The sequence below is a fragment of the Oceanobacillus aidingensis genome (assembly GCF_042654105.1).
In the GTDB taxonomy this organism is placed as follows: Bacteria; Bacillota; Bacilli; order Bacillales; family Amphibacillaceae; genus Oceanobacillus; species Oceanobacillus oncorhynchi.
In genome coordinates, this window is the sequence record NZ_JBHSFT010000047.1 from 1 (window position 1) to 57,671 (window position 57,671).

At 39.3% G+C, this 57,671-nt stretch carries 61 protein-coding genes and 1 pseudogene (1 of these 62 running past the window's edge); 60 read left to right on the top strand and 2 right to left on the bottom strand.

Annotated elements, in window-relative coordinates:
* Positions 1–138 precede the first annotated feature (138 nt).
* Positions 139–861, bottom strand: coding sequence for a 3-ketoacyl-ACP reductase (locus ACFO3P_RS17755; RefSeq protein ID WP_289585168.1), 723 nt, complete (start codon positions 859–861; stop codon positions 139–141).
* A gap of 165 nt (positions 862–1,026) precedes the next feature.
* On the opposite strand from ACFO3P_RS17755, the gene ACFO3P_RS17760 reads away from it, so the two are divergent.
* The 10 genes from ACFO3P_RS17760 to ACFO3P_RS17805 all read left to right on the top strand — a co-directional run bounded on the left by ACFO3P_RS17760 (position 1,027) and on the right by ACFO3P_RS17805 (position 9,346).
* The gene (locus tag ACFO3P_RS17760; RefSeq protein WP_193062195.1) at positions 1,027–2,205 is read left to right on the top strand and encodes a D-alanyl-D-alanine carboxypeptidase family protein; all 1,179 of its coding nucleotides are present in this window, start codon (positions 1,027–1,029) and stop codon (positions 2,203–2,205) included.
* Positions 2,206–2,399: 194 nt separating this feature from the next.
* Positions 2,400–2,753 carry an anti-sigma F factor antagonist gene (gene spoIIAA, locus ACFO3P_RS17765; RefSeq protein WP_042534242.1) on the top strand — a complete coding sequence of 118 codons (354 nt, stop codon included), beginning with the start codon at positions 2,400–2,402 and terminating at the stop codon, positions 2,751–2,753.
* Complete coding sequence (spoIIAB, locus tag ACFO3P_RS17770; RefSeq protein ID WP_042534241.1) at positions 2,750–3,190, top strand: anti-sigma F factor; 441 nt, start codon at positions 2,750–2,752, stop codon at positions 3,188–3,190. Before spoIIAA ends, spoIIAB begins: the two co-directional genes overlap by 4 nt.
* 10 nt (positions 3,191–3,200) lie before the next feature.
* Positions 3,201–3,953, top strand: a complete 753-nt coding sequence (gene sigF / locus ACFO3P_RS17775; protein ID WP_042534240.1) for an RNA polymerase sporulation sigma factor SigF — start codon at positions 3,201–3,203, stop codon at positions 3,951–3,953.
* Positions 3,954–4,177: 224 nt separating this feature from the next.
* Positions 4,178–4,795: a stage V sporulation protein AA gene (locus ACFO3P_RS17780; RefSeq protein WP_193062194.1), complete on the top strand. Its 618-nt coding sequence runs from the start codon at positions 4,178–4,180 to the stop codon at positions 4,793–4,795.
* Positions 4,773–5,201 carry a stage V sporulation protein AB gene (locus tag ACFO3P_RS17785; RefSeq protein ID WP_042534236.1) on the top strand — a complete coding sequence of 143 codons (429 nt, stop codon included), beginning with the start codon at positions 4,773–4,775 and terminating at the stop codon, positions 5,199–5,201. The genes ACFO3P_RS17780 and ACFO3P_RS17785 overlap by 23 nt, the downstream gene beginning before the upstream one ends.
* A 121-nt stretch (positions 5,202–5,322) precedes the next feature.
* Entirely contained in the window at positions 5,323–6,795 is a 1,473-nt protein-coding gene (locus tag ACFO3P_RS17790; RefSeq protein ID WP_042534234.1) for a spore germination protein, read from the top strand.
* A 219-nt stretch (positions 6,796–7,014) separates the two neighbouring features.
* Positions 7,015–8,340, top strand: coding sequence for a diaminopimelate decarboxylase (lysA, locus tag ACFO3P_RS17795; RefSeq protein ID WP_042534232.1), 1,326 nt, complete (start codon positions 7,015–7,017; stop codon positions 8,338–8,340).
* Between the two features lie 54 nt (positions 8,341–8,394).
* Complete coding sequence (locus tag ACFO3P_RS17800; protein ID WP_042534229.1) at positions 8,395–8,826, top strand: peptidylprolyl isomerase; 432 nt, start codon at positions 8,395–8,397, stop codon at positions 8,824–8,826.
* 151 nt (positions 8,827–8,977) lie between these two features.
* Entirely contained in the window at positions 8,978–9,346 is a 369-nt protein-coding gene (locus tag ACFO3P_RS17805) for a GNAT family N-acetyltransferase (RefSeq protein ID WP_042534228.1), read from the top strand.
* 48 nt (positions 9,347–9,394) lie between these two features.
* Here ACFO3P_RS17805 and ACFO3P_RS17810 read toward each other — a convergent pair whose 3' ends face one another.
* The gene (locus ACFO3P_RS17810) at positions 9,395–9,487 is read right to left on the bottom strand and encodes a YjcZ family sporulation protein (RefSeq protein WP_040981479.1); all 93 of its coding nucleotides are present in this window, start codon (positions 9,485–9,487) and stop codon (positions 9,395–9,397) included.
* A 167-nt stretch (positions 9,488–9,654) separates the two neighbouring features.
* On the opposite strand from ACFO3P_RS17810, the gene ACFO3P_RS17815 reads away from it, so the two are divergent.
* From ACFO3P_RS17815 to ACFO3P_RS18060, 50 genes and pseudogenes are all read left to right on the top strand, one after another.
* Complete coding sequence (locus ACFO3P_RS17815; protein ID WP_226894687.1) at positions 9,655–10,410, top strand: segregation/condensation protein A; 756 nt, start codon at positions 9,655–9,657, stop codon at positions 10,408–10,410.
* Positions 10,401–10,976, top strand: coding sequence for an SMC-Scp complex subunit ScpB (gene scpB / locus ACFO3P_RS17820; protein ID WP_193062193.1), 576 nt, complete (start codon positions 10,401–10,403; stop codon positions 10,974–10,976). The genes ACFO3P_RS17815 and scpB overlap by 10 nt, the downstream gene beginning before the upstream one ends.
* A 170-nt stretch (positions 10,977–11,146) precedes the next feature.
* Positions 11,147–12,172: a D-alanyl-D-alanine carboxypeptidase family protein gene (locus tag ACFO3P_RS17825; protein WP_042534222.1), complete on the top strand. Its 1,026-nt coding sequence runs from the start codon at positions 11,147–11,149 to the stop codon at positions 12,170–12,172.
* Complete coding sequence (locus tag ACFO3P_RS17830; RefSeq protein WP_042534221.1) at positions 12,165–12,755, top strand: nucleoside recognition domain-containing protein; 591 nt, start codon at positions 12,165–12,167, stop codon at positions 12,753–12,755. The genes ACFO3P_RS17825 and ACFO3P_RS17830 overlap by 8 nt, the downstream gene beginning before the upstream one ends.
* Positions 12,755–13,285 carry a spore maturation protein gene (locus tag ACFO3P_RS17835; protein WP_042534219.1) on the top strand — a complete coding sequence of 177 codons (531 nt, stop codon included), beginning with the start codon at positions 12,755–12,757 and terminating at the stop codon, positions 13,283–13,285. The genes ACFO3P_RS17830 and ACFO3P_RS17835 overlap by 1 nt, the downstream gene beginning before the upstream one ends.
* A gap of 254 nt (positions 13,286–13,539) precedes the next feature.
* Complete coding sequence (locus tag ACFO3P_RS17840) at positions 13,540–14,274, top strand: pseudouridine synthase (RefSeq protein WP_042534217.1); 735 nt, start codon at positions 13,540–13,542, stop codon at positions 14,272–14,274.
* A 66-nt stretch (positions 14,275–14,340) separates the two neighbouring features.
* Complete coding sequence (resA, locus tag ACFO3P_RS17845) at positions 14,341–14,919, top strand: thiol-disulfide oxidoreductase ResA (protein WP_042534215.1); 579 nt, start codon at positions 14,341–14,343, stop codon at positions 14,917–14,919.
* A 25-nt stretch (positions 14,920–14,944) separates the two neighbouring features.
* A complete protein-coding gene (gene resB, locus ACFO3P_RS17850; protein ID WP_042534213.1) occupies positions 14,945–16,588 on the top strand; it encodes a cytochrome c biogenesis protein ResB in 1,644 nt (547 codons plus the stop codon).
* A gap of 36 nt (positions 16,589–16,624) precedes the next feature.
* Positions 16,625–17,815: a c-type cytochrome biogenesis protein CcsB gene (ccsB, locus tag ACFO3P_RS17855; protein ID WP_042534211.1), complete on the top strand. Its 1,191-nt coding sequence runs from the start codon at positions 16,625–16,627 to the stop codon at positions 17,813–17,815.
* Between the two features lie 196 nt (positions 17,816–18,011).
* Positions 18,012–18,728, top strand: a complete 717-nt coding sequence (locus ACFO3P_RS17860) for a response regulator transcription factor (protein ID WP_042534207.1) — start codon at positions 18,012–18,014, stop codon at positions 18,726–18,728.
* Entirely contained in the window at positions 18,728–20,482 is a 1,755-nt protein-coding gene (locus ACFO3P_RS17865) for an ATP-binding protein (protein ID WP_042534205.1), read from the top strand. The genes ACFO3P_RS17860 and ACFO3P_RS17865 overlap by 1 nt, the downstream gene beginning before the upstream one ends.
* 205 nt (positions 20,483–20,687) lie before the next feature.
* Positions 20,688–21,125, top strand: coding sequence for a DUF4430 domain-containing protein (locus tag ACFO3P_RS17870; RefSeq protein ID WP_042534203.1), 438 nt, complete (start codon positions 20,688–20,690; stop codon positions 21,123–21,125).
* A 3-nt stretch (positions 21,126–21,128) separates the two neighbouring features.
* On the top strand, positions 21,129–21,638 hold the full coding sequence (locus ACFO3P_RS17875) for an ECF transporter S component (RefSeq protein ID WP_042534201.1): 510 nt from the start codon (positions 21,129–21,131) through the stop codon (positions 21,636–21,638).
* A 505-nt stretch (positions 21,639–22,143) separates the two neighbouring features.
* Positions 22,144–22,878, top strand: a complete 735-nt coding sequence (locus tag ACFO3P_RS17880; protein ID WP_042534197.1) for a YkgJ family cysteine cluster protein — start codon at positions 22,144–22,146, stop codon at positions 22,876–22,878.
* Between the two features lie 40 nt (positions 22,879–22,918).
* Entirely contained in the window at positions 22,919–23,956 is a 1,038-nt protein-coding gene (locus tag ACFO3P_RS17885) for a YpbB family protein (protein WP_193062192.1), read from the top strand.
* Positions 23,957–23,959: 3 nt separating this feature from the next.
* A complete protein-coding gene (locus ACFO3P_RS17890; RefSeq protein WP_193062191.1) occupies positions 23,960–25,498 on the top strand; it encodes a RecQ family ATP-dependent DNA helicase in 1,539 nt (512 codons plus the stop codon).
* A gap of 1 nt (position 25,499) precedes the next feature.
* Positions 25,500–26,066: a CPBP family intramembrane glutamic endopeptidase gene (locus ACFO3P_RS17895; RefSeq protein WP_193062190.1), complete on the top strand. Its 567-nt coding sequence runs from the start codon at positions 25,500–25,502 to the stop codon at positions 26,064–26,066.
* A 10-nt stretch (positions 26,067–26,076) separates the two neighbouring features.
* A complete protein-coding gene (locus ACFO3P_RS17900) occupies positions 26,077–26,355 on the top strand; it encodes a hypothetical protein (RefSeq protein WP_042534193.1) in 279 nt (92 codons plus the stop codon).
* Positions 26,356–26,623: 268 nt separating this feature from the next.
* Positions 26,624–27,211 carry a genetic competence negative regulator gene (locus ACFO3P_RS17905; RefSeq protein ID WP_042534191.1) on the top strand — a complete coding sequence of 196 codons (588 nt, stop codon included), beginning with the start codon at positions 26,624–26,626 and terminating at the stop codon, positions 27,209–27,211.
* Positions 27,212–27,363: 152 nt separating this feature from the next.
* Positions 27,364–28,647, top strand: coding sequence for a Glu/Leu/Phe/Val family dehydrogenase (locus ACFO3P_RS17910; protein ID WP_193062189.1), 1,284 nt, complete (start codon positions 27,364–27,366; stop codon positions 28,645–28,647).
* A 210-nt stretch (positions 28,648–28,857) separates the two neighbouring features.
* Entirely contained in the window at positions 28,858–29,832 is a 975-nt protein-coding gene (locus ACFO3P_RS17915) for a YpdA family putative bacillithiol disulfide reductase (protein ID WP_042534188.1), read from the top strand.
* A 140-nt stretch (positions 29,833–29,972) separates the two neighbouring features.
* Positions 29,973–30,938: an asparaginase gene (locus ACFO3P_RS17920; protein WP_193062188.1), complete on the top strand. Its 966-nt coding sequence runs from the start codon at positions 29,973–29,975 to the stop codon at positions 30,936–30,938.
* Between the two features lie 34 nt (positions 30,939–30,972).
* Complete coding sequence (gene prsW, locus ACFO3P_RS17925; RefSeq protein ID WP_193062187.1) at positions 30,973–31,650, top strand: glutamic-type intramembrane protease PrsW; 678 nt, start codon at positions 30,973–30,975, stop codon at positions 31,648–31,650.
* Positions 31,651–32,075: 425 nt separating this feature from the next.
* Positions 32,076–32,834: a spore cortex-lytic enzyme gene (sleB, locus tag ACFO3P_RS17930; protein ID WP_226894721.1), complete on the top strand. Its 759-nt coding sequence runs from the start codon at positions 32,076–32,078 to the stop codon at positions 32,832–32,834.
* A 16-nt stretch (positions 32,835–32,850) separates the two neighbouring features.
* Positions 32,851–34,194, top strand: a complete 1,344-nt coding sequence (ypeB, locus tag ACFO3P_RS17935) for a germination protein YpeB (protein ID WP_193062185.1) — start codon at positions 32,851–32,853, stop codon at positions 34,192–34,194.
* 256 nt (positions 34,195–34,450) lie between these two features.
* Positions 34,451–35,137: a (d)CMP kinase gene (gene cmk / locus ACFO3P_RS17940; protein ID WP_042534179.1), complete on the top strand. Its 687-nt coding sequence runs from the start codon at positions 34,451–34,453 to the stop codon at positions 35,135–35,137.
* Between the two features lie 137 nt (positions 35,138–35,274).
* Positions 35,275–35,855: pseudogene (locus tag ACFO3P_RS17945) on the top strand (lysophospholipid acyltransferase family protein).
* Between the two features lie 114 nt (positions 35,856–35,969).
* On the top strand, positions 35,970–37,103 hold the full coding sequence (gene rpsA, locus ACFO3P_RS17950) for a 30S ribosomal protein S1 (protein WP_042534177.1): 1,134 nt from the start codon (positions 35,970–35,972) through the stop codon (positions 37,101–37,103).
* Between the two features lie 192 nt (positions 37,104–37,295).
* Positions 37,296–38,192, top strand: coding sequence for a YIEGIA family protein (locus ACFO3P_RS17955; protein WP_042534175.1), 897 nt, complete (start codon positions 37,296–37,298; stop codon positions 38,190–38,192).
* Positions 38,193–38,378: a capping complex subunit for YIEGIA gene (locus ACFO3P_RS17960; RefSeq protein WP_042534173.1), complete on the top strand. Its 186-nt coding sequence runs from the start codon at positions 38,193–38,195 to the stop codon at positions 38,376–38,378.
* Between the two features lie 177 nt (positions 38,379–38,555).
* The gene (gene der, locus ACFO3P_RS17965) at positions 38,556–39,866 is read left to right on the top strand and encodes a ribosome biogenesis GTPase Der (protein WP_042534171.1); all 1,311 of its coding nucleotides are present in this window, start codon (positions 38,556–38,558) and stop codon (positions 39,864–39,866) included.
* A gap of 14 nt (positions 39,867–39,880) precedes the next feature.
* Complete coding sequence (locus tag ACFO3P_RS17970) at positions 39,881–40,921, top strand: NAD(P)H-dependent glycerol-3-phosphate dehydrogenase (RefSeq protein WP_042534169.1); 1,041 nt, start codon at positions 39,881–39,883, stop codon at positions 40,919–40,921.
* A 57-nt stretch (positions 40,922–40,978) separates the two neighbouring features.
* The gene (locus tag ACFO3P_RS17975; protein WP_193062181.1) at positions 40,979–41,239 is read left to right on the top strand and encodes a stage VI sporulation protein F; all 261 of its coding nucleotides are present in this window, start codon (positions 40,979–40,981) and stop codon (positions 41,237–41,239) included.
* Positions 41,240–41,746: 507 nt separating this feature from the next.
* Positions 41,747–41,953, top strand: coding sequence for a DUF2768 family protein (locus ACFO3P_RS17980; protein ID WP_306432738.1), 207 nt, complete (start codon positions 41,747–41,749; stop codon positions 41,951–41,953).
* A 16-nt stretch (positions 41,954–41,969) separates the two neighbouring features.
* A complete protein-coding gene (locus ACFO3P_RS17985) occupies positions 41,970–42,689 on the top strand; it encodes a hypothetical protein (protein WP_042534162.1) in 720 nt (239 codons plus the stop codon).
* A gap of 827 nt (positions 42,690–43,516) precedes the next feature.
* Positions 43,517–44,995 carry a stage IV sporulation protein A gene (gene spoIVA / locus ACFO3P_RS17990; RefSeq protein ID WP_289585163.1) on the top strand — a complete coding sequence of 493 codons (1,479 nt, stop codon included), beginning with the start codon at positions 43,517–43,519 and terminating at the stop codon, positions 44,993–44,995.
* Between the two features lie 344 nt (positions 44,996–45,339).
* Positions 45,340–45,612, top strand: coding sequence for an HU family DNA-binding protein (locus ACFO3P_RS17995; RefSeq protein ID WP_040981409.1), 273 nt, complete (start codon positions 45,340–45,342; stop codon positions 45,610–45,612).
* Between the two features lie 175 nt (positions 45,613–45,787).
* Entirely contained in the window at positions 45,788–46,009 is a 222-nt protein-coding gene (gene mtrB, locus ACFO3P_RS18000; protein WP_040981406.1) for a trp RNA-binding attenuation protein MtrB, read from the top strand.
* A gap of 397 nt (positions 46,010–46,406) precedes the next feature.
* A complete protein-coding gene (locus ACFO3P_RS18005; protein ID WP_042534156.1) occupies positions 46,407–47,174 on the top strand; it encodes a heptaprenyl diphosphate synthase component 1 in 768 nt (255 codons plus the stop codon).
* Positions 47,175–47,192: 18 nt separating this feature from the next.
* Positions 47,193–47,900, top strand: a complete 708-nt coding sequence (menG, locus tag ACFO3P_RS18010; RefSeq protein ID WP_193062180.1) for a demethylmenaquinone methyltransferase — start codon at positions 47,193–47,195, stop codon at positions 47,898–47,900.
* A 39-nt stretch (positions 47,901–47,939) separates the two neighbouring features.
* Positions 47,940–48,911: a heptaprenyl diphosphate synthase component II gene (gene hepT / locus ACFO3P_RS18015; RefSeq protein ID WP_042534152.1), complete on the top strand. Its 972-nt coding sequence runs from the start codon at positions 47,940–47,942 to the stop codon at positions 48,909–48,911.
* A gap of 96 nt (positions 48,912–49,007) precedes the next feature.
* Positions 49,008–49,454: a nucleoside-diphosphate kinase gene (gene ndk / locus ACFO3P_RS18020; RefSeq protein ID WP_042534150.1), complete on the top strand. Its 447-nt coding sequence runs from the start codon at positions 49,008–49,010 to the stop codon at positions 49,452–49,454.
* Between the two features lie 70 nt (positions 49,455–49,524).
* Entirely contained in the window at positions 49,525–50,298 is a 774-nt protein-coding gene (locus ACFO3P_RS18025) for a CheR family methyltransferase (RefSeq protein WP_042534148.1), read from the top strand.
* Positions 50,299–50,486: 188 nt separating this feature from the next.
* Positions 50,487–51,656 carry a chorismate synthase gene (aroC, locus tag ACFO3P_RS18030; protein WP_042534146.1) on the top strand — a complete coding sequence of 390 codons (1,170 nt, stop codon included), beginning with the start codon at positions 50,487–50,489 and terminating at the stop codon, positions 51,654–51,656.
* Positions 51,657–52,733: a 3-dehydroquinate synthase gene (gene aroB, locus ACFO3P_RS18035; RefSeq protein WP_042534144.1), complete on the top strand. Its 1,077-nt coding sequence runs from the start codon at positions 51,657–51,659 to the stop codon at positions 52,731–52,733. It abuts the gene before it with no gap.
* Positions 52,730–53,104: a chorismate mutase gene (gene aroH, locus ACFO3P_RS18040; protein ID WP_042534142.1), complete on the top strand. Its 375-nt coding sequence runs from the start codon at positions 52,730–52,732 to the stop codon at positions 53,102–53,104. The genes aroB and aroH overlap by 4 nt, the downstream gene beginning before the upstream one ends.
* A 3-nt stretch (positions 53,105–53,107) precedes the next feature.
* Positions 53,108–54,202 carry a histidinol-phosphate transaminase gene (gene hisC, locus ACFO3P_RS18045; protein ID WP_289585162.1) on the top strand — a complete coding sequence of 365 codons (1,095 nt, stop codon included), beginning with the start codon at positions 53,108–53,110 and terminating at the stop codon, positions 54,200–54,202.
* Positions 54,203–54,215: 13 nt separating this feature from the next.
* A complete protein-coding gene (locus ACFO3P_RS18050; RefSeq protein WP_042534138.1) occupies positions 54,216–55,319 on the top strand; it encodes a prephenate dehydrogenase in 1,104 nt (367 codons plus the stop codon).
* Between the two features lie 19 nt (positions 55,320–55,338).
* The gene (gene aroA, locus ACFO3P_RS18055; protein ID WP_289585161.1) at positions 55,339–56,628 is read left to right on the top strand and encodes a 3-phosphoshikimate 1-carboxyvinyltransferase; all 1,290 of its coding nucleotides are present in this window, start codon (positions 55,339–55,341) and stop codon (positions 56,626–56,628) included.
* A 113-nt stretch (positions 56,629–56,741) separates the two neighbouring features.
* Positions 56,742–57,671: the 5' portion of a tetratricopeptide repeat protein gene (locus ACFO3P_RS18060; protein WP_256704716.1), read on the top strand. The gene runs 330 nt beyond the window's last position; 930 of the gene's 1,260 nt are visible here — the first part of the coding sequence; it begins with the start codon at positions 56,742–56,744; its stop codon lies beyond the right edge, outside the window.

The window sequence follows — 57,671 nt, forward strand, 5'->3', positions numbered from 1 at the left end:
TCTTATGGAATTAAAAATTTTGAACGAATGAGAAAGAAAATTCTATGGCAACAAGAGGTCAAGCTTGTGCTGAAGCAAGCTTATAAATAAAGAGGTGGAGGAATGTTTTTCCACCACAACATTTGACATAGAACCTTTTTAAAATGGATTGGTCGCCCATTGTGCAGATTGCTTAATAAAAATACGCTGATTTAATTTTAATTGAGCTGTGATATATTCGGCGATATCTTCCGGCTGCATAAACTTATCTTCGTTCTTTTCTTCTAATTCATCGCCAAAAGCTAGCTCAGTTGCGACTAAGCTGGGGTTCATGGTAAATACACGGATGTTTTCTCTGCGTACCTCCTGCATCAATGCTTCTGACATGCCCTGAATAGCAAATTTAGATGCGCTGTAGGCAGTTGAGCCTGCGGTTGCTTTTAATCCATTGCTGGAAGAAATGTTGATAATGTCTCCTTTTTGCTTGCTGACAAGATGCGGCAGCACTTCCTTCAGCATATGATATGTTCCAAAAACATTCACTTCAAAAATATGCTTCCATACTTCCTCATCCATATCCTGAAAATTACCGTAATCGCTTATTGCTGCATTATTAATCAAAATATCTGCTTTGCCTAATTGCTGTTCTAGCGTCTGAACCGCAGATTTGACTTGGTCATGCTTCGAAATATCCGCACTGCAGGTGACAACAGAAATACCTTCATTTTCTAATCCCTTTTGGACATTCTCCAGCTTTTCCTGGTTTCTGGCAATTAAACCTAGATGAACGCCTTCTTTTGCTAATTGGCGCGCAGTCGCTTTGCCAATTCCGCTGCTTCCGCCAGTTATATAAGCAATTTTTCCCCTGATATCTTGACTCATTTCCAAAACTCCCTTCTTTATCCCAATTCTCATCCTAGTATAGATGAGAGTTTGCTGAACAACAAAAAAGATGCTCTCTCCTTCATTTGTTAATCAAAAATATAGTATGAAATAGCGTCAATATGGAAATCCTAACAGTATTATTGTAATTTGGAGGGAAGCAGTATGAAGAGACGAATCTTATGCATGATTGGATTACTTATTGGAACGATATTTTTTAACTATTCAACTGTTTTAGCGAATGAAGAGAACAAAGAAGAAACAAAGTTAGCTGAGGATGCGTTATCCAGTGTTTTAATCGAACAAAACACAGGCACTGTATTATTTGATAAAGATGCGCATGAACAATTACCGCCAGCCAGTATGACTAAAATAATGACCTTGCTTCTTATTATGGAAGCTTTAGAAAAAGAGGAAATCTCCAAAGAAGACATTGTTGTCGTCAGTGAATATGCTGCTTCAATGGGAGGGTCACAGGTATTTTTGGAGGCAGGGGAAGAAATGTCAGTTGATGATCTGATAAAAGGAATCGCGATTGCTTCCGGAAATGATGCCAGTGTTGCCATGGCAGAGAAGATTGCTGGAACAGAAGAGGAATTTGTCCGGGCGATGAATAAAAAAGCGGAAGAACTTGCGTTAGAGAATACTCATTTTGCGAATACAACCGGGCTGCCGGCAGCCGATCATTATAGCAGCGCCTATGATATGGCAGTGATGACGAGAGAATTATTACACTTTGAAGATATCACAAATTATACATCCATTTACGAAGATTATTTACGACAGGGGGAGGAAAATGAGTTTTGGCTGGTAAATACAAATAAGCTGATTCGTTCATACCCGGGGGCAGATGGCATGAAGACGGGTTATACAAATGAAGCAAAGTATTGTCTTACAGCTACAGCCAAACGCGATGATATGCGGGTTATCGCTGTAGTTATGGGAGCAGAAACGCCTAAAGAACGTAACAAAATGATATCCGGATTAATGGATTATGGATTCCAAAGCTACCAAACAGAACAGCTTTTTGCCAAAGAAGAAACTGTGATGGAGCTGAACAAAATAAAAGCAGACCCGCATCATTTTGATATTGTTACTGAACAGAGTGTGCATACCCTGCAGAAAAAAGGGCAGGAAGAAGCAGCTGTCACAACAGAAGTTTCCATTCAGGATAATTGGGAATTCCCAGTTAAAAAAGGCACCGTGGTTGGAGAGCTCACCGTCAAAGAAAATGATGAGCCTGTATTCGCTACCCCGCTTATTGTGAACGAGGATATCAGCGAAGCGTCTGTTTTAGAATTAGCAAAACGTACCATGCAAAAAATGGTGAAAGCAGCCGATTAACACGGATTTCCACTTCTTTTGTCGAGTAGCAGGAAATAGTCATTTGTTTAGAGAATACACTAACTAAGGACGTTCCGAAAGTCTGTAAAAAGAGCTTGAGAAAGAAATTTCCTGTTCTCTTTCCCGGACTTTCTGAACATGTATTTTAAGCAAAAACACAACTATTTCACAACAAAGAGGAGGAGCATTTGCACATGGGATTACAAACAACATTTGAAGTAAGAGGCGATGTGCTGATTGTACGTATGGAAGGTGAGCTGGATCATCATGAGGCAGAAGGATTGAGAGATACGTGGAAGGATTGGATTTATATGCATTCCATTAAACATATCATCTTGAATCTAAACGGAGTTAGTTTCATGGACAGTTCTGGGCTGGGGGTTGTTTTAGGACGTTATAAAGAAATTGTTCAATTGGGAGGAGAGATGGTTCTTTGTTCTGTGTCTCCTTCACTGCATCGTCTATTTGATATGTCAGGCTTTTACAAAATTATACGTTTAGAAGAAAATGAAGAACGCGCACTTCAAGGCTTGGGGGTGACATCATGAGAAATGAAATGTCTTTTTCTTTTTCAAGTATCAGTGAAAATGAGGCTTTTGCCAGAGTTGCTGTCGCATCTTTTATCACACAGCTGGACCCGACAATGGAGGAATTAACAGAAATTAAAACCGTTGTTTCGGAAGCAGTGACAAATGCCATCATTCATGGCTATGGAAGCGAACCGCATCATAAGGTATATATTGACTGCGTTCTATACGATGGAGAAATAGAGCTGACCATCCGTGATGAGGGACAAGGTATTTTAAACATTGATGAAGCAAGGGAACCTTTATATACATCAAAGCCAGAAATGGAACGATCCGGCATGGGTTTTACGATTATTGAAAATTTCATGGATACCGTGGAAGTCATTTCTGCTCCTGAAAAAGGGACTTCCGTTTATATGAAAAAGCAATTATCCAAATCAAAAACGGTATATAATTAAGGTCTCTGTCGTGAATATTCATAAAACGGAGGAAAGAGAGCAGCTTTCCAATGAGCAGGTAAAGAAAATGATCCGGTTAAGCCAATCCGGTGATAACGAAGCAAGAGAAGAGCTGATCCGCCGAAATGTCCGGCTTGTCTGGTCTGTTGTGCAGCGATTTGTTAATCGGGGATATGATCCAGATGACTTATTTCAAATTGGGAGCATTGGGCTGATCAAAGCAGTGGATAAATTTGATTTATCCTATAATGTTAAATTTTCTACCTATGCCGTTCCCATGATTATTGGAGAGATACAACGTTTTATTCGTGATGATGGCAGTGTGAAGGTCAGCCGATCTCTGAAGGAGATGGGGAATAAAATCCGCCGCAAACGGGAAGAAATGTCGAAAGATTTAGGTCGTTCTCCATCTGTAAATGAGCTGGCAGAAGCTTTAGAGCTGGAACCAGAAGAAATTGTACATGCACAAGAGGCGGCAAAATCACCCCAATCCATTCATGAAACGGTCTATGAAAGTGATGGAGATTCCATTACTTTATTAGACCAAATCGCGGAGCAGGACTCCAGATGGTTTGAGAAATTATCCATTCAGGAAGCCGTACGATCGCTTACTGAACGGGAAAGGTTAATTATTTACCTACGATATTATAAAGACCAGACACAGACCGAAGTGGCTGAAAGGCTCGGAATTTCTCAGGTACAGGTATCCAGACTGGAGAAAAAGATTTTAGAGGATATGAAAAAAAATATGGATGCAGGCTAAGAGGAAAGCTTATTTGTGTGACTCACACAGATAAGCTTTTTTTCGTTCAATTGTATTTATCGCAGTGTAACTAGCTGGGACTAGGACTGCGATTATTCCTCACATCGAAGAACTTTTGTAAGACTCCCGCTGAGTAAAGCCTTGTTTTACATTTAAGGCTTATATTTTGTTCTCTTTTAACAAATACTATTGGTTAAGGAAATGAAGATAAGGGTGAGTTAACCATGGCAGAGCTTGTATATATAAGAATGCGGAAAAAAATAGTCCTAGAAACATGGCAGGAGCTCAAACTAAAAGATATTGCTTATATATCCACACAGTCAAACAAAAAGGAATTATTGGAAGATACGTCGATTTACCGCCTATCCAAAAAAGATAAAAATATCTTGGTAATTGACAGCTTTTTGGTAATTGATCACCTTACAAAGGAATATTCCGATATTGAATTTCAGCTGCTCGGACCGGAACAAACGCTGATACAAATTGAACCGCGTAAAAAAGCAACCCATCCTTTGGTTCTTACATTTGTCTGGCTGCTGCTGTTTGTCGGATCGGCAATGACTATTATGAACTTTCATTATGATGTAAGCATGCAGCCCGTCCAGCAAAAACTGCATTTGCTCCTGACTGGCACCGAAAATGAGTATCCTTTATGGATTCAGATTCCTTATTCATTAGGTCTCGGCGTAGGAACCATTCTTTTTTTTAATCACTGGTTTAAAAAAAGATTTAATGAAGAGCCAAGTCCGCTGGAAGTAGAAATTTTTAATTATCAGCAGGATTTACAGCAGTATATCAATACAATGGAAAATGAACTGAATGATCCAAGAAATTCTTCTTAATATCCTGCAAATTTTTATTGGCTTCAGCAGCGGGGTTGCAGTGGGTGCGGGTTTTGTTGCTTTTATTACGGTATTGGGGATTATTCCGAGACTGATTCAATTAAGCAAGACAGAGAAATACATCAAAGTTTATGGAGCGGCAGTTATTATTGGGTTATTAATCGGGACTTATTTCTCTTTTGCTCCTATTTCCACATCACAATCTGTGTTTGCATTGATGCTATGGGGATTATTTCATGGCATTTTTAACGGAATGCTTGCTGCAGCATTAACAGAAGTATTAAATGTTTTCCCGATTCTCTCACGGAGGATAGGTATGGACGGCTATGTGATTTTATTTATGATGGCCCTGATGCTGGGTAAAGTATTTGGTTCGCTGTTTCAGTGGGTTTATTTTGTCCGGTAAAATACAGCAGGTTTTTTATCCAAAATTATTAATTCTTGATAATTTAAGCTTCCAAACAAGAAGCTGAGACGCAAAACAGTTTTGCTTTTCCAATATAAGCTGACAAACAGAAGGTGATTACATGCAGACAGATAAAGAAAAAAAGAGCCCAATCTCTCCTCATATTGATGATATCTATGCGTATATGAAAAAGAGGGTAGGCTTAGAAAAATCGTATGATTTGGGCTACAGGGAGACAGTCGTGCTGAATCAGCGTATCCAGATGTACTATGTAAATGGTCTTACGGATACCTCCGTTGTACAACAGATTTTAAGAGTAATGGTTGAAATCAATGATAATGAATCAGAAAGTGACAAGATTGGAAAAATCATTGAAAACCGGCTGGTCCATCAGCAGGTAGAACATGTTCAAACAATGGATGAAGCAGTTGATGAAGTACTCAGCGGTCTGATAGCTGTATTTATTGATGGAAAAGAATATGCACAAATTATTGATGTGCGTAATTATCCCGGAAGAACTCCAGAAGAACCGGATACAGAGAAAGTCATTCGTGGATCAAGAGATGGGTATACAGAAAATATTGTAGAAAACACAGCGCTCACCAGAAGACGCTTGCGGGATGAAAGTTTGCGGAATGAAATGATGAAGGTTGGCGAACGTTCGAAAACAGATGTTTGTATCACCTACATTGAAGATATAGCTAATCCGAATTTAGTAAAGCACTTAAAAAATCTGATTGGAAAAATTCAGGTCGATGGTATGTCGATGTCTGATAAATCATTAGAAGAATTTTTACTGGTTAAAAAATGGAATATATATCCGCTGGTTCGATATACAGAGAGACCAGATGTAGCGACAAGTCATTTATTAGAAGGTCACGTCATTATATTTGTCGATACTTCTCCCAGTGCCATTATTATTCCAACAACTTTTTTTCATCACTTGCAGCATGCGGAAGAATATCGGCAAGTGCCGACAATCGGTACATGTATTCGTTTTATTCGCTTTCTTGCTGTGCTGGCTGCATTATTTCTTTTGCCGACCTGGCTTCTGTTTGCGGTTGAACCGTCTTTGCTGCCGGATAAATTAAGTTTTATCGGGCCCAATGATGAAGGGAACATTCCAATAACCGTTCAGATTATTATTGCAACGATAGGGATTGAATTCTTAAGAATGGCAGCGATACACACCCCGACTCCTTTATCCACAGCGATGGGATTAATTGCAGCTGTTTTAATTGGGGAAATAGCGATTGAGGTCGGATTGTTTTCGCCAGAGGTTATTTTATACATTTCAACGGCTGCTATTGGAAATTATGTGACACCAAGTTACGAGTTAAGTGTTGCGAATAAGGTAGTTACAATTATTCTGGTCCTTGCGGTAGGATTATTCGGTTTTCCCGGCTATATGATTGGAATCACCCTTTATATATTTTTTATTGTTCAGATCAGATCGATGAGAACGCCGTATATGTGGCCTCTGCTTCCTTTTAACTTAAATGCAATGAAACAAATTATATTTCGGATGCCGGTTCCGAATAACAAACATCGCCCGAGTATTGTACATCCTCGTAATAACTATCGCCGTCCTTGAAACGATTATTCAAAAAGACAGGGGCATGATCGGTTTCCAGTTACTTGCCGCCTGTAAAATGGAGGGACTGCGAAAAGGAAATACAGCAATCCCTCAACCTTTGTTTATGACAGCTTATTGATTGTTTCATCTCCTTCTGGCTGAAGTATTGTTTTTTGCTTTCATTATTTACTGTCTTGTGATAAAGTATTTAATTATTTAAACAATGGGGGAAAAAGAATGATACTTGATGCACACCCCTTTACCGTCAATACAAAGGGACATTTAGAAATTGGTGGTGTGGACACCATCGAATTAGCAGAAAAATATGGAACACCTTTATATGTCTACGATGTAGAAATGATCCGAAAGCATGCCAGAGCTTTTGTACAAGCATTTCGTGATGCTGGAATTACCGGAAGGGTTGCTTATGCGAGCAAGGCCTTTTCAACTATTGCGATGCTACAGGTTGCCAAACAGGAAGGACTATGTCTAGACGTGATTTCTGAAGGTGAATTATATACAGCACTTCAAGCAGAGTTTCCTGCTGAAAGAATTCATATGCATGGAAATAATAAGAATGAAAAGGAAATCGCGATGGCTGTGGAGCATGACATCGGCTGTATCGTGATTGATAATTTTCATGATATTGCACTGTTGGACCAAGAGCTTATCAAACAGGAGAAAACGATGGATGTGTTATTCCGGGTAACCCCTGGTGTGGAATCAAAGACGCATAAATACATTATGACAGGGAATGAAGACTCTAAATTTGGGTTCGACCTGCAAAATGGACAGGCAGAAGCTGCTCTTAAGAAGGTGTTGGGACATCCGAGAATCCACCTGAAAGGCCTTCACTGTCATATTGGTTCACAAATATTTGAAACAAATGGTTTTCGAGCAGCAACGGCTATCCTTTTTGCTAAGCTGGAAGATTGGAAGCAGAAATACAAATTTGAAGCGGATGTGTTAAATTTAGGTGGAGGATTCGGCATTCGTTATACCGAAGATGACCAGCCGCTTCCGCTGGCGGAATATGTGAAAGATATGATTGACAGCGTGGAAGAAAATTGCGATAAATATAAGATGAAATTTCCAGAGATTTGGATTGAGCCCGGCCGCTCCATTGTAGGCGATGCAGGAATTACGTTATATACAATCGGATCTAACAAAAAAATTCCTGGTGTGAGAGAATATTATTCCATTGATGGCGGGATGACAGATAATATTCGCCCTGCACTATACCAATCAAAATATGATGCGGTGATTGCAAATCGTCCGGAAGCCAGTCCGGAAAAAGAAGTTTCTATTGCAGGGAAGTGCTGTGAATCTGGCGATATGCTGATTTGGGACCTTCCAGTGCCGCGTATTGAAGATAAGGATATCCTGGCTGTATTCTCGACAGGAGCGTATAATTACTCGATGGCAAGCCATTACAATCGTTTGACCAAACCTGCTGTTGTGTTTATTGAAGAAGGGCAGGATCACCTTGTCGTCAAGAGAGAAACATATCAAGATATTGTTAAAAATGATCTGTCTTATGATGGGATAAAGAGCTTTACTTGAACGGAATAAGTGGTAAAATAAAGTATAATTGTTTTTAGAAGGAGATTTGCTGAAATGAAAAAAGGTTATATCGAAATGGAAAATGGAAATAAAATTGAATTTGAATTGTATCCAAATGAAGCGCCGGGAACAGTAGCTAACTTTGAAAAATTAGCGAATGAAAAATTTTATGATGGATTGACTTTTCATCGCGTAATCCCCGGTTTTGTCAGCCAGGGCGGCTGTCCAGTCGGTAATGGTACAGGTTCTGCGGGATATACAATCAAATGTGAAACAGAAGGGAATCCGCATAAACACGAGGAAGGCTCTTTATCTATGGCGCATGCCGGAAAAGATACAGGAAGCTCTCAATTTTTCATTGTTCATGAGCCGCAGCCGCATTTAAATGGCGTTCACACAGTTTTTGGAAAAGTGACCTCCGGTGTTGAGCTAGCAAAAGCAATGTCTAACGGAGATGTAATGAAAGAGATTCGTGTCGAAGGATAACATTATATTTCTCGCTTCATCGTTATCGTTGTTTTTACTTAAATTTTAAAATGGTGCTTTTCATTATATTGGAAATGCGTTATACTTTCAGAGTAAATACTGATTAAAATTTAAAAGGATTACCATACAAGAAATTTAATGAGGGGTAATTATGTTAATTCGCTTTAAAAGAAACTTAGAAAAAATTGCTATGGGCTTATTATCATTTATGCCTGAGGAAAAAGATGTAAAAAAATTGCAAGAAACGATTCGTGAATATGAAGAAAATGAAGATTTGCATTTACATTTGTGGAAAGAAGGCGATGATGTCCTCGGAGCAATCGGCGTACAAATCGTGGATGACAATCAATTGGTTATTAACCACCTTACCGTGAATCCATCTCATCGGGATCATGGAATCGGTTCACGAATGATTGCTGAGATTCATCGTATTTATTCAAATAAATACGAGATTGTGCCCTCTGAAAGTGTAAAAGCCTTTTACGAGAAAGCAAAGGATGATGATAAAAGCCAACCCTGATACGGGTTGGCTTTTCATTCGTTGCAAAGTCTATTTATTTCAAGTATTTTAGTACCAAGCTGCTCCTACAATTACTAATAAAATAAATAGTACAACGATTAAAGCAAATCCACCTGCGTAACCACCAGAATAACCACTCATTTTATTTCCTCCTTTTTAGTTCAATCCATAAATGTTTTGTGCTAACATTTATATTACGTTATAACTTATGTAAGCTGAGCAAATAGTGTATGGGCTTTTGCAATTAAATTATTACTTTTTAAAGTAAATGATGCATTGTTTTGGTCAGCTTGAGAGGAATTACAGCGATGATTCAAGGATATGAAGTTAAATTAGAAAAATTTGAAGGACCATTAGATTTATTGCTTCATTTAATAAATCACTATGAAATCGATATTTATGACATTCCGGTTGCTCAGATTACACAACAGTATATGGATTATATTCATACGATGCAGCATTTGGAATTAAATATTGCCAGCGAATATCTGGTAATGGCTTCTACCTTGCTGGCGATCAAAAGCCAGATGCTTCTTCCCAAGCAGGAATTCGAAGAGGAAGAGATGGATGAAGCATATATGGAGGATCCCCGTGAAGAACTGATGCAGCGTTTAATTGAATATCGAAAATATAAAGAAGCTGCGGAAGCATTAAAAGAAAAAGAGGCGAAAGAGCAGCAGGTCTATACGCGCTCGCCAGTTGTTTTTGATTTTAAAGATGTTCTGCCTGAAAATGTGAATGCAGGGAATGCTTCTGTTTTTGATATGATTGGCGCTTTGAAAAAAATGATGCAGCGAAATCAATGGAAAGAGCCGCAAGATACCGTTATCGAACGAACGGAAATACCGATAGAAAAACGGATGGATGAAGTACTGCAGCAGGTTAAAAGCAGTAAAAATGGCATTACATTCTATGCTTTATTTCCTGTTCCTACGAAATCATATATCGTATCCACTTTTGTAGCTGTTTTGGAATTAATGAAAAAAAGAGAAGTATATGCAATGCAAGAAAATCATTTTGAAGAATTATATGTTTATAGCATGGAGGAGTCATCGTGGAATTAGATTATTTAAAAGGGGTTGCGGAAGGCCTGTTATTTGCCGGCGGTGATGAAGGAATAACCGTGAGCGAGCTGAGCAATGTCCTTGATGTTTCCTTAGATGAGGTTCGTCAAATTGTAGATGAGCTTCAAACAGATTATAAAGAACAGAATCGGGGGCTGATGATTCTCAATGCTAATGGGATGCTCAGCTTAACAACCAAACCGGTTCACAGTGAATATTTTAAGAAATGGGTTATTCAGCCCAAGCCAAGCAGGATGTCTCAGGCTGCGTTAGAAACATTGGCAATCATTGCTTATCAGCAGCCGATCACACGGACAGAAATCGATGAGATACGGGGTGTCCGCAGTGAAAGACCTTTGCAAACCTTAGTATCCCGGATGTTAGTAGAGGAATGTGGAAGAAAAGAAACAGTCGGCCGCCCGACTCTTTTTAGAACAACAAAGGAATTTCTCACCTTTTTTGGTTTGTCTACGCTTGAAGAGTTACCGGAATTAGAAACCTCCTTAGACTCTGAAGCGGATGCATCCGATGTTGATTTATTTTTCGACCAGTTTCCGAACGAGTAAATAACAAGACCTTACAGATAAGTGATTCCCGCTTATCTGTAAGGTTTTTTCGTCCCCAATATACATAATAGCTTGTTCCTCACATATAAATAAACAAGAAGCATGTTATGACTGGCTGGCAGACAAGGAGTTAGAAATAATGCAGTGTTTAATGAGGAGGAGCCAAGCTGATGCGTTTGTTTATATGGATAATTGTCATTATCATTAGTTTTTTATCATTCCCAATTCATGGACATGCTGCGGTAAATGTATCCGCACAGCATGCTATTTTAATTGAACAGTCCTCAGGCAGAGTTTTATTTGAAAAAAATGCAGAGGAACCAGCTTCAATAGCAAGCATTACTAAAATAATGACTGCAATTATTGCTGTGGAGTCTGGAAAAATGAATGAACAGGCGACGGTTTCCAGAAATGCCATTTATACAGAAGGCTCATCAATTTATCTAGAGCAGGGCGAAAAGATGAAGCTGACAGATTTAGTGTATGGACTGATGCTCCGTTCAGGTAATGACGCTGCTGTAGCAATTGCGGAGCATGTTGGCGGAAGTGAAGAAGGATTCGTCTATTTAATGAATGAAAAGGCTAAATGGCTGGGGATGGAGAATACACACTTTGATAATCCACATGGGTTAGATTCTGATACACATTATTCAAGCGCTCATGATATGGCGATTCTCATGCAATATGCAATGGAAAATCCAATTTTTCAAGAGATAAGCGGGGAAACCAGTTATTTATCGGAGAACAGGACGTACCACTGGCAAAATAAAAACAAGCTGCTGACCTATTTTTATGAATATTGTACTGGAGGGAAAACAGGGTACACCAAGCAGACAGGCCGGACGCTTATTACCACTGCGGAGAAGGATGGAATGGAGTTAATTGCAGTAACACTGGATGCTCCAAACGACTGGCAGGATCATATTTCGATGTTTGAATGGGGATTTGACCAGTTTGAAATGAAAGAAATCGATATGAACGGGGAAACGATAACAAATAGGGAGACAACAAAAGATACTGTCCAGGTACCGCTTTATAAAAATAGGCATGATGACTGGGCAAAGGATGTTTATCTCGAACAAAACCGGCCGGTGCTTCAGACAAGTAATGCGCATCACGTGCATCATGAGGAAGATTTGTTGAGTGAGGTAATGCATGTATTTCATTCGATAATAAGGTGGGATGCAAATGATTAATTGGATTTGGATCTGCATGGCTGCCATTGGAATTATTTATGCAATGTTTTCAGGCAATATGGAAGCGGTGAATGAAGCTATTTTTGAAAGTGCCGCACAGGCGGTTACGTTGGCTATAGGATTGATTAGTATCCTGGTATTTTGGCTGGGCATGATGCGCATTGCGGAAGAAGCGGGTATTTTACGGGGACTTGCCAAAATTTTTCGTCCGCTTATTTCGAAAATATTCCCGGAAATACCTAAGGATCATCCGGCGTTGGGCTATATTTTATCTAATTTAACTGCAAATATGTTTGGGCTGGGCAACGCTGCTACCCCTTTAGGAATTAAAGCAATGGAGGAAATGAAAAAACTAAATAAGCATTCAGAAACAGCATCTCGTTCAATGATAACTTTCCTTATTTTAAACACCACCGGACTGACACTAATCCCCACAACGGTTATCGGTATCAGGATGCAATACGAATCTGCTTCTCCTACTGAAATTGTCGGAGTGACGTTATTGGTTACCTGTATTGGTACCATTGCCGGACTGATTATTGATCGGTTTTTTTATTATAAGAGTACGTGGAGGAAATCATGATGGGGTTTATCAGTGTAATTAGTATTTGGATGATTCCTTGTTTTATTTTGTTCATTATGATCGCGGCAAGCATGAAGAGATTACCGGCATATGATTTGTTTGTGGAAGGAGGAAAGGAAGGCGTAAAAACAGCTGTTTCTTTACTCCCTTTTTTAGTAGGAATGATTACTGCTATTTCGATATTGCGCAGCTCCGGGGCGTTAGATGCGTTTGTAGATATATTATCTCCTCTGCTAGCCTTTATTGGTTTTCCAGCAGAAGTTTTACCCCTTGCACTCATCCGCCCAATCTCCGGAACTGCAGCGTTAGGGATGACAACTGAAATCATTGCCACCTACGGGCCGGATTCTTTTATCGGGACAATTGCTTCGGTTATGCAGGGAAGCACGGATACTACCTTATATGTACTTACCATCTATTTCGGTGCAATCGGTATTAAAAAAATTCGTTATGCACTGCAGGCAGGATTATTAGCTGATTTAATTGCTATACTTGCAGCTGTATTTCTTGTTACAATGATGTTTGGGTAAATAATCAGCTGAAGTGGAAATACCTTTTCCCTAAAATTATACTTTCCCAACAGATAAAATAAGGCTATGATGAAGATATGTGAAAAAATATCTTTATCATAGGCTTTCTTATTTTTGTGAAAACAGCAGATTATTAGGTATAACAAGTGAAAATAGTATAATATAAGAAAGCGATACATGGATTGGAGCTCGGATATCAGTTACAGTATGTTATCCATTTTGGGGAAAATAAAAGAAAAAGATAGGAGATTTATATGTCAAAGCATGAAGAAAGATTACAAAAGGTTATTGCTCAAAGCGGAGTGACATCCAGAAGAAAGGCTGAGCAATTGATTCTTGATGGAAAAGTAAAAGTAAATGATCAAATCGTTACAGAGATGGGGGTAAAGGTAACCTCCCAGGATAAAGTAGAGGTAGATGGGGTTCCGCTAGAAAAAGAGGAATTTGTATATTATTTGCTGTATAAGCCTAGAGGGGTCATCTCCAGCGTGAAAGATGATAAAAATAGAAAAGTAGTTACCGATTTTCTTCCGGAAGTCGAAGAACGCATTTTTCCGGTTGGCCGGCTGGACTATGATACATCAGGAATATTACTGTTAACGAATGATGGGGAATTCGCTAATCAGCTGATGCACCCAAGTAAAGAGATTAATAAAGTGTATGTAGCAAAAATCAAAGGTATTCCTCATAAAAAGGAATTGTTAAAATTACGGAAGGGTGTTGTATCTGATGGAGAGAAATTAAAAGCCGTCGATGTTCATATGCTTTCCAATGACAAAGAAAAGAAAACTTCCATTATTGAATTGACGCTGCATGAGGGCAAAAACAGACAGGTGCGAAGAATGCTGGAAGCGATTGACTTTCCAGTAATGAAACTGAAGCGTGAGCAATATAGCTTTTTGACACTGCACGGATTAAATGCCGGTGAATATAGAGCACTCACGCCGAAAGAAGTCAATCAGCTTCGGAATATGTCCACAAAATTGTAAGATAATATTCAAATTTAAACGCTTTAGTCAATGTTATAATGAGTTGGGAAAGGGGGACGGAAAACTATGAGCAGGGAAGAAAGAGATATTCAAAAACAAAAAAAGAAACGAAATCGCTTCATTTTTCGTTCTTCTATATTAGTTGTGTTGGTTGGCGCAGTCATATTTGCACTATTTTCAAATTCAAAGGACGAGGATGAGATATACCGTGCAGGCGACGCTGCTCCTGATTTTCAATTGACTCAAGTAAATGACGCAGTTGATGAAGATGTTACACAGCTCAGCGATTTCGAAGGCAAAGGGGTTATGCTAAACTTTTGGGCAACATGGTGCGGACCGTGTAAAGACGAAATGCCGTATATGCAGGAATTATATCCGAAATACAAGGAAAAAGGCGTTGAAATTGTAGCAGTCAGTCTAGATGGAACCGAATTAGTTATTGATAATTTTATTGAAGATTATGGGTTGACTTTCGCTATTCCGCATGATACAAATTCGGATGTCAGAGACTTGTATCGAATCAGGCCGATGCCGACAACCTTCTTCATTAATCCGGATGGTACGATAAATGAGGTTGTCCAAGGAGCTTTGACATTAGAAAGATTAGAGGGGCATTTAGACGCAATCACACCGGATGCATCATGATAATCCATGAGAATGGGGGCAGACAATGAATAAAATAAAATGTGAATGCGGCCACATGAATCCTGAAGGTACCGTATTATGTGAAGCGTGCGGAAAACCGGTAGAGGGAAATCAGCATATCGACGGAAATGATGATAAAAAACTGTTGAATATGCGATATGATGGCAGTGCCCGCCGTTCACAAACATATCAGAAATCAATCATTGATAAGATTTGGAGTTTTTTCTCTTCTGTAAAAGTAGGGGTATGGCTGATTGTTTTAGCGTTAATTGCCTCGATTATGGGTACGATTTATCCGCAGGAACAATTTATCCCGCAGGATGCTGTATCAAGAGACCCTGCCATTTTTTATGAAGAAACGTATGGTATTTTAGGGTTGATGTATTATCAGTTAGGATTCCATCATATGTACAGTTCTTGGTGGTTTATCACTTTAATCGCGTTAATAGGTATTTCGCTGGTCATAGCCAGCTTAGACCGTTTTGTTCCGCTATACCGGGCATTAAAACATCAGAAGCCTAAAAAACACAAGAAGTTTTTATCCAGACAGCGATTATACAGTGAATCAGCTAATGCAGCTGATGCGGATGTAGACAAGCTGGTAAAGAGTTTAAAGAATTCCAGATATAAAATAACAGAAAAAGATGGCCATATATTAGCTGAGAAAGGCCGGTTTTCAAGATGGGGTCCTTACGTAAATCATATTGGTTTAATTATTGTATTAATTGCAGCTATTTTGCGTACGACACCTATCATGTTCTCTGAAGATTATATGTGGCTTCGTGAAGGGGAGCAGAGAGTTATTCCCGGCACAGATAACCAGTATTACATAGAGAATAAAGACTTTATTGTGGAAACACACAATGGAGAAGGAGAAGACGGTTTTCAAGAGGGATCTGTTGATGATGAAATTGCAACGAATTTCCAGACCGATGTTGTTATTTATGAAGCAACGAATGCGGATATCGTTGGTGCTGAACCGGAGCTGGAGCCAATTCTTGATTACTCAATCCAAATGAATAATCCGGCAAAATTTGATGGATACACCTTATATCAACAAGGTTATCAGTTAAATGAATTTGAAAATATGACTTTTTATATTCATGAAGAAGATGATGAAACGCAAGAATCTCTAGGCTCTTTCACGATTGACTTAACTAATCCAGACCGGGTGTATGAATTAGACAGCGGTTTCCAGGTAGAGTTAACGAATTATTATCCAGATTATATTATGACGGAAGAAGGAACACCGGCTTCAGAAACAGACTATCCCAGAAATCCGGCATTTGTAGTGACTGTGTATCCTCCTGATTCAGAAGAAGGAGAGGTCAGCTTTCTTGGAATTGGCATGAATGTAGATGCTACAGGAGAGAACCAATACAAAGTAGCAATTGACGGTGTGGAATTCAGGGATGTCAGCGGTATTACAGTTAGTTCCGATCGGACGCTTCCTTTCTTTTTAATTGGTGCTATGATCTTTATGATTGGGGTTATTCAGGGAATGTACTGGCAGCACCGGCGTATTTGGATTAATAAACAAAAGGACAATACACTGCTTCTCGCAGCTCATACAAACAAAAACTGGTTCGGACTCAAACGTGATATTGAAAAAGCAGTAGAAGGTACGAATGTCACTATGGTGAAAGACCAGCAGGAGTTAGATGAGTAAAAATGAAATGGTTGAGAAAGGATTGGAGGTAAATGAATGGGTATATACAGTGTTAGCAGTACCGCCCTGCTTATTGCTTTTCTTTTATATTTGGTTGCCACCTTCTTTTTTGGAGGAGCAATTCGTCAAAATAAAAACGAGCGTCATCAGAAAACAAAAGCAGGGACTATCGGTTTAGTTATTACAATAATTGGTTTCGCTTCGCAGCTCGTATACTTTATAGCAAGATGGGTGATGACTGGTCATGCGCCGGTGAGTAACCTTTTTGAGTTTACAACCTTTTTAGGGATGTCGATGATTTTAGCATTTATTATTATTTACATCTACTATAAAACAGCGTTTTTAGGGGTATTTGCTTTACCTTTGGCTACGATTATTATTGCATATGCAAGTATGTTCTCGTCAGATGTGGCGCCATTGGTAGCGTCTTTACAAAGTTATTGGCTCCCAATTCATGTTTCGACAGTATCTTTGGCACAGGGCATTTTATTTATCAGCTTTGTTGCCGGATTAATGTATTTAATTCGGCAGATTGACCAAACCAGAGCAACACTGCGTAATACCATGCTGGAACTAGTTATTTATGGTATCTTTTTATTTGTTGGATTTATTGTCATGACAAGCATATTTAATGCTGTTTCGTATCAAGCAACCTTTGAAGTGGAAGGGAACGGACAGCAAACCGTTGCGGAATATCATCTTCCGCCTATTGCAGCCCCTCAGGACAGCACGTTATTATCGGAAAATGTTATGAGTCCGTGGTTTGAAGTGCCTGGCTGGATGCATGGTGATGATGCAGGCAGAAAATTTAATACGGTGATTTGGTCATTCTTTGGAGGAAGTATTATTTATGGAATTGCCTTTTTAATTTCCCGCAAACGAATCGGGAAAAGACTGCAGCCTCTTCTGAAAGGGGTCAAACCGGATATGCTGGATGAAATTATGTATCGTTCAGTGGCAATCGGTTTCCCTGTCTTTACTTTAGGCGGTTTGATATTCGCGGCGATTTGGGCCCAGATTGCCTGGGGAAGGTTCTGGGGCTGGGATCCAAAAGAAGTATGGGCATTAATTACCTGGCTTTTTTATGCAGCATTCCTGCATTTGCGGCTATCCAGAGGCTGGCATGGGGAAAAATCAGGCTGGCTTGCGGTTGTTGGTTTTGCCATTATTATGTTCAATCTGATTGTCGTAAACCTGGTCCTTGCCAGTCTGCACTCTTACGCATAATGTAAGTTGCAGAAGGATGCAGGAAGGGTGTGCGATAGAAAAGAGAATTGTTATCACAGAGCTGGTAGCAATTCTTTTTTCTATGGACATAAATTTAATAGGCGTCATAACAGAGAGGAATGCTCTTAATTCCTTAACTTTTCAAACGGGTTCGTTTATAATGCTAATTAGAGTTGATATGAGGAGTGAAATATAAATGAGTGAAGCACAGAAATTATTAGTGGTAGATGATGAAGAAAGAATTCGACGTTTAATAAAAATGTACTTAGAAAAAGAGGACTTTGAAATAGATGAAGCGGCAGATGGGAAGACTGCCTTGGAAATGGCTCTGCAAAATAATTACAGCGCTATTATTTTAGATATTATGATGCCGGAAATGGATGGCATCCAAGTATGTGAGGAGCTGAAAAAAGAAAAGGATACACCAGTTATTATGCTGACAGCTCGCGGAGAAGAATCGAATCGTGTGCAGGGATTTGAAGTAGGTGCAGATGATTATATTGTGAAGCCGTTCAGCCCGAGAGAAGCAGTATTACGGGTGAAAGCGATTCTGCGCAGAGTTTCTAACTTGAATTATCAGCAATCCGATACGACTGCCAAAAATCTATTAGTGTTTCCACACTTGACTATTGACCATGATGGACACCGGGTTACAGCAGATAATCAGGAAGTCAGCTTAACACCAAAGGAATATGAGCTGCTTTGTTTTCTGGCAAACTCTCCGGATAAAGTATTTAATCGGGAGCAATTATTAAAAGAAGTATGGCAATATGAGTTCTTCGGCGATCTTCGTACAGTCGATACACATGTGAAGCGTCTACGCGAAAAACTAAATTCTGTTTCTTCCGAAGCTGCGAAGATGATTGTGACAGTGTGGGGAATCGGCTATAAATTTGAGGTTGAACAAGACTGATGTTTTGGAAAAGCGTTGTCGGAAAATTATCATTAACGATTTTATTATTAGTATCCTTTGTGTTATGTGTATTGATGTTTTTTTTAATGCAGTTCTTTGAAAATTATCATATACAAGAAGCTGAAAATGATATGTCACAAATGTCTGAGAAAATTTCTTCGTTGGTAGATTCAGATTATGATACGGAATTTATTGAGGATGCAACAGAAATGCTGAGAGATCCTTCCAGCCGTGTTGTCATTTATTATGCTGATGAGGAACAGTGGATTTCGGGCACTGAGGATACGGATTTGGATTTTATTAATGAATCGTGGATAATAAACGATGCAGAAGCACAAAACTTGACCAGCCAGGTGGCATCACAGAGTTCACAAGGATTAGTCGTGGACGAAAATGAGGTTATTTCGGTAGGCTCTCCTCTAGAGGACGGCGGGGCAGTATTTGTATTTAAATCATTGGATATGATTAACGAAACAAGAGATCAGACAACCAAGCTGATTTTATTGAGCGGCGGAATTGCTATTCTCTTAACAACTTTTTTTGCCGTATTCTTATCATCCCGGGTTACAGCACCATTAATTAAAATGCGGGAGGCAGCTTATAATTTGACCCGCGGGGAGTTCAACACGAAAGTACCTGTGCTGACACGGGACGAGATCGGTGATCTAGCGATTGAATTTAACCGGATGGGAAGCCAGCTTAATTATCATATTCAAGCTTTGAGGCAGGAGAAAGAGCAATTATCAAGTATTGTAAGCTCCATGGCCGATGGTGTCTTTACATTGAACAGAGATGGTGAAATTGTTGTCATCAACCCGCCTGCGGAAGCGTATTTAGATAATTGGAATTATGAGCATAAACAGGGAGAACATAAAGAGAGACAGCTTCCGACAAAACTCAAGGATGCGCTTAATGAAGTGATAGCTGAAGAAAGAGCGGTTTTAAAGGAGTCTGTTCTACAAGGAAGGAACTATGTGATGCTCGTCACTCCTTTATATGATGAATCTCATGTCCGCGGCTGTGTTGCTGTTATCCGTGATATGACAGAAGAGCGCCGCCTTGATAAATTGCGCAAGGACTTTATCGCAAATGTGTCACATGAATTACGTACGCCTATTTCCATGCTTCAAGGGTATAGTGAAGCCATCGTTGATGATATTGCCGAAACAAAAGAAGACAAGAATGAGCTGGCTAAAATTATTTATGAGGAATCGCTCCGGATGGGCAGACTAGTTAATGAATTACTTGATTTAGCACGGATGGAAGCAGGGCAAATCCAGCTCCATGTTGATTCTGTTGCTGTTCAGGCCTTTGTAGAGCGTATTGTTCATAAATTTCAAGGTATCGCCCAGGATAACGAAGTGGAGCTCACCTTAACGTTAGATATGCATGAACAAATCGGGGAGATGGACGCGGATCGTATCGAACAAGTATTGACCAATTTAATTGATAATGCCATTCGTCATTCGGAAAAAGGCGGAAAGGTAGAAGTACATGCGCTTAGTAATTCCGATTTCCTTCATGTGGAGGTAGAAGACAACGGCAGCGGCATTCCGGAGGAGGATCTGCCATTTGTTTTTGAACGTTTTTATAAAGCGGATAAATCAAGAGTAAAGAAAGAGAAACAGGGAACTGGCCTGGGACTTTCTATTGCCAAAAATATTATTGAAGCCCACCAAGGGAAAATTCAAGTGAGAAGCAGACTGGATATTGGCACAACTTTTAGTTTTGAAATACCTATGAAACATTCCTAAAAAAGGAAAGATATGATAATATAACGGTATATTTAAATATCTATTGAGAGACGGGAAGGTCGCCTCAGTTGGCATGCCTTCTCTTTCTCCAGCTCTATATATTAAAATAAAGAAACGGCAGCGGACAGGGTACTGATATAGGTTCACAGCCGGTCAGACTTTCTTTACGAATAAGATGGAGCTGGCTATAGGGGGGAGATAAGAAATGAATAAGTGGCTGAAGTTTTTAAGTATTATGCTGTTATCCTTCGTTTTTCTTGCGGCATGTGGTAATGATGAGGGAGCTGAAGAAAATGAAAGCTCTAATACTTCGGTAAGCACCAATGAGTCAAGCGGAGAAGCTCAGGAACTTGCCGAAGATGAAGTACGTATAACGATAACGATTGATGAAGGAAACGAGAATGTATCAGAAGAGGTCGTACAAGTAGAAGAAGGAGATATTCTTTTGGATGTGATGAAGGATACTTTCTATGTAGAGGAAGACAGCGGCTTTATTACTTCTATTGAACGTGTATCAGATGATGCAGATGAAGGAAAATATTGGATGTATTTTGTAGATGGTGAAGCTGCAGAAGTCGGCGCTGGAGAATATGAATTGAATGGCGGCGAAGAAATTATCTTTGATTTACAATCGATGGAATAAGAAATGAACACATACAAGCTGACATTACTTGCACTCCTTGCAACACTGGCTGTTGTAGGCAGATATGCGTTTCAATTTATCCCTAATGTTCAGCCTGTTACCGCAATTATTATTTTAACAGGTATTTTCCTTGGACCAATGTCAGCTGTTATATTAGGAATATTAGTAGTATTTCTTTCTAATATGCTGCTTGGAATGGGAATCTGGACTGTCTGGCAAATTATTTCATGGTGTGTCATTGGCATAATCGCAGGTATCATGGGAATCACTTGGAAAAGAGTACCATTTATTTTTATAATTATTTTTTCTGTGGTCAGCGGTTATTTTTACGGATTTATTATTTCTTTAACCACGTATCAGGTAACAGGATATTTTTGGCCATATTATTTGGCAGGACTTCCTTTTGACACAGCACATGCAATTGGTAATGCAGTGTTTATCACTCTTTTATATCCATTGCTTCATGCATTATTTCAAAGATATGCCAAAAATAGATTTCGAATAAAGGATTAACCGGTAAACGATCGAAAAACTGCTAAACGGCAGCCTTTTCGGTCGTTTTATTGTTTATTTCTTTTCCTGTACCAGACAGATAGAACAATAATAAAGAAAATACATGTCGCTAAGCTGGCTATTGCGAAGAAAATGGAAGTTTGAAGTAAATTAGTGAAGGAGTAGAAAAAGCCCATTGCTATTAAAGCAATGAAAACATACGCTTTTTTCTTATCCTTTCCAGACACGCATTTTATCGAAGTGCAGCTGACTGCAAGGCTCCAATATCAAGAAAGAATGTAAGTGAAACTATCTGGCTGGGGAAAACATGGAAAGCGTATTGTTTTCGCCAACGGTGGCATTAATCTGACAAACTTAGTTAAAGTAGTCTCATTCAGCAGAGGTGAAAATCCGCTTGAAAGAAATATCATTTATCATCCTGCATATATAAACATCCATCCATTCGTGATATACTTTTCTATGAAATCAAATGAATTTTTATGATATAAAAACAGGAGTCAAACAAATGTCTATATTTTTAACCTATGAAGAAATTCTGCTCAAATGCGAGGAGATAAATGCAAAATATGAAATAAACCAGGAACGATTTGATGAAATCGTCGATGGCATCCTGGTTAAAGAAGATGTGTCAGCGGATGATAAAATTGCTCAAGCATTCGCTCAGCTGCTTCAGGCGGTAAGTGAAGAAATCAGTGATATGGAATCGACAGCTGATCTTATGCCAACATGTCAGATGGGCTGTGCTTTTTGCTGCTACTTTCCAATTATTACAAATAAGATGGAAGCTATGCTGATCAAAGATGCTATTTCTAAAATGCCTGCAGATCGAAAGCATTTTATTGAAAATCATCTTAGCGATTATTATCAAGTTTATGAAGAAAAAGTAGAGCAGCTAAGTGGCATCGATATCATTTCTGATCCAGATGCAAAATACAAATACAAAAAAGAGCAGCTCCCATGCCCATTTTTGAACTTGAAAACGAATGCTTGTATGGTCTATGAAGTACGCCCGCTGCCGTGCCGAACCTATGTGAATTATACGAATCCCAAAGTCTGTGCGGATAATATCATGCCTAAGGAAACCATCAGTTATGAATTTCTGTATCAGGAATATATGGGTGCAATGAATGAATTATTACAATACCTTTATGAAAATGACAGGATAGAGAAAATGGATTATCCTGGAGATTTGTATCAAGAGGGTTTATTAATCAATTGGATGAAAGAGTCTGTATTATAACTTTTTAAGAGAATGCTTTTGTATGAATGGTGGTGTCAGGATGCTTTTTCAAGGGATTCTTATTGAATGTTTCCAAAAAATAAATCAAGAGCGTACAACCTCCAGTGTTTACAATCTTTTAATCGGGAAAAAAGCCATTCAGACTATACAGGATGCCAGATTTTATCATATTGCTGACTACTACGGCATTTATCCTGATTTAACGAAAACGGACTATTATCAACAACTGCAACAATTACTGGAGAGGAATTATTTGCTGGCGGATGACGAGCAGAGGCTGCAATTAACAAAAAAAGGACAGGAGTGGCTTACAGCCAATAAAACAACGCTTGCTGGATTTTATGGTTCGACTTACAAAAACATGATTGAGTCCTTCAAGCAGCGGTTTCTGCTTTTCATTCAGACCTTTACAAACATTGCTAAGAACGAATATCGATTCATTCCTATTACAGATAATCACGAAATCGAACAATTTGTAAAAGGCTTTTATAAACAATATAAGCATCGTTCCATGGTATTGCTTCAGCAGCTGTATAAGGAATTAGAACATGCCTTATCGATGGTGTCTGATTTAGAAGCCTCGATGTTTGTTGACCGTCTGACGAGTTTTTCTTCCTATGGAAGCAGTTTGCAGCAGCTTTCCCAGGATTATCAGCAGTCTATTCCAGATTGTTATTTAACCTTGCAGAAGGTGTTTTATCATTTATTATACGTACAGGAGCATGGCGAAGAATATTCAATGCTTAAGCTTTTCGCTAAAGACTTGGGTACTGCGGATACACCTTTAAGCCAAACAGCACAATTTACACGCCGGTTATTGAAAAAACAGCATACTTTTGAGGAAATCATTCAAATTCGCCGGTTAAAAGCAAATACGATACTGGATCATTTTGTGGAGATTGCCATGCATGAAGAAGCGTTTCCTTTTTTTGATTACTTAGATTCAACGATTTACGAAGAAATTAAAGAAGTTGTACATAAAAAGCAAACCTATCGTTTAAAAGAAATTAAAAATAATGTTCATCCGGATATCAGCTACTTCCAAATTCGCTTGGCACTGGTCTTATATAATAAATAGGGGGTGAGAATCATTCACTTAGAAGAAGCATTACATCAACATTTTAATTATGATTTCTTTCGTCAGGGACAGAAAGAAATCATTTCTGATGTCCTGCGTGGAGAGGATGTCCTCGGCGTATTGCCCACCGGCTCTGGTAAATCTATCTGCTATCAGCTGCCTGCAAAGCTGTTAGATGGCATCACCCTTGTTGTATCACCGCTTATTTCTTTAATGGTCGACCAAGTAAAGGAATTAAAAGCGGCTTCCTTTAAAGAAGTAATTGCTTTAAACAGTTTTTTACCTTTTCAAAAACAGCAGAGAATATTAAAAAATTTAGATGCTTACCGGCTTATCTATGTTTCGCCGGAGTGGCTGCAAAAAAGTGCACATTTAAATTATTTGAAACAGCTGCCTGTTAAATTGTTTGTCGTCGATGAAGCGCATTGTATCTCACAATGGGGACACGAGTTTCGGCCAGATTATCAGCGGCTGCATGAAGCAATAGCAGCATTAAATCATCCGCGGGTATTAGCGCTGAGTGCTACAGCAACTCCAGACGTGCAAAGAGACATTATCCAGAGCCTGCATAAACCAGATATGAAAAAGCATATCTATCCAATGGATCGGAAAAATATTGCTTTTTGTGTAGAGGAAGCAGAAAATGATCAAGAAAAATTAGAGCGCATTACAGAAATTATTGCATCGTATGCTGTTCCCACATTAATCTATTTTACAAGCAGACAGGCTGCAGAGGAGGTTGCTTTGTCTCTGGCCGCCAAGCATCCGGAACGAAATATTGCCTATTATCACGGAGGAATGGAAGCAGCAGAGCGCCTGCGGGTCCAACAGCAATTTATGAGCAATCATATTAATATCATCTGCTGTACAAGCGCATTTGGAATGGGAATTAATAAACCGGATATACGGCTGGTCATCCACTACCATCTTCCACTTCAGATAGAGTCATATATTCAAGAGGTAGGCAGAGCTGGGAGAGATGGGAAATCCAGTGTCGGTATGATTCTTTATCAGAAAGGTGATTTTCGTCTGTCGGCGAACATGGTGAAAAATGAACTGCCGGCGATAGAGAATATAGACCATCTGGTTTCGACGATTGTTGCCCTTCAGCGTCAGCATATGGATTTACCGTCTCCAGAACAGCTGCATATGCTTTTGGATATCAACGAAGGAGCAGCACGTTTTATTCAAAGACAGCTCCAAAAGCATGGGCTCCTTCGCGATAATGAATGGTTGATAGATGAAGAGAAGTGGAAGCAGGTTAGAGTTAGTGTCATGAACTATCTGGAGAAAAGACAATTATATAAAAACAAGAAGCTCAATGAATTGTATCAATGGATCCAGACAAAGAATTGTTTGCGGAAAACACTTTACCATCCTTTTCAAAATGGATTTGAGAAGCCGTCTGATCAATGCTGCAGCAATTGCGGATTTGATTGGAGTAAGTGGATGCCTTCATCGTCTTTCAAAACTGCAGAAGCCTCTTATCCTGTGAACTGGCGTAAAAAACTTCAGCGAATTTTACATTTGGAAGAGGTATAAGATGAAACAATATGACCTGTTAAAGCAAATGTCCGTCAAAGAGCGAAGGATTCAATTATTTTTTTCACAAGGTTTATTATTCCTGATAGCGATAATTATGAGTTTTTTCCTTTTTGATTCCTTTTTCGATTGGATGCACCTTTTCAAATGGGATACAAAAGAAATTTTCATCTTTGGTTTTTTATCTGCTGTTATAATTGTTTTAATTGAAATTGCTATCGTGTATACAATGCCAAAAAAGTGGTGGGATGATGGCGGAATCAATGAGCTTATATTTAAAAATCAGCCGATTGGTTTTATTTTTATATTCACGCTGACGGTGGCCATTTGCGAGGAACTTCTATTTAGAGGTGTTGTCCAGACAACTTTTGGGTATGTATTTGCAAGTATTCTTTTTGCTGCTGTTCACATACGATATATTAAGAAGCCTGTTCTATTTTCCGCTGTATTAGCCTTAAGTTTTTATATCGGCTGGGTTTATGAACATACAGCTAATTTAATTGTACCTATTGTCATGCATTTTTTTATTGACTTTCTACTTGGTTTAGTTATACGGTTAAACAAATGAGGTGATGGCATTGAGTTCCAAACAAAATGATCAGGCAGAAGCATTAAGACAAGCTATTCAAGATATAACAGAACATAAACCGGAAGAAACCAGACAAGCAGGCTCAGATGAGGAAGAACAATTGGAACAGGCATCTGTTGAAATAGATATATTGAATCTTCCTCCAAGAAATGAAGTACATAAAGGCAACCATAAAATGCGCTGGAAACTGAATCTTCCATTACTGCGTTTTATTTTCATGGTTGTGGTTCTTCTGGCACTTGCCGGTGTCTTTCTTTGGTTTACTTAAATTAAGACAAGCATCATATCATTCAATAATCACATAAAATGTTATAATAAATGTACAAGCATAGGAAGAATATATATAATGAAACTTCATTCACCAGAAGTTTTTGCTTATCTCTGTGATAAACAGGTTTATATAATAAATAAACGCTATGCTCATTTATAACCCATTTTCAAAACGATACAAGCAGGTTATGTTCATCATTTGAAAATAGTGCATATATTAATATAAATACTTGTTGCAAAAGTGAAGAAGATAAGGGGGATGCAGTATGCGGATCGAACGAATTTCAACAGACCAGTTTAAAATTTTTCTCACGTTCGATGATCTAATAGAAAGAGGATTTACCCGTGAGGACTTGTGGCATGATGCATCTAATGTTCGTACGCTGTTTAGTGATATGATGTACGAAGCAAGCAGTGAACTGGGAATGGAGTTTGAAGGAATGTTACTTGTACAGGTGCATCTCATGCAAGCTCAGGGAATGCATATTTTTGTTACCCATCAATACGACGATGCCGATATTGAAATAGATGATGAATATATTGAAATGAAAGTGACACTTGATGAAAGCAAAGAGCTTATATTTTCATTTGATGACTTTGAAGATGTAATTGCTGTGGCCGGTTATTTACCGAATATGCATATCAAAGAATCGAATGTGTATTTTATGGAGAACCGTTATTTTATGATGCTGGATCCTTATGTGCAAACAGCCCGGCATAAGGAAAATATTATAGGACTGATGTCAGAATTTGCTCATCCAAGTATCTTAACTTCCCATCGTTTACAGGAATACGGCAAGATTATTTTTGAAAGCGACGCAATAGCTAAAATCAATCATTATTTTGCTTCCTAAAAGGATGGACAAATGGGGAAGCAGAAAGCCCATTGTTTGATTAAAAACTTCTCATCCAGCCGGTCACCTCTTTCATTGCATATTTTGTATGAAAGTGTATACTAAACCATGAGTGAGTAAAACATTGATATAATGGTAGGGGGTAAATATTAATGGCAGGCGATAAAGCAGGAGATGCTTCCCAAGCTAAAAAACAAGAAAATACGGATGTGTTAAATTCAACGTTATCTATTGTGGAAACCGCATTAAATAAACTTGGTTACCCTGAAGAAGTTTTTGATTTATTAAAAGAACCTTTGCGTATGCTTACTGTTCGTATTCCAGTCCGTATGGACGATGGTAAGGTGAAAGTCTTTACCGGTTATAGAGCCCAGCATAATGATGCGATTGGTCCGACAAAAGGCGGCATTCGTTTCCATCCGGATGTTACGGAAACAGAAGTGAAAGCACTTTCGATATGGATGAGTTTAAAAGCCGGGATTGTAGATTTGCCTTATGGCGGAGCAAAAGGCGGTATCATTTGTGACCCGAGGGAAATGTCTTTTAGAGAACTGGAAGCTTTAAGCCGCGGGTATGTTCGGGCGGTAAGTCAGATTGTCGGTCCGACAAAAGATATTCCGGCTCCAGATGTATTTACAAATTCACAAATCATGGCATGGATGATGGATGAATATAGTAAAATCGATAAATTGAATAATCCTGGTTTTATTACCGGAAAACCAATTGTTCTCGGCGGGTCTCACGGCAGAGAATCGGCAACAGCTAAAGGAGTAACGATTGCTTTAAATGAAGCGGCGAAAAAGAAAGGCATCGATATCAAGGGAGCCCGGGTCGTTATTCAGGGATTTGGGAACGCAGGAAGCTTTCTATCAAAATTTCTGCATGATGCCGGAGCAAAAGTTGTCGCAATCTCAGATGCTTATGGGGCATTACATGACCCGAATGGTTTAGATATTGATTATCTGCTGGATCGCCGTGACAGTTTTGGAACCGTAACTAAACTATTTGATAAAACGATTACAAACAAAGAATTATTTGAGCTGGACTGTGATATTATTGTTCCGGCAGCGGTACAAAACCAAATTACAAGAGATAATGCACATAATATTAAAGCCTCAATTATTGTAGAAGCAGCCAATGGCCCGACGACAATGGAAGCAACGAAGATCCTTACCGACAGGGATGTCCTTATCGTTCCGGATGTTCTGGCATCAGCCGGGGGAGTTACAGTATCCTACTTTGAATGGGTACAGAACAACCAGGGCTTTTACTGGACAGAGGAAGAAATCGACAGACAATTACATGAAATCATGATTAATTCTTTTAACAATATATATCATATGGCAAAAACAAGAAAAATTGATATGCGGCTGGCAGCTTATATGATAGGTGTAAGGAAAATGGCTGAAGCTTCCCGTTTTAGAGGTTGGGTTTAATTCATAAGGAAATAAATAAAAAACTCTTCCATGATAAGAGTTTTTTATTTGTGTAGAAGAAAAGCTTTTGTATTGCGATGCAGTCTGCTTCGTTGTACGATAGTAAATGAAAAATTTTTACGTGATAATATAGAATAAATCAGCGATTGGTTCTCTGATTAATAGCGGATGAATCGTTTTTCTAAGTGATGGATGAAGGAAGGATAAGAAATGCTAGACGAAAAAATTATTATTATTGGAGCTGGACCATGCGGAATGGCGTGTGCTTTAGAGCTTCAGCAAAAAGGCGAAAACCCTTTATTAATTGAAAAAGGAAATGTTGTTCAGACAATCAGCAACTTCCCGACACACCAAACGTTTTTTAGCTCAAGTGACCGTTTAGAAATTGGCGGTGTCCCATTTATCTCTGAAAATAAAAAGCCGGTGCGCAATCAGGCAATGGTCTATTATCGGGAAGTTGCCGAACGAAATGAACTGCGTATAAATGCGTTTGAAACATTAGTGTCTATTGAAAAAGATGAAGAGCATTTTTGCTTAAAAACTGTTAAAAATAATGGAAGTGAGAATGAATATCGTGCGGAAAAAGTAATTATGGCTACTGGATATTATAACCAGCCTAACTACTTAGATGTCCCAGGAGAATCATTGCCTAAAGTAACCCATTATTTTAAAGAGGCACATGAATTTTTTAATCAAAAAGTTGCTGTTATCGGCGGTAAAAACTCTTCTGTAGATGCAACGCTGGAACTGCATAAAGCCGGGGCAGATGTCACCGTCATTTATCGTGGAGATATCTATTCGGAAAGTATTAAGCCATGGATTTTGCCAGAGTTTGAATCACTTGCCAGAAATGGGAAAGTGGATATGGTTTTCGGCGCATCTGTAACAGAAATAACCGATACGCATTTAACTTATGAAAAAGAGGGGCAGGAAGTAACGATCGAGAATGACTTTGTCTTTGCTATGACAGGCTATCGTCCGGATTATAGCTTGTTAAAGCAAGCTGGTGTGGAGATTAATCTGGAGAATGGCAAGCCTGTTCATGATGAGAACACGATGGAAACAAATGTGAAAAATTTATATATTGCCGGCGTAGTAGCTGCAGGATATGATAATAACAAAGTATTTATTGAAAATGGACGTTTCCATGGAGAGCAAATTGCTGCATCTATCTGCTCCAGATAATGACATGCTTTGGAACAGATAAAGCGGGAGGCCTGTTCTTCCTCTCGCTTCCGCATGCAGCTTGAACTTTATTTCAGTAAAAATTATTGTGATATACTAATAGATGATGCAGATAACTAACCAATAAAGAAGGTAATAACATGAAAAAAGTGTTGATGATTGCAACAGGAGGCACCATTGCAAGTGATAAAAACGAGGAGAGCGGTAAACTGGCTTCTGGTGTATTAACTGGAGAAGATATTATTGAAAAATGTGATGTTCCCTCCGATATTCAGGTGAAGGTGGATTCTTTCTTTCAAAAAGCTAGTATGCATTTAAACTTTTCTGATTTAATAAAAATCAAAGAAAAGTTAGACGAGTACTTAAATGAAGAAGCTTTCGACGGGATTGTAATCACACAGGGAACAGATACACTGGAAGAAGCTTCTTATTTTATGCACCTTATTTCAAACTACCATATTCCAATTGTATACACCGGATCGCAGCGTTCACCTAAAGAGGTGGGGACAGATTCCTTTATAAATATTAAAAATGCAATTTTGGCAGCCTGCAGTGAAGATTTAAAGGATGTAGGTGTGACGGTTGTATTCAATGAGCGTATTTTCCATTCCCGTTATGTCCGAAAAGAGCATGCTTCGAATATCCAAGGTTTTAATGCTTTTGGCTACGGCTATTTAGGAATTATTGATAACAACACGGTTCGAGTATTCCAAAAGCCGACGTACCGGGAGCATTTAGAGTTAAAAAAAGAGCTCCCGACGGTAGATATTATTAAAGTATATATGGAAACTGACGGAAAATATATCCAAGCAGCGATAGACAATGAAGTAGATGGACTGGTTCTGGAAGGTGTCGGCAGAGGACAAGTATCCCAGGCTATGATGCCTGCGATTAAAGAATGCATCAGAAAAGGGATAAAAGTAGTAATTACGACCTCTGCTGTGGAAGGAGAAGTTTATCCTACCTATGATTATGAAGGAAGTACCTATGATCTTATGGAGAATGGAGTACTTTTGGGAAGAGATTATGATAGTAAAAAAGCAAGAATTAAACTTCTTGTGGGAATGGCAAGTAACGCGGAACTGGAACATTTATTTGATATATAATTGTTTACCGACTAAAGAAGAGGAGTAAGAATCAATGATAGCTGCTCTATCTGCTGGTATAGCCCCTGCTGTAGCTTTTATGACGTTTATTTATTTGCGAGACCGTATCACAGAGCCGCTTTGGCTGATAGTACGTATGTTTATCGCCGGCGCATTGATTGTGTTGCCGATTATGTTTATTCAGTATGGTATTCATGCGGAGCTGGATAATATCCCGATTGTTGCAGAAGCTTTTCTATTTAGTGCGTTTCTGGAAGAGTTCTTCAAATGGTTTATGTTCATGTTCTTAATTTATCAGCATGATGAATTTGATAACCATTACGATGGAATTGTGTATGCCAGTGCAATCAGTTTAGGATTTGCTTCCTTGGAAAATGTATTTTATTTATTATCAAATGGAGTTGAATTTGCATGGATGCGTGCACTGTATCCTGTTTCTTCACACGCTTTGTTTGGAATTATTATGGGATATTATTTAGGAAAAGCAAAAATGAAACCAAAAAACAAACACAAATACTTGACGATTGCCTTTGTACTTCCATTTCTGCTGCATGGAATATATAACTACATATTACTCGGATTAAATCAATTTATTATTATCCTGTCGATATTTTTAGCTGGTGTATGGGTTTTTGCGATTTATCGTTTAAAGCATGCCAGAATGTATGATATCCGTTTCCTCCCAGACAAAATGTATAAAAGTAATAGATAAGAAGCTGACGAAATAGTTGTTCGTCAGCTTTTTTGTGGCAAAAAGACGATTAAAACCGGCATGAAACAGGACAGAAAATGTATCCGCGAGAAAGCAATTAATTCGATTTTCATTGTTTATGAATAAAAAGAGGAATTGCACAAAAAATAGACGTAAATAAAACGAAACTTCATTCAGCTTAAGATTATCTGCTGGATGTTAGTTGAGTGGTTCAGGGAGTTAGCGCCTGTTATCTCCAACCTCAATAAATATATTTTCACTCTCTATTTCGAGGCAGGAGTTTTACGGGCGGTTCTCCGTGAGAAAATTTCTCATTTGCCAATCTTTTGCCGGCTATCCCTTTAAATATTAGAAGCAGCTGGTATGAAAAGAAAGGTTTATAGGAAGAAAATGGAGGCATCAATATGAAAAGACATCGCAAGCCTATGATTTTTAGCTTTACCCTTTTTATATTTCTATCTGCATTTATTTTTGCAAAACCAGAACAGACAAGTGCATTTAGTGATCAAGTGATTCAACAAGGAGCAGTTGGAGATGACGTTATTGAATTACAAGCCAGATTAAAACATATCGGTTTTTATAATGGCAAAATAGACGGTGTTTTTGGCTGGGGAACTTACTGGGCTTTAAGAAATTTTCAATATGAATTTGGAATGGAAATCGATGGGCTGGCCGGGCAGGCAGTAAAGGATAAGCTGACGCAGGCGACAGAATTCGATAAAGAGAAGGTGAAGCAAGAAATGTATGGGACTGGCTCTGCTCCATCCGGAGGGAATAATGGAGGAGAAGAAAGTACCCCTACCAGCTCGGTAAATGTCCCGCAAGGATATTCTAATAATGATATCCAGCTAATGGCAAACGCAGTATATGGAGAAGCAAGGGGAGAGCCTTATGAAGGCCAAGTGGCAGTTGCAGCAGTTATCCTCAATCGGGTAAACAGTGAGCTGTTTCCTGATACAGTATCCGGAGTTATCTTTGAACCGAGAGCATTTACAGCAGTGGCGGATGGGCAGATATGGCTGGAGCCGAATGATCAGGCCCGAGAAGCAGTGCTGGATGCGATTAATGGTTGGGACCCCTCTGGTAATGCACTCTATTATTTCAATCCAGATACCGCAACTTCAGGATGGATTTGGACCAGACCACAGATTAAGACAATTGGAAAACATATATTCTGCAGTTAGAAAGGTGTGAAATGAAATGTATCGTTGGATTACCATTACATTGTTAACCGTAGCCCTTATTTCTGTTTCCATTTGGGGCTACCAGACAAATAAACAAAAAAATGATTTATACGTTCAAGCAGAAAATGAATATCAGAGATCCTTCCATGAACTCACCTACAATATGGATGTGTTAAACGACCAGATTGGGACCTCACTGGCAATGAATTCGCCAGATAAATTATCACCGCAGTTTGTCGATATTTGGCGAATCAGTTCCAATGCACATGCCAATACCGGGCATTTGCCAATGGGATTGTTGCCAATTCATAAAACAGAGCAATTTCTCTCAGAGTTAGGAGATTTCACTTATCAGACGGCTGTTCGTGACTTGGATAACGACCCATTAACAGAGGAAGAAACAGCGCAGCTGGAAGAATTCTATCAACAATCTGGAGAAATACGGGATGAACTCAGAGAAGCGCAGCATCACTCCTTAAGTGATGGTTCGAAATGGATGGACGTAGAACAAGCATTATTAAATACAAATGACGAAAAAGATAATGATATGGTCAATAGCTTCCAAGCGGTAGAAGAAACTTTTGATACCTCTACGGAGGAAACGCCTGAAAACAGTACAACCAGTACAGAAACGGAAGAACATTCTTATAAAAATATAGCAGGTCAAGATCTTTCAGAAGAAGAAGCCATGAAGGAAGCCGAAAAGCTTTTTGGCAAAGAAGACGGGACCGATTGGACGGTTACAAAATCTGGGGACGGGGCATTAACGCCAATGTATAGTGTCTCCTATGATGAAAATGGGGAAAGAGGCTACGCAGATTTAACTGTGCAGGGCGGCCATCCGCTTAACTTATTAGTTTCAAGAGAAATAGGCGGCAAGCAATTAAGCTTGAATGAAGGGTTTGAAATAGCAAAGGATTACCTTTCAGAGTTGGGATTTGATGAAATGGAGCTTTTCCAGAGCAGTGAATATGATCAAGTCGGTATATATTCTTTTGTCTATGAAGATGATGGAGTTCGAGTTTTTTCGGATGCTGTCGAGGTGAAGGTAGCTTTAGATAATGGAGATATTACCGGTCTGACGGCAAATAATTACTTTAAAAATCATACAGAACGGGATATACCAGAACCGGCTATTTCAGAAGAAGAAGCACGTGATGCAGTAAATCAGGGTGTGAAAATTCAAGAAAATCATCTAGCGATTATTGATGATAATCAGGGTGAAGAGATTCTCACCTATGAATTTTTAGGAACCAGAGATGACGCGACGTATCGCATATTTATTAATGCTGAAACAGGGGAAGAAGAGAAAATTGAGAAAATGACAGATGCGGAAATTAATTACAATTCTGTAATATAAGTAAAAACATTCTTAATAGTAACCGCCTTCGAGAATTTATTTTATACATTTTCGAAGGCAATTTTCTTTGTTATTCTTACAAATAAGAAGTCTTATGGAGCGTCTGACTTTAGAATCCTGAAAGCAGAGATATAGAAATGTTCAAGAAAAATTGCAGGTGTTCTCGACTGTTTAATAAATTGGGAATATGTTATGATAGAGTAGTGTAGAACTCGCTTGGCAATTGTCAGGCTTTTTAATGGCAGGAGTGAAGAGAATGGAGCTTATTTCAATTGCAATTGACGGTCCGGCAGCAGCTGGAAAGAGTACGGTTGCTAAACAGATTGCAAAAAAGCTGGGTATTATTTATGTGGATACTGGAGCGATGTATAGGGCGCTTACTTATCAGACCCTGCAGGAGAATATTGATCTGGAAGATGAAAAAGCGGTCATGGAAATTTTAAATAAGATTGATATCAGGCTTGCACAGGATAAAGAAGGACAGCGTGTATTTATCAATGAGAAGGATGTCACGGAGGCAGTACGCTATCCGGATGTTACAGCGTCCGTTTCGGTTATTGCGAAGCATCCATTGGTTCGAAAAAAAATGGTGGCTGCTCAGCAAGAGCTTGCACAGGATAATAGTGTTGTCATGGACGGACGCGATATAGGATCGCATGTTTTGCCGGATGCGGATGTGAAAATATTTCTTATCGCTTCTGTAACAGAACGAGCCAAGCGCCGCTTCGAGGAAAACAGGCAAAAAGGCATCCCCGCTGATTTACATACACTGGAAAAAGAAATAGAAAAGCGGGATGAACTCGACTCTACCCGTGAGGCATCCCCGCTGGTCAAAGCGGAAGATGCGGTTGAATTGGATACTACTTCCTTATCCATTGATGATGTGACAAATAAAATTCTCGAGATATGCCAGCCATTCATTGAAAAACTTGGCATTCGCTAACGTGTTGCTTTTTTGGAATACCTTGGACTCTGAAGGGTAAGCTTGTTAACGAATACCTTCGTTGTTAATTGTATGTGAATGGGGGAATAACCTTCCCCTGTTCCATGCAAAAGTTTAAAAACCGGAGGCGGGCCTCCATGCTGTATTATTTGGGTAAATTTTTAATAAGTATTCTTTTTTATCCGTTATTTCGAGTTAAAGTGACTGGCAGACAGCATATACCGAAAAAAGGACCAGTCATTATTTGTTCCAATCATACTTCTAACCTTGACCCGCCTGTGGTAGGAATGACAGCATCTAGAACAATCCATTTTATGGCAAAGGAAGAGCTTTTCAGCGGAAAAATCTTAGGTGGTATCTTAAAAAGGGTCCACGCTTTTCCGGTCAATCGGGGCCTGGCTGACCGGAATGCTTTAAGAGGCGGCCTGAAAATTTTAGAAGAGGGAGGAACGCTCGGCTTGTTTCCGGAGGGGACAAGAAGTAAGGATGGCAAACCGGGAAACGCATTGCCTGGAGTCGGCTTTTTTGCACTCCGATCACAACGGAAGTCGTTCCCTGTGTCATTATGAGTGATTATAAATTATTTCGTCGGACGAAGGTTGTTTATGGAAAACCAATGGATGCAGAAGCTTTTCGAAAAAATAAATCTTCTGCAAAAGAAATGTCAGAGGGAATTATGGAAGAAATCAGAAATTTATACGAAATTCATAAAAATTAATTGACTTTACTTGACAAATAAAACTAATTATTAGAAGTTATAGGTAGAACATATGAATAATCTTTTTCTATTCGAATGTGTGAATAGGCGAACTGTAACTAGGAGGCTAAGGATATGAGTGAAGAAAATAAAGACCTTCAAGCATTAGAAGTTGGTGCTACAGTGACGGGAACAGTTGTAAAATTAGAAGAAAAACAAGTTCTTGTTGATATCGGATATAAAACAGAAGGTATTTTACCGATAAGCGAACTTTCCACGCTCCATGTAGAGTCTACAACTGATGTGTTAGCTGAAGGGGAAGAAGTCACTTTAAAAGTAAAGAAAATCGATGATGATGAAGTTGTATTATCAAAAAAAGCTGTAGATGCAGAACAATCCTGGGAAGAGCTTGAAAGAAAATATGAACAGGGTGAGACTTTTGAGACAACAGTGAAGGAAGTTGTTAAAGGCGGACTAGTTGTGGATGTAGGAGTACGCGGCTTTATTCCTGCCTCTTTAGTTGAAACCTATTACGTGGAAGATTTCAGTGATTATTTAGATCGTACGTTAAAAGTGAAAATCACGGATATGGACCGGACCCAAAACCGGGTGATCTTATCCCATCGTGCGATTGTAGAGGAAGAAGAAAAAGACAGAAAAGAAAAAGTTCTGCAATCATTAAACCCTGGTGATGTAATTGAGGGTGTCGTACAACGTATTACCAATTTTGGTGTATTTGTTGATTTAGGAGGAGTTGATGGGCTTGTCCATATCTCCCAATTAGCGCATGAGCATGTTGAAAAAGCTTCAGATGTTGTTTCTGAAGGAGATAAAATCAAAGTAGAAGTTATTTCTGTCGATTTAGACAGTGAACGTATCTCTTTATCTCATAAAAATACGCTCCCTGGACCTTGGGCAGAAGTAAGTGAAAAAATTAAACCTGGTTCCACTGCAGAAGGTGTTGTCAAGAGACTGGTCAGCTTTGGAGCATTTGTTGAACTATTGCCTGGTGTTGAAGGCCTTGTTCATATTTCTCAAATTGCCAACCGTCATATCGGCACACCACAGGAAGTCCTTGAAATTGGACAGCCTGTTACAGTGAAGGTATTAGATGTGAATGAAGAAGAACAGCGCATTTCTTTAAGCATCAAAGAATTGGAGCAGGAACAAGAAGAAAAAGAATACAAGCAATATGAAAAATCCGATGATCAGCCCGGCTTTCAGCTTGGTGATGTGATTGGAAATAAATTAGATAAATACAAAAAATAATAACAATAATCATTAGAAAACGAAGAATGCCGCCCAGAGTTTTGGTGACATTCTTCGTTTTTTCTTTACTGCTAAAAAGCTGCATATCAATGTGCAGCTTTTTTAGTACAATAAGGCCGAGTGAATAGGGGTTTTATAAATAATCCGTTTAAAAAAAGCCATACTAACACATAAGAAAAAGAGGTGGTTTGTATGGAAATTGAATATTACGCACAAGCAATTTTATTTGGAGTGGTTGCAGGGACACTGGCCAGATTAATCACATTACGTAGTGATTATAGGCAGTATCCTACCTATCTGCATGGCCGGATTATTCACTTATCATTAGGATTTATAGCTGCGTCACTTGGTGCATTGGCTATTCCTGCTTTATTGGAAATGGAATTTACTGCTGTAACCTTCTTAACGGTAGCCGCAACTCAATTTAGAGATGTCCGGAATATGGAGCGAAATACGTTAACAGAATTGGATCAATTCGAACTGGTCTCCAGAGGCAGCACGTACATTGAAGGAATTGCTATTTCTTTTGAAGGAAGAAATTATCTTGTTATGTTTGCAGCCTTTTTAACAACGTTTGCTTATATAAATTGGGGGTGGTTTCCTTCCACCGTTGTTGGTGTATTAACCATCGTTGCAGCGCTTAGCTTTATGAGCGGGTCTTCGTTAAGAGACATTGTCGAAATCGAAGAATCAGATATCTCCTTTGACGGGGCCGGCTTGTATGTTGATAATATTTATATTATGAATATCGGGATAGAAGAAAGACAGGAAGAGATTTTAAAATATGGAATGGGGTTTATCCTCACACCAAAAAATATAAATGTTATCACTACGATCAGCAACCTGGGTCAGCGGCAGGCCATATTACATGATGTTTCTGCTACTTTAGGAATTTATAAAGATTCGGGAACCCCTGCTTTAGCCCCTTTGATAAAACGTGATCTTGATGACGGTAGGCTGGGTGTTTTTATTTTACCGCTTGTCCGGGATGCAGATCTGGCTAAAAAAGTAATCGGCTCGGTTCCTGTATTAGAAAATGCGATTAAAATGCCTTCAGAAGCTACATTTTTAAAAGGGGGTAAAAAGTAAATGATTGTCGAAAAAGCGATTTTAGCTGTCATCACTACTAAAGAAGAGCAAGTTGGAGGAGGAGCTCCTATCTTTATCTGTGCCTCGAATGAGGAGCTTCAGTTATTTTCAACCAATCTGGAAGCGATTATGGACGGCATTGCACATCGTTTGAGTGATGAGGTCTATATTATTGTAAAACACTAAAAGTAAGAGGCTGCCTTAAATAAAATCATTTTGAACAAGCGTTAATATATTTCGTTGTGGAACTTTCCTACTTTTGCTAGAATAAAGACAGAGATGCAGTGAGATTGTGTATTACTGGGTCGTATAACCTGCTGATATTTTAGAAGGAATTTTGAAAAAAGAGAGGATGTTCCTTACGTGAGGAAATCTGTAGTAGCAATTGTTGGTAGACCAAATGTTGGTAAATCAACGATATTTAATCGATTAGTTGGAGAAAGAATTTCTATCGTGGAAGATACACCTGGTGTAACCCGCGATCGTATTTATTCGGAAGCAGAATGGTTAAATCAAACATTTAACATAATAGATACTGGCGGTATTGAAATGGTCGATGAGCCATTATTAAATCAAATGAGACAGCAGGCTGAAATTGCCATTGATGAAGCAGATGTTATTATTTTTATGCTTAACGGCAGAGAAGGTATTACTGCGGCCGATGAAGAGGTTGCAAAGCTTTTATTCAAATCCAATAAGCCGGTTGTTTTAGCCGTGAATAAGATGGACAACCCCGAAATGCGTGAAATGGTGTATGAGTTTTATGCCTTGGGATTTGGACAGCCGTTTCCTATTTCCGGAACACATGGTCTCGGGCTGGGAGATATGCTGGATGAAGTAGTGGCTCACTTTCCGGAAAATGAGGAAACAGAAAAAGAGGACGATACGATTTACTTTAGTTTAATCGGCCGACCAAATGTAGGAAAGTCCTCCCTGGTAAATGCTTTATTAAATGAAAATCGCGTGATTGTAAGTGAAATAGAAGGCACAACCAGAGATGCTATCGATACGAAATTACGTAAAGATGACCAAGATTTTGTGATTATTGATACAGCTGGAATGCGTAAACGCGGTAAGGTTTATGAAAGCACAGAGAAATACAGCGTTTTAAGGGCGCTGCGGGCGATTGAACGCTCAGACGTGGTCTTGGTATTAATTGACGCAGAAACGGGCATCAGAGAGCAGGATAAGAAGATTGCGGGTTATGCACACGAGGCAGGCCGGGCAATTGTTATCGTTGTAAACAAGTGGGATACGGTGGACAGTGACGAAAAAGCAATGAAGGATTTTGAAACAAAAATCCGGGCGCATTTTCAGTATTTAGATTATGCACCAATTGTATTTTTGTCTGCAAAAACAAAAAAACGGCTTCATACGCTGATTCCAATGGTTCAATTAGCAAGCGAAAATCATTCGAAGCGTGTTCAGACAAATGTTCTCAATGACGTGATTATGGATGCCATTGCAATGAATCCGACGCCAACATTGAAGGGGAGAAGGCTGAAAGTGTTATATGCGACACAGGTAGCTGTGAAACCGCCTAGCTTTGTCGTGTTTGTGAATGACCCGGAACTCATGCATTTTTCTTATGAACGATTTTTAGAGAATAAAATTAGAGATGCTTTTGATTTTGCAGGAACTCCGATAAAAATATTTGCACGGCGGAGACAGTAAAGGGGAGAGATACGATGCGTAAGGTTGCAGTACTTGGAGCAGGCAGCTGGGGAACAGCACTTGCAATAGTTTTAGCTGATAATGGGCATGAGGTGCGATTGTGGGCACATCGACAGGAGCATGTAGACGAAATCAACCAAACTCGCCGGAATAACAAATACCTGGACGTTGATATTCCCGACGCTATAACTGCATTTCATGACATGAAGGAAGCTGTAAAAGATGCAGATGCAGTTGTTATCGTTGTTCCGACAAAAGCAATTCGTGAGGTTTGTCAGCAGTTAAAAGATGATATTCATTCAAGCACACAGATTATCCATGCGACAAAAGGGATTGAGCCCGGTTCGTTGAAACGTGTATCTGAAATGATTTCGGAGGAGATTCCTGATTTCCCTTATGAGAACATTGTGGTGTTATCCGGACCGAGTCATGCAGAAGAGGTGGCATTGCGTCATCCGACGACAGTATCTGTATCAGCAGTCAATCTGGACAGGGCCCGTCAAGCGCAAGATTTATTCAACAGTGAAAATTTACGTGTTTATACAAGCGATGATATTTTGGGGATCGAAGTCGGAGGAGCTCTCAAAAATATTATTGCATTAGGAGCCGGTATTTCAGATGGTCTCGGCTATGGAGATAATGCAAAAGCAGCTTTGATTACACGCGGTTTAGCCGAAATTGCCCGCCTTGGTACATCCTTGGGAGCTAATCCATTAAGCTTCCTTGGTCTGTCAGGTGTAGGAGATTTGATTGTTACCTGTACAAGTGTCCACAGCAGAAACTGGAGAGCTGGAAACCTGTTAGGTAAGGGGATGAATCTCGACCAGGTTTTAGAAGAAATGGGCATGGTGGTAGAAGGTGTCCGGACAGTGCAGGCAGCACACCAATTTGCGGAAGAGCAGGGTGTTGAGATGCCGATTACCCAAGGAATCTTCCAAGTGCTTTTTGAGGATAAAAAACCAAAGGACGTTGTAGACGAATTAATGAGCCGGAATAAGCGTCAGGAAATGGATGATATAAGCAATCTTTTAAAAGAACGTTATTCGGATAAGTAACACATAACTTTCCTTCTTGCATATACTGTGACGAATGAACTGCAAGGAGGAAATCATGTGAATAATTTTCAAAAAGGTATGTTTGATAAGATACAAAAGAACACAAACATTCGTCCTGAGGAAGTCTATAAAGTAGCTGATTCGGTAAAGCATGCAAATTTTTCGGATGAAAAAACCGTTCGAAATCTTGTGAGACAGCTTTCACAGATGGCAGGTAAACCCCTTTCAAAAGAAAAAGAAGACAAAATTGTACAATCCATTGTCAAAAATAAAATGCCTGGGGATGTCAATTCGTTAAATAATTTATTTAAGAAATAGGTTTTTATCACAGTATAACTGGCTGTGCAATTCCCGTGTCACGAAAATGAGAGAACTCGAAAATTCTATGCGGGAATAGTGGCAGCCAGTAGTGGCCTGATACATCGGGTCTGCAGGATGTATGCTACAAAGGCGCCCAAGATAACATTTTACGATGGGGCGAGTAACCGCGGTCCCAGCCTTTGTTCTTTATTCAGCGGGGATAAAAAAATCTCCGCTGAATAAAGTTTCACTTTATAGGCAGTTGAGTATACAGATTTTCAAAATACTGCATAAGATAAATCGCACCAGCATTCAAGGAATAGAGTTGCTGAGGATATTATTTAGTCAACCTGTGGTGAAGATACCCCCTTTGCCGCAGGTTTTTATATGAAGAAAAGACAATTTCAACTGAATGCGAAAGAAAGCGTTTAAAATGTTCAATGTTTCGTCAGTTATCTTAGAGTACATCGCCCAGAAGTTATGTTATAATAGCATCTGGTAAAATGTATTTTGATTGAAATAGGGGTGAACGCTTTGTCAGTATCCATGTTAATGATGTATATATCCTTTGTCGGGATGTTTTTATTAATCTTAGCTACAGGCTTGATTGTCTGGAGCAGAACAAAGCTGCGAGGCTGGTTTGGCAGTATTATTACATTTTTAGCTTATATAAGTCTCGTCAGCGGTGCTTTGATTATTTTATATGTTACATTTAGTGGACCAACAAGATAGGAAAAGGAGTTTCATGATGAAATATACATATTTATTGACGATACCCTTTATGTTCTTGCTTTTAAGCGGCTGTATGTATCCTCAAAGCGAGCGGTCGGAAAATCAGATTCCGAATGAAGAACAGTTAGCTGTTGTCCAGCAGGCAGTTGAAACCTATAGAGAAGAGGAAGATGGTTTAGTGCCGATTCAGACGAAAGACAGCGACACACATATCTTTGAAAAGTATTTGATTGATTTTAAGCAGATGCTGGAGAAAGGTTATTTGTCTGAACTGCCTGGAAACTCTTTTGAAGAGGGCGGCGTCTATCAGTATACGATTATTGACCCGGAAGACGATTTGCAAGTCCGCCTTATTGATTTACAAACCACGGAGCAATTGCGAAGCGTCAATGTACGATTAGACGTTTACAGGCAAGAGCACACATATCCAGCTTACGGACAGCAGATCACAGATCAAATATATACGGTGGATTATGAAAAGCTCGGATTAAGTGAACCGCCGACTGCGAAAAGTCCTTATTCGCAGGCTGATTTGCCGATTGTGATGGATTTAGACGGCAAATTATATATTGATTATTCTTATGATTTGAATCAGGCGCTGGAAGAGGATAATCATGGCTATGAAGAGGGCGATGATATCCGTTATCTTTTAGTGGATAATTATCCGTTTGTTCCAGCATATTCCCTGCCTTATACCGTAGAAGATGGACAAGCCGTATTTATGGAAGAAGACTAAATAGAAAAGCCATGCAGTTTCAATAATTGAACTGTATGGCTTTTTTTGAAGAATAAGAATGTTTATAAAAATAGCCGCTCCGGAAAAACACTACGCTTTCCATGGGCTTGCGCTCAGCTTCCTTTAAAGAAAACTTGCTGATTGGCAAGCCGTCAGGCGCAGACAGAAGCATAGTCGCACTTATGCCCCGCGGGTAGAAAAAAAGAAGTTCACTTTTTTTCTGCGGTGTCTTCACACTGGGACTGGGACTGCGATTACTCGTCCCATCGAAGAGCTTTTGCGATTACTTGCCCCACCGAAGACCATTGCGCTTTCCCATAGGAGTCTCCGTGTTTTTCCACCGCTAGAATCAGCTTCATTTCTTTGAAAGAAAGCAAATAAAACATATTTCTTCAAAGATGGGAGCGGAGGGAAGTCGACTCCTGCGGGATAAGCAACAGGTGAAGACCCCGCAGGAAGCGGTTTTCTTCCGAGGAGGCTGAACGTTGCCCGCGGAAAGCGACTTCCCGCAGCGGACATCGCTTCGGCGAGGACACCGGTGATTTAAAGACCAACCAATATTCTTGGTTTTCTTTGTCGTCTTCAAACAAAACAGAATAAATAGATTCATGCTGCATATACATGAGATATAAAGTTTGTTTATAAACACCTGTGTTTTATTTGTAGCTTGCTTAGAGGACCTTTTAAAGTCAAATATGACGTCTGATGGACGTGTGATAAAAATGTGTAAAACTTAGTCATAATCTAATAGGACAACGTCATAGACTGTTAGTGTCCAACTATTACGGGTGATGTATATCAAAGTACGGAGATCGGGAGGGGATCTTTTGGAAAAAACAGATATTTTTAAGGATATATCGAAACGTACAAATGGCGACATATATCTTGGAATCGTCGGAGCAGTCCGTACGGGAAAGTCCACCTTTATTAAGAAATTCATGGAGTTGGTTGTACTTCCTAATATTGAAAGTGAAAGTGAAAGAGCAAGAGCACATGATGAATTACCGCAGAGCGCAGCAGGAAAAACCATTATGACAACAGAACCAAAGTTTGTTCCGAATCAGGCTGTTCAAGTAAATGTGGAAGATGGATTAGATGTAAATGTCCGTCTTGTTGATTGTGTTGGATACGCTGTAGAAGGGGCGAAAGGGTTTGAGGACGAAAATGGCCCGCGTATGATTCATACACCGTGGTACGAGGACCCTATCCCGTTTCATGATGCAGCAGAAATAGGAACCCGTAAAGTAATTCAGGAGCATTCTACCATTGGCGTTGTCGTGACAACAGACGGTACTATCGGTGAAATAGATAGAGAAGACTATATTGAAGCTGAGACAAGAGTGATTGAAGAGTTAAAAGAGGTTGGCAAGCCATTTATTATAGTAATCAATTCTACAGAACCGCACAGTCAAAAAACAACTTTGCTTCGGGAAGAGCTGACGGAGCAGCATGATATTCCGGTATTAGCGATGAGCGTAGAAACAATGACAGAACATGATGTCTATAGTGTACTGCGTGAAGCATTATTCGAATTTCCGGTACTTGAGGTAAATGTAAACCTGCCTAGCTGGGTAATGGTTTTAAAAGAAGATCACTGGCTTCGTCAAAATTATCAGGAGGCCATTCAAGATACCGTAAAGGATATAAAACGCTTGCGTGATGTCGACCATATCGTTGGCCATTTCAGAGATTATGAACATATTGAAGGTGCCAATTTAGCAGGGATGGAGATGGGCGAGGGTATTGCCGAAATCGACTTGCATGCCCCTGATCAGTTATATGACCATGTTCTGAAGGAGATTGTCGGGGAGGAGATTCGAGGTAAAGACCATTTATTAGAGCTAATGCAGGATTTTGCCTATGCGAAAAGAGAGTATGATCAAGTTTCAGGTGCTCTGCAAATGGTAAAACAAACCGGCTATGGTATTGCTGCTCCCAGTTTAGAGGATATGCAGCTGGATGAACCGGAAATCATCCGTCAGGGCTCCAGGTTCGGTGTCCGTCTGAAAGCTGTTGCCCCGTCTATTCATATGATTCGGGTCGAAGTAGAATCTGAATTCTCTCCTATTATCGGAACCGAAAAACAAAGTGAAGAGCTGGTCCGTTATCTGATGCAGGATTTTGAAGAAGATCCGCTGTCTATCTGGGAATCAGATATTTTTGGCAGATCGCTCAGTTCGATTGTCAGAGAAGGTATTCAAGCTAAAATCTCGTTAATGCCAGAGAATGCAAGATATAAATTAAAAGATACCCTAGAGAGAATTATTAACGAAGGGTCAGGCGGTTTAATCGCTATTATTTTATAAAAAAACACTTCTCGATAAGCAGCTAAATTGATAGCTGTTTATTTTTTTTATAATTTTTTTGTCAGAACGGCTAAAAAATCTGCAAAACACCGTATAGATTTATGGAAAGGTGACAATGCTTGTTGCATAAGAGTTTAGCCTGTTTCTCTTAAGAAAAAGGAATTTTTATGTAAAATCTCAATAAATTCTAGAGAAATCGATAGTTTTTGTTGAATTTTATTCCAAACTCGTTTATTATAAGCCTTGTCATCACATATTAGGGTGACTTTGATGAAACAGACCATGGGATAGGCAGACTAACTAGCCTATTTGTCTAAAGAACATCCTGGGAGGAGGTGAATGTCATGAATAAAACAGATTTAGTAAATGCTGTGGCTGAGAAGAGCGATCTTTCAAAAAAGGATGCAACAAAAGCTGTGGATGCAGTATTTGATGCAGTCATGGATTCACTGAAGAATGGTGAAAAAGTACAACTAATCGGTTTTGGTAACTTTGAAGTTCGTGAACGTTCTGCACGTAAAGGACGCAATCCACAAACAGGAGAAGAAATCGAAATTCCTGCAAGCAAAGTTCCTGCTTTCAAACCAGGTAAAGCTCTTAAGGATAGTGTAAAATAATATTTTACATATCCGGACAGGAGTGTACAAAAGGGAGGGATACGTTGATAAACGTGTCCCTTTCCTTATTTCTGCATGAGAAAAGCATCAAGGGGCTGAACAGCCTATTAAAGCAAAGATGTTATTTAAATAGATTTATTTTACATAAAGAATTCCATTTAAGGAGGAGTAATGTATGAATGATCAGAACGCAAAAGCAGATTATTTCGTTATTAAAGCATTAGAAGACGGTGTTCATGTTATTGGCCTGACGCGTGGAAGCAATACAAAATTCCATCATTCTGAAAAACTGGACCAAGGCGAAATTATGATTGCTCAATTCACAGAACATACTTCTGCTATTAAAGTTCGCGGTAAAGCACTTATTCAAACAAGTCATGGCGAAATAGAAAATTAATATAATAACATCCCCTTATTAGTATTTTACGAAGTGATCCATAGCCTCGCTCAAAAACAACTCCACCTGAAGAAAGTTAGGAAACAGCTGGAAGGTTATTTGTTTTCCAGTCCATGTGAGATAAAGACTTGTTCATTTCTGTGAGCAGCGGCGATGTTTCGATGCCGAAAAATATTCTGGATATTGTTTCTCTGACAGAAGCAGTTGGAATAGGGGTTTTTATTTTTTTGCACGATAGGACAGGATAAGAAAGGCTGTGGATTCGCTGAAAAACAAGCGAATGCGAGGTTTTCTAAGACCAAGCCTATAATAGAATAAGTTCTTTCGTTTTTATAACATTTAAAATGTGCTATAATAGCTAGAGCAAAGAAAGGCTGAAAGGGTCCGGGTGATAGTGTTGACTACATTTATTACAACAGATAGAGGTTATAGAAAAATACTGGAAAATAAATTATATGATTCTTACATTCATAAGCATATACGTTATCCAGTGATCGATGAAGAAAAGTGGAATTTATTGCTATTTCTTGTTGAACAACATAAATCATTAACTCCTTTGCAGCGTGAAAAGTATATTATTTCAACCATGCTTGTTCAAATCGCCCTGGATACACATGATTTTGTTCCGGTCAAACAACATGCTGATACAGAAAATGAAATGATTGAGAAGCAGCTTCAGGTCCTCTCAGGAGATTACTATAGCGGACTGTATTATTTATTGCTTGCAGAAGCGGGGGAAATTCAGTTTATCCAGATACTCGCGAATGCGATTCGTGAAATAAATGAACTAAAAGTTACTTTATACTATGAAGAACAATTACCGCTTGAAACCTGGTTAAATATCAAAATGAAATTAAATGCATCCGTGCTGGTACATGTTGCTAAATATCTGCATGATCCTGAATTAGAATCGATTATTCAAAACTGGCTGATGTATCGCCGTTTAGATACAGAAGAAGCAGATAACGGATATACTTTACTGCGCAAAGAGTGGGAAGCACGTAATAATAAAGCAACTTCGATTCCGCTGATTGACGGGAAATTGATTCGGGATTTTGAAAAAGCTGTTTACCGTGATGTTTCGGAATTATCCAGCTCTAGTTTATTTATGGAGCAATTTATTTATTCCCGGGAAACGAAAGAAATAAGAACGTCAAGACTTTAAAAGGAAGTGTAATGAATTATGGGTTTTTCATCCAAGGAAGAACGTGTCCATCACGTCTTTGAGAGAATATATGAAAACTACGATTCCATGAACTCGGTAATTTCGTTTAAACAGCATACGCTATGGCGTAAAGATGTTATGAAACGAATGCACGTATCGCCGGGAGACAGTGCATTGGACGTATGCTGCGGTACAGGAGACTGGGCTATTTCCTTAGCGAAAGCTGTCGGAGCTGAAGGAAAGGTCATAGGGCTTGATTTCAGTGAGAACATGCTGTCTATTGCCAGAGAAAAAGGAAAGCAGGAACAGCTGGATGAGATTGAATGGATGCATGGCAATGCGATGGAGCTTCCTTTTGATGACAATCAGTTTGATTACGTAACAATTGGCTTTGGCTTACGAAATGTTCCTGACTATATGGCGGTTTTAAAAGAAATGTACCGGGTGGTTAAACCGGGAGGAATGGTGGTTTGTCTGGAAACCTCTCAGCCTACACTGATTGGCTATAGGCAGTTATATTATTTTTATTTCCGTTTTATTATGCCGCTTTTTGGAAAAGTATTTGCGAAAAGCTATCAAGAATATTCCTGGCTGCAGGAATCCGCAAAGGATTTTCCAGGGAAGGACAAATTGAAGCAAATGTTCTTTGATGCAGGCTTCAAGCATGTCGATGTCAAAATGTATGCCGGTGGCGGTGCTGCGATGCATATGGGGCATAAATCTTAAAATAAAGAATGAATTTACTAGTAAAATAAGGTGACGTACATGAGACTACCAAAGATTTATGGATTTTTAACAAAAGATATGGACACTATTGAAAAAACATTACAGAAGAGCATTCAGGCTGAACATCCCGTACTTCGAGACGCTTCTACAGCATTATTGAAAGCAGGAGGGAAACGCATTCGTCCTGTTTTTGTTTTGCTTTCATGTCAAATAGGGGATTATGACTTTGAAAAAATACAAAAAGTTGCTGTAACGCTAGAGCTTATTCATATGGCAACGCTTGTTCATGATGACGTGATTGATGAAGCTGAGCTGCGTCGCGGGAAACCGACAACCGCTTCTCAATATGGAAACCGGATTGCAATGTACACAGGCGATTTCATTCTTGCAAGAGCTCTGGAAGAAATAACAAAAATAGATGATCCGAGAATACATACTTTATTATCCAAAACACTTGTTGAAGTATCCATTGGGGAAATTGAACAAATTCAATTTAAATACCAATGGAATCAAAATTTTCGGGACTATCTGCGCCGGATAAAACGGAAAACGGCATTACTGATAGCGTGCAGCTGCAAACTGGGTGCGCTCGTCGGCGGGTTAAGTGAACAGGATGCAAATAAAATGTATCGTTACGGCTATAATGTCGGCATGTCTTATCAAATTATTGACGATATCCTAGATTTTACATCTACTGCAAAAGAACTTGGGAAACCGGCAGGAAATGATTTATTACAGGGTAATATCACGCTCCCTGTTCTATATGCAATGGAGGATCAGGAATTAAGAAATCAATTGGTGACATTGATCAACAGCAATCAGGACATTGATGAAAAAACAATGCAGAAGCTGATTGCCTGCTTAAAAAATACAGATGCTATTCAAAGAAGTTATGCAGTCAGCGACCTTTATCTGCAAAAAGCGTTGAAATCTTTAGATGGCCTGAAATCGTCCAGGGCAAAGAAAAGTTTACAAGATATTGCTACTTTTATTGGAAAAAGGCGTTCCTGATTAAATAAAGATATTGTTATTTGTCTGATAATTTGTTACTATTTTAGAGGCTACATTTTTCATTTATTATAATTACATAGGGGCAGGGTGATTTTAATGGAAAGAACTTTTTTAATGGTAAAACCAGATGGTGTGCAGCGTAACTTAATTGGAGATATTGTTGCACGATTTGAACAAAAGGGGTTTAAATTAGCCGGAGCTAAATTAATGACAATATCTACAGATTTAGCTGAAACACATTATGGCGAGCATAAGGAGCGCCCATTCTTTGGGGAACTGGTTGATTTCATTACTTCCGGACCAGTTTTTGCCATGGTATGGGAAGGCGAAAATGTCGTTGCTTCTGCTCGTACCATGATGGGGAAAACGAATCCATCAGAAGCACTCCCGGGAACAATCCGGGGCGACTACGGCATTAATGTTGGCAAGAATATCATTCATGGTTCGGACTCTTTAGAAAGCGCTTCAAGAGAGATTGACCTCTTTTTTGACGAGAAGGAATTGAATTCTTATAACAAACAACAGGATGCGTGGATTTATTAAACTGAAAGCGTTGTCGAAACCTCCGTTAAATATACGGGGGTTTTTGCGTACAAGCAGAGGAGGTTAACGAATGAAAGATGATTATGATTTAATGAAGCAGAAGGTGCATCAATCACTTAAACTGAATTTGAGCTTATATAAAGAAGCGCAGATGAAACGAAGAATCACGACTTTAAGAGATAAACATGGTTTTAGAAGCTACATAGATTATTTTTCAGCCTGTCAAAAGGATACCAAGTTATTGGAAGAATTCACAGAGAAATTAACTATAAACGTATCGGAATTTTACCGGAATCCAAATCGATGGGATGTTCTGCAAAAAAAGATTATTCCAGAATTAACAAAAAATAAAAGAAAAATTACGATTTGGAGCGCTGCCTGTTCTACTGGGGAAGAGCCATATAGTCTCGCAATGATGCTGGAAGAATACTTTCCGGGTTTACGTTACCAGATTCGTGCTACAGATTTTGATCAGGCTGTTTTAAGCGCAGCAAAACAAGGAAACTATCAAGAGCGTTCTTTAAAAGAACTCCCGGCTGCTCTGAAGAAAAAGTATTTTACATCACAGGGGACCATTTTTCAAGTTGATCCGTCTTTAAGAAAGCATATTCGTTTTGAACGCCATAATCTATTAGAAGATACTTACCCTAGAGATGTAGATCTTATCGTCTGTCGAAATGTATTGATTTATTTTACCGATGAAGCAAAAAATAATATATTCCATCATTTTAATAAAGCATTAACGAAAGGAGGCTGCTTATTCGTCGGCAGTACAGAACAGATATTTAATGCAGAACAGTTTGGTTTTTATTTAGAAGACAGCTTTTTTTATCGGAAACAATAATTTATACTACCCGAAACGGGCTTTTATATGGTATAGTAATTAGAAAACTTTCAACTATTTAAAAGGGTAAAGTATATTCGATATTATCTAAAAAATATGACATGTTCATATTGCAAAATGTATGGATAATAACAACGTTTATACGTATCTTATTTTAATAGCTTTATAAAGATAAAGGAGAATGTGTAGTGCGCTACTTAACAGCTGGAGAATCACATGGAAAACAATTAACGACAATTATCGAGGGCCTGCCTTCACAGATGGAATTAAAGGCAGAAGATATTAATGAGAGCCTGCGCAGAAGACAAGGCGGGCATGGCAGAGGCAAGAGAATGCAAATTGAAAAAGATACGGTAGATATTACAAGCGGAGTACGTCACGGATATACATTGGGATCTCCTGTGTCACTGGTGATACATAATGATGATTTTAAGCATTGGACAGATATTATGGGAGCAGATCCGCTGGAGGACGGAGCCAAACTGCGCAGAGTCGTAACAAAACCTCGTCCGGGACATGCAGATTTAAATGGCGGTCTGAAATATGGGCATCGTGATATGCGTAATGTATTAGAACGCTCTTCTGCAAGAGAAACGGGCGCTCGAGTTGCTGCAGGTGCAGTGGCAAAATCACTTTTAGAGCAATTGGGTATCTATGTTACTGGATATGTGAAAGAAATCGCAGGGATTCGGGCAGAAGAAAAAAATGATTTAACAGCGAAAGAACGCGCTGAAATTTCTGGGGATTCTCCTGTAATGGTATTAGATTCTAATGTGGAACAGCCAATGATGGATGCAATAGATGAAGCGAAAAAAGTTGGCGACTCTATCGGCGGTATCTGTGAGGTTTATGTAGAGGGCCTGCCTGCCGGAATCGGTTCTTATGTGCATTATGATCGAAAGCTGGATAGCAAAATTGCAGCGAGTGTTGTCAGCATTAATGCTTTTAAAGGTGTGGAATTTGGAATCGGTTTTGAAGCAGCCCGCTTAAACGGCAGCGAAGTACATGATGAAATCGCATGGAATGAAGAAGATGGATATCATCGGACAACGAATCGTCTTGGCGGTTTGGAAGGCGGAATGAGTACAGGGATGCCAATCATTGTTCGCGGGGTAATGAAGCCTATACCTACATTGATGAAGCGCCCATTACAAAGTGTGGATATTGAATCCAAAGAACCATTTAAAGCAACAGTGGAAAGGTCCGATGCTTGTGCAGTACCGGCAGCTTCTGTGGTGATGGAGCATGTTGTCGCGTTTGAAATTGCAAAAGCCGTCACAGAACAATTTTCAAGTGACCGATTCCCGCAATTAAAACAGGCAATTGATCAGTACAGAGAAGAAATCAGGTGCTTCTAAATGAAACAATTAACAATCCAGTCCAGCCAGCGTAGCTATCCTATTGTGATGGAAGCTGGATTACGGTTTCACGTAAAGAAGTGGTTAAAGAAGGAATACAGCTCTATTTTGGTGATAACAGACGATAAAATAGCTGATAAATATTTACAGGATGTTGTAAGCAGCCTGGAGGGACAACACGTTTATTCTTACATTGTTCCAGCCGGGGAAGCTTCTAAAAACATGGATCAATATTACAAATTGCAGACAAAGGCAATCGAGAGCGGTTTAGATCGTAAATCGCTCATCATTGCTTTGGGCGGCGGTGTTATAGGTGATTTAGGCGGATTTGTTGCTGCAACCTTTATGCGTGGAATCGATTATATTCAAATGCCGACGACTATTTTAGCACATGACAGCAGTGTGGGCGGCAAAGTAGCTATCAATCATGAATCCGGTAAAAATCTGATTGGCTGTTTCTATCCTCCGGCAGCTGTTTTATATGACACAGAAACACTGGCATCTTTACCATACCGTGAAATTCGGAGTGGCTATGCTGAAATTTTAAAAGAAGGATTTATTTCTGATATTCATCTGACAGAAGAATTATTGTCGCTGTCTTTACAGCAGGTTACCACTGCGCAGCTGGAAAATCATTTAGAGGCTGGTATAAAAGTAAAAGCAGCTATCGTAGAAGATGATGAAAGAGAATCTGGTGTCCGGAAATATTTAAACCTCGGTCATACATTGGGACATGCGTTAGAAGCTAGATTGGGGTATGGAACGGTAACTCATGGAGAGGCCGTTGCGAATGGAATGCTATTTGCGCTTCATGTAAGCGAGGATATGTCAGGGGAAGAGCTCCCTTTTCATGAACTGCACCATTGGATGAAAATAAATGAATATCCTGTTATCGACATAGAAGAAAAGCGTATCGCCGAGCTCGTCAAAAGCATGAAGGCAGATAAAAAGTCCGTTTCCGGACATATTCAGATGGTATTACTGAACCAAGTGGGCGAGCCGACTGTCGCAAACTTACATGATTCCTCTGTGGAGGCTTATATCAGAACATATATAGAGAGGATGAACAAGCTATGACAAGAGGCGTGCGCGGTGCTACAACCGTAGAAAATAACGAAGCAAATGAAATTATTGAACATACCAGGGCACTGGTTCAGGAAATGGCAGAGAAAAATAATATTCAGGCAGAGGACGTTTCCCATGCTTTTATTTCAGTGACAAAGGACGTGAACGCAGCATTCCCTGCAAAAGCCTTACGTGACATTGAGGGATGGAAATATGTCCCAGTTATGTGTATGCAGGAAATCGATGTCCCCGGCAGCCTGCCCAAATGTATTCGAATTATGATGATTGTCAATACCGATAAACAGCAAAAAGAGGTTGAGCATACATTTCAAAGAGAGGCTGTAAAGCTGCGTCCGGATCTTTTAGAAAGAAAGGATAGTTAAGTAATGAGAAGCAAAGAAGTATTAAAACAGCTTAGTCCATATAAACAAGGGAAGCAGACAAAGGATATTCAAGAAGAATTCGGTCTTGATTATATCGTTAAATTGGCTTCTAATGAGAATCCTTATGGATTTTCAGATAAAGTGAAGGAAGTCTTCCAGATAAATGAGCCTGTATTTAATATCTATCCGGACGGCTATACATCTGAACTCCGCTATCTGATCAGCGAAAAATTAAATGTAAGACCGGAATCGCTTATTTTCGGAAGCGGTTCGGAGGAAATTATTCAGATGCTTTGCCGTTCTTATCTTACTGTAGGGGATCAGGTTATTATGGCAACACCGACATTCCCGCAATATAAGCATTATGCTTTAATCGAAGGTGCAGAAATCATAGAGCATCCTGTAAATGAGGATGGAAGTCATCCGCTTGATAAGATGCTTGACTCGATTCAGGATAATACAAAAATTATCTGGATTTGTACACCGAACAATCCAACAGGCACTGCGCTTTCCAAAGAAGAGCTGGAGGACTTTTTAAATAAATGCCCTTCAGATGTACTTATTGCTTTAGATGAGGCATATGTTGAATTTTTGCAGCCTGAGAAGGATTTAAATGCTCTGAAACTGTTGGATAAATATCCAAACCTGATTGTTTTACGTACATTTTCAAAAGCTTATGGACTGGCAGGACTGCGTATTGGCTATGGAATCGCCGATCCATTGATTGTGGAAACCTTAGATAAGGTCCGTGGTCCGTTTAATACAACGTCTGCAGCACAGCAGGCTGCTGTTATTGCCTTTTCAGACCAGGATTTTATTCAGCATACGTATCAGAAAAATAAAAAAGTATTAAAGCAATTTCAATCCTTTTTAACTTCCATCGGCTGGGATTATTATGAATCAGAAGCGAATTTCTTACTTGTGAAAACACCGGAAAGCGGAATGGATGCTTTTGATTATTTAATCAAGCATGGTTTTATTGTCCGACCTGGAGAATTATTAGGTATTCCAAATACCATTCGTGTTACGATTGGAAAAGAAGAGGATATGAAGGTATTGGAGAACGTACTAAGAGATTATCAAGAACAATTAAATTAGGTAAGGTGAATGTATGAAAAAGCAGCAGGTATTGATAGCTGGACTCGGCCTCATAGGCGGGTCCATTGCTAAAGCGATTAGAAAAGAGTCCGAACATTACATAATCGGTTTTGATGTAAACGAAAATACACTCCATTTTGCTTCGAATCATGGTATCATTGATGAAGCTTTTACCACTTTTGAAGAAGCTGCATTAAAGGCGGATATTATTATTATTTCTGCACCTATTTCAGAGACGATTCAGCTTGTTTCCAGACTGGATGACATTCCTTTCGAAAAAGATGTGATTGTCTCTGATACAGCGTCTGTAAAAGGTTCTGTACTTATTGCTGCAAATGGTTTAAGCAATAAAGCCATCCGTTTTATCGGCGGGCATCCAATGGCGGGCTCCCATAAGAAAGGGATTGAAGCGGCGAAGGAACATTTATTTGAGAATGCCATTTATGTTTTATCCCCTCTTGATAATGCAACTGAGGAGAATGTAGATACATTAAGAGACGTTTTATCTGCAACCAAAAGCAACTTTGTTGTATTGCAATCTGATGAACATGACGAAATGACAGGAGTTATTTCTCACTTTCCGCATCTTATAGCATCATCACTTGTCCATCAGGCGAGAAAATGGGAGAAAAAACACTCCTACCTTCCGAAGCTTGCAGCAGGCGGATTTCGGGATATTACCCGGATTGCCTCCAGTAACCCGGTGATGTGGCAGGATATTTTTTATCACAATCAATCGAAAATGTCTGCCATGCTGGATGATTGGATTGTTGAAATGGAGCAGCTGAAAAAGCTGATTGAAGATAATGAAAAAGAAGAGGTTATTACGTATTTAGACAGCGCCAAAAATTACCGTGATGGATTAAATGAAGGCGGACGCGGTGCAATTCCGGCGTTCTACGATGTTATCGTTGATATTGCAGACCAGCCGGGTGCCATAGCTGAAGTGGCGCTTATTCTGGCAAATGCATCATTAAGTATTAAAAACATTGAAATCCTTGAAGTACGGGAAGGAATTACTGGTGCACTGCGCTTGAGCTTTTACACAAAAGAAGCGCAAGAAGCCGGTCAGAAGATATTAAAACAACGTGGATTTGAAACGATGATCCAATCTTAACGGCAAGGAGGAGAACGTATTGTCGCATGTTCAATTTGAATACACCTCACCAAGATTAGAAGGTGAAGTTATCGTTCCTGGAGATAAGTCGATATCACATCGTTCTATTATTTTCGGGAGTATTTCACATGGAATTACAAAAATATCAAATTTCCTTGACGGGGAGGATTGTCACAGAACGATTGATGCTTTTCGGGAGATGGGAGTACAGATTGAAAAAGAAGGAAGCTCCGTACTCGTTCATGGGAATGGGTTAGAAGGATTAAAAAAGCCTGCTGGAGCATTCGATTTTGGTAATTCAGGGACCACGACCAGATTAATGCTGGGTCTATTATCTGGACTGCCATTTGAAACGAAGATTTTTGGGGATGCTTCTCTTACAAAGCGTCCGATGGATCGTGTGGTTACGCCATTAAGAGAAATGGGTGCTGCAATTCATGGGCAGGAAGATGGAAAATATCTCCCGATTACCGTTCATGGAGGCGCCTTAAAAGGAATTACCTACCGCCTTCCGGTGAAAAGCGCTCAAGTAAAATCAGCTGTTTTATTGGCAGGCTTGGTTGCAGAAGGAGAAACTGTCGTACAAGAAGACACTGAAACAAGAAACCATACAGAAGTTATGCTTCAAGCCTTTGGTGCTGATTTAAAGCAGAAGGAAGAAGGAATTGTCGTTACAAACAAAGGGAAGCTGACAGCTTGTGACGTGGAAGTCCCCGGCGACATTTCCTCAGCTGCTTTCTTTTTAGCTGCCGGAGCAATTGTGCCCGGAAGTACAGTTACGTTAAAGAACGTCGGTTTAAATGCGTCCCGGACGGGCATTTTAGATGTAGTCAAGCAAATGGGGGCAGTTATTACTGTTTCTAATGAGCGCACTACAGGCGGTGAAAAAATTGGTGATTTAACCATTAAATATACTGCCTTAAAAGGGACGACAGTAGAAGGGGAAGTCATCCCCCGCCTGATTGATGAAATTCCAATACTTGCCTTGCTGGCAACACAGGCAGAAGGAAAAACGGTAATCAAGGACGCCGAAGAACTGAAGGTAAAAGAAACAGACCGCATTGAAGCAGTGTGTCAAAATTTAACAACACTGGGAGCAAATATCACACCGACCGAGGACGGAATGATTATTGAAGGACCAACCCGTCTAACAGGCGGCACCATTTCCTCCTATATGGATCACCGGATTGCCATGATGGGTGTTATCGCAGCGCTCGTATCAGAAAGCCCGGTAAAAATGGATGAAAAAGACAGTATCAATATATCGTATCCGACATTTTTTGATGACCTGGAAGCAATTTTGCAATAACATTTTCGTATATTTAAATTCTGGCTACAGTTCTAGTTATTTGAACTGTAGCTATCTTTTTTGTATGATAAATTGGAAGCAAAAGAAACACAAAAAGAGAGGGGTTCTTTTAAATGAACACCATTCAACAAGCAATCGAACTGGCTGAAAAAAATGAAACAGAAAAGGCGTTAGCATTATTAAGTGATTACCAAAAAAACGCAGATGATGATTCTCTGTTTCAAATAGCTGAACTATACCTGCAGTGGGGATTTCTAATTGAATCTAGAACCATCCTCGAACAATTGATTGAAAAATATCCTGAAGAAACGTCGCTGAAGCTTACCTTATCTGATATTTTTATTGAATCCGAAGAAGATGAGCTGGCGATTACGATATTAAATGAAATTCCGGAAGAAGATGAAGGATATATTCAGGCGTTGATCCAACTTGCGGATTTATATCAGGCTCAGGGATTATTTGAAGTTTCGGAGCAAAAGCTGTTGGAAGCAAAGCATATCGACCCTCAAGAGAGCGTTATTGACTTTGCGCTCGGAGAATTATTCTTTTCTATCGGCGAATACCTAAAGGCTATCAACTACTATGAGCGCGTCTATGCGAAAGCAAAAGAAATAGGGAATGTTGCTATAGAAGACCGGCTTGGAGAAGCATATGCTGCTGCTGGTGAATATGAGAAAGCACTTGAATTTTACAAAGAAGAGGAAGACCCGGAACCGGATAATTTATTTAAATATGGAATCACCGCCCATCAGGCTGATCGTAATGACATCGCTATAAAAGCTTGGGAGCATGTGTTGGAAATCGATCAAGACTATTATGCGGCGTATACCCAGCTTGCCAATGTATATAAGGAACAAGGGACGCTGGAAGAAGCTTATAAAGTTGCGGAACAAGGTTTGGAAAGAGACTCCTATCAAAAAGAACTCTATTTCCTGGCTGGAGATATTGCTCACCAATTAGGGAGAAATGCGGAAAGTGAAGAGTATGTCAGGCAGGCTATCGCTTTAGAGCCGGATTATAAGGAAGCTGTCTTATTTTTGATT

Excerpts from the sequence above, each read along its gene's own strand:
- ACFO3P_RS17920 (WP_193062188.1), top strand. The coding sequence starts at position 29,973 with ATGAAAAAAGTGTTGATGATTGCAACAGGAGGCACCATTGCAAGTGAT.
- ACFO3P_RS17790 (WP_042534234.1), top strand. The coding sequence starts at position 5,323 with ATGCAGACAGATAAAGAAAAAAAGAGCCCAATCTCTCCTCATATTGAT.
- ACFO3P_RS17780 (WP_193062194.1), top strand. The coding sequence starts at position 4,178 with ATGGCAGAGCTTGTATATATAAGAATGCGGAAAAAAATAGTCCTAGAA.
- ccsB (WP_042534211.1), top strand. The coding sequence starts at position 16,625 with ATGGGTATATACAGTGTTAGCAGTACCGCCCTGCTTATTGCTTTTCTT.
- ACFO3P_RS17815 (WP_226894687.1), top strand. The coding sequence starts at position 9,655 with ATGATTCAAGGATATGAAGTTAAATTAGAAAAATTTGAAGGACCATTA.
- spoIIAB (WP_042534241.1), top strand. The coding sequence starts at position 2,750 with ATGAGAAATGAAATGTCTTTTTCTTTTTCAAGTATCAGTGAAAATGAG.
- ACFO3P_RS17865 (WP_042534205.1), top strand. The coding sequence starts at position 18,728 with ATGTTTTGGAAAAGCGTTGTCGGAAAATTATCATTAACGATTTTATTA.
- ACFO3P_RS17755 (WP_289585168.1), bottom strand. The coding sequence starts at position 861 with ATGAGTCAAGATATCAGGGGAAAAATTGCTTATATAACTGGCGGAAGC.
- ACFO3P_RS17785 (WP_042534236.1), top strand. The coding sequence starts at position 4,773 with ATGATCCAAGAAATTCTTCTTAATATCCTGCAAATTTTTATTGGCTTC.
- ACFO3P_RS18025 (WP_042534148.1), top strand. The coding sequence starts at position 49,525 with ATGAAAGATGATTATGATTTAATGAAGCAGAAGGTGCATCAATCACTT.
- cmk (WP_042534179.1), top strand. The coding sequence starts at position 34,451 with ATGGAGCTTATTTCAATTGCAATTGACGGTCCGGCAGCAGCTGGAAAG.
- ACFO3P_RS17875 (WP_042534201.1), top strand. The coding sequence starts at position 21,129 with ATGAACACATACAAGCTGACATTACTTGCACTCCTTGCAACACTGGCT.
- ACFO3P_RS17895 (WP_193062190.1), top strand. The coding sequence starts at position 25,500 with ATGAAACAATATGACCTGTTAAAGCAAATGTCCGTCAAAGAGCGAAGG.
- ACFO3P_RS17800 (WP_042534229.1), top strand. The coding sequence starts at position 8,395 with ATGAAAAAAGGTTATATCGAAATGGAAAATGGAAATAAAATTGAATTT.
- resA (WP_042534215.1), top strand. The coding sequence starts at position 14,341 with ATGAGCAGGGAAGAAAGAGATATTCAAAAACAAAAAAAGAAACGAAAT.
- ACFO3P_RS18050 (WP_042534138.1), top strand. The coding sequence starts at position 54,216 with ATGAAAAAGCAGCAGGTATTGATAGCTGGACTCGGCCTCATAGGCGGG.
- ACFO3P_RS17870 (WP_042534203.1), top strand. The coding sequence starts at position 20,688 with ATGAATAAGTGGCTGAAGTTTTTAAGTATTATGCTGTTATCCTTCGTT.
- ACFO3P_RS17840 (WP_042534217.1), top strand. The coding sequence starts at position 13,540 with ATGTCAAAGCATGAAGAAAGATTACAAAAGGTTATTGCTCAAAGCGGA.
- ACFO3P_RS17960 (WP_042534173.1), top strand. The coding sequence starts at position 38,193 with ATGATTGTCGAAAAAGCGATTTTAGCTGTCATCACTACTAAAGAAGAG.
- ACFO3P_RS17915 (WP_042534188.1), top strand. The coding sequence starts at position 28,858 with ATGCTAGACGAAAAAATTATTATTATTGGAGCTGGACCATGCGGAATG.
- ypeB (WP_193062185.1), top strand. The coding sequence starts at position 32,851 with ATGTATCGTTGGATTACCATTACATTGTTAACCGTAGCCCTTATTTCT.
- ACFO3P_RS17880 (WP_042534197.1), top strand. The coding sequence starts at position 22,144 with ATGTCTATATTTTTAACCTATGAAGAAATTCTGCTCAAATGCGAGGAG.
- ACFO3P_RS17860 (WP_042534207.1), top strand. The coding sequence starts at position 18,012 with ATGAGTGAAGCACAGAAATTATTAGTGGTAGATGATGAAGAAAGAATT.
- spoIIAA (WP_042534242.1), top strand. The coding sequence starts at position 2,400 with ATGGGATTACAAACAACATTTGAAGTAAGAGGCGATGTGCTGATTGTA.
- ACFO3P_RS17810 (WP_040981479.1), bottom strand. The coding sequence starts at position 9,487 with ATGAGTGGTTATTCTGGTGGTTACGCAGGTGGATTTGCTTTAATCGTT.
- ACFO3P_RS17760 (WP_193062195.1), top strand. The coding sequence starts at position 1,027 with ATGAAGAGACGAATCTTATGCATGATTGGATTACTTATTGGAACGATA.
- hisC (WP_289585162.1), top strand. The coding sequence starts at position 53,108 with ATGAGAAGCAAAGAAGTATTAAAACAGCTTAGTCCATATAAACAAGGG.
- mtrB (WP_040981406.1), top strand. The coding sequence starts at position 45,788 with ATGAATGATCAGAACGCAAAAGCAGATTATTTCGTTATTAAAGCATTA.
- prsW (WP_193062187.1), top strand. The coding sequence starts at position 30,973 with ATGATAGCTGCTCTATCTGCTGGTATAGCCCCTGCTGTAGCTTTTATG.
- ACFO3P_RS17835 (WP_042534219.1), top strand. The coding sequence starts at position 12,755 with ATGGGGTTTATCAGTGTAATTAGTATTTGGATGATTCCTTGTTTTATT.
- aroH (WP_042534142.1), top strand. The coding sequence starts at position 52,730 with ATGACAAGAGGCGTGCGCGGTGCTACAACCGTAGAAAATAACGAAGCA.
- resB (WP_042534213.1), top strand. The coding sequence starts at position 14,945 with ATGAATAAAATAAAATGTGAATGCGGCCACATGAATCCTGAAGGTACC.
- ACFO3P_RS17885 (WP_193062192.1), top strand. The coding sequence starts at position 22,919 with ATGCTTTTTCAAGGGATTCTTATTGAATGTTTCCAAAAAATAAATCAA.
- lysA (WP_042534232.1), top strand. The coding sequence starts at position 7,015 with ATGATACTTGATGCACACCCCTTTACCGTCAATACAAAGGGACATTTA.
- ACFO3P_RS17825 (WP_042534222.1), top strand. The coding sequence starts at position 11,147 with ATGCGTTTGTTTATATGGATAATTGTCATTATCATTAGTTTTTTATCA.
- ACFO3P_RS17905 (WP_042534191.1), top strand. The coding sequence starts at position 26,624 with ATGCGGATCGAACGAATTTCAACAGACCAGTTTAAAATTTTTCTCACG.
- ACFO3P_RS17970 (WP_042534169.1), top strand. The coding sequence starts at position 39,881 with ATGCGTAAGGTTGCAGTACTTGGAGCAGGCAGCTGGGGAACAGCACTT.
- ACFO3P_RS17830 (WP_042534221.1), top strand. The coding sequence starts at position 12,165 with ATGATTAATTGGATTTGGATCTGCATGGCTGCCATTGGAATTATTTAT.
- hepT (WP_042534152.1), top strand. The coding sequence starts at position 47,940 with ATGAGACTACCAAAGATTTATGGATTTTTAACAAAAGATATGGACACT.
- sleB (WP_226894721.1), top strand. The coding sequence starts at position 32,076 with ATGATTTTTAGCTTTACCCTTTTTATATTTCTATCTGCATTTATTTTT.
- ndk (WP_042534150.1), top strand. The coding sequence starts at position 49,008 with ATGGAAAGAACTTTTTTAATGGTAAAACCAGATGGTGTGCAGCGTAAC.
- rpsA (WP_042534177.1), top strand. The coding sequence starts at position 35,970 with ATGAGTGAAGAAAATAAAGACCTTCAAGCATTAGAAGTTGGTGCTACA.
- ACFO3P_RS17985 (WP_042534162.1), top strand. The coding sequence starts at position 41,970 with ATGAAATATACATATTTATTGACGATACCCTTTATGTTCTTGCTTTTA.
- ACFO3P_RS17910 (WP_193062189.1), top strand. The coding sequence starts at position 27,364 with ATGGCAGGCGATAAAGCAGGAGATGCTTCCCAAGCTAAAAAACAAGAA.
- ACFO3P_RS17955 (WP_042534175.1), top strand. The coding sequence starts at position 37,296 with ATGGAAATTGAATATTACGCACAAGCAATTTTATTTGGAGTGGTTGCA.
- ACFO3P_RS17995 (WP_040981409.1), top strand. The coding sequence starts at position 45,340 with ATGAATAAAACAGATTTAGTAAATGCTGTGGCTGAGAAGAGCGATCTT.
- menG (WP_193062180.1), top strand. The coding sequence starts at position 47,193 with ATGGGTTTTTCATCCAAGGAAGAACGTGTCCATCACGTCTTTGAGAGA.
- ACFO3P_RS17805 (WP_042534228.1), top strand. The coding sequence starts at position 8,978 with ATGTTAATTCGCTTTAAAAGAAACTTAGAAAAAATTGCTATGGGCTTA.
- aroB (WP_042534144.1), top strand. The coding sequence starts at position 51,657 with ATGAAACAATTAACAATCCAGTCCAGCCAGCGTAGCTATCCTATTGTG.